General features: G+C 62.5%; 45 protein-coding genes, 2 tRNA genes and 2 pseudogenes (2 of these 49 only partly in view). 31 read left to right on the forward strand and 18 right to left on the reverse strand.

What is annotated here, in order from left to right:
• Positions 1-1544: the 5' portion of a 3-hydroxyacyl-CoA dehydrogenase NAD-binding domain-containing protein gene (locus RP6297_RS07000; RefSeq protein ID WP_009238107.1), read on the reverse strand. It extends 538 nt beyond the left edge of the window; only the first 1544 of its 2082 coding nucleotides appear in the window; it begins with the start codon at positions 1542-1544; the stop codon falls past the left edge of the window.
• 357 nt (positions 1545-1901) lie between these two features.
• Here RP6297_RS07000 and RP6297_RS07005 point away from each other — a divergent pair, with 357 nt between their 5' ends.
• Both RP6297_RS07005 and RP6297_RS07010 read left to right on the forward strand, forming a co-directional pair.
• A complete protein-coding gene (locus RP6297_RS07005) occupies positions 1902-3437 on the forward strand; it encodes an amino acid permease (RefSeq protein ID WP_009238106.1) in 1536 nt (511 codons plus the stop codon).
• 79 nt (positions 3438-3516) lie between these two features.
• Complete coding sequence (locus tag RP6297_RS07010; RefSeq protein WP_009277509.1) at positions 3517-5040, forward strand: amino acid permease; 1524 nt, start codon at positions 3517-3519, stop codon at positions 5038-5040.
• A 69-nt stretch (positions 5041-5109) separates the two neighbouring features.
• Here the strand turns inward: RP6297_RS07010 and RP6297_RS07015 are convergent, their stop codons facing one another.
• The 6 genes from RP6297_RS07015 to RP6297_RS07040 all read right to left on the reverse strand — a co-directional run bounded on the left by RP6297_RS07015 (position 5110) and on the right by RP6297_RS07040 (position 12127).
• Positions 5110-5829: an ABC transporter ATP-binding protein gene (locus tag RP6297_RS07015; RefSeq protein ID WP_009238104.1), complete on the reverse strand. Its 720-nt coding sequence runs from the start codon at positions 5827-5829 to the stop codon at positions 5110-5112.
• Complete coding sequence (locus tag RP6297_RS07020) at positions 5829-6617, reverse strand: ABC transporter ATP-binding protein (RefSeq protein WP_009238103.1); 789 nt, start codon at positions 6615-6617, stop codon at positions 5829-5831. The genes RP6297_RS07015 and RP6297_RS07020 overlap by 1 nt, the downstream gene beginning before the upstream one ends.
• Positions 6614-7948 (reverse strand): branched-chain amino acid ABC transporter permease, encoded by a 1335-nt coding sequence (locus tag RP6297_RS07025; protein WP_009238102.1) that lies wholly within the window; start codon positions 7946-7948, stop codon positions 6614-6616. Before RP6297_RS07025 ends, RP6297_RS07020 begins: the two co-directional genes overlap by 4 nt.
• Positions 7949-8896 carry a branched-chain amino acid ABC transporter permease gene (locus tag RP6297_RS07030; protein WP_009238101.1) on the reverse strand — a complete coding sequence of 316 codons (948 nt, stop codon included), beginning with the start codon at positions 8894-8896 and terminating at the stop codon, positions 7949-7951. It abuts the gene before it with no gap.
• 126 nt (positions 8897-9022) lie between these two features.
• On the reverse strand, positions 9023-10279 hold the full coding sequence (locus RP6297_RS07035; RefSeq protein ID WP_009238100.1) for a branched-chain amino acid ABC transporter substrate-binding protein: 1257 nt from the start codon (positions 10277-10279) through the stop codon (positions 9023-9025).
• Between the two features lie 219 nt (positions 10280-10498).
• The gene (locus RP6297_RS07040; protein WP_009238099.1) at positions 10499-12127 is read right to left on the reverse strand and encodes a 3-(methylthio)propionyl-CoA ligase; all 1629 of its coding nucleotides are present in this window, start codon (positions 12125-12127) and stop codon (positions 10499-10501) included.
• 344 nt (positions 12128-12471) lie between these two features.
• Between RP6297_RS07040 and RP6297_RS07045 the strand changes: the two genes are divergently transcribed.
• The 17 genes from RP6297_RS07045 to RP6297_RS07125 all read left to right on the forward strand — a co-directional run bounded on the left by RP6297_RS07045 (position 12472) and on the right by RP6297_RS07125 (position 29868).
• A complete protein-coding gene (locus RP6297_RS07045; RefSeq protein ID WP_009238098.1) occupies positions 12472-14061 on the forward strand; it encodes a protein adenylyltransferase SelO in 1590 nt (529 codons plus the stop codon).
• 128 nt (positions 14062-14189) lie between these two features.
• On the forward strand, positions 14190-14576 hold the full coding sequence (gene msrB, locus RP6297_RS07050) for a peptide-methionine (R)-S-oxide reductase MsrB (protein WP_009238097.1): 387 nt from the start codon (positions 14190-14192) through the stop codon (positions 14574-14576).
• A 48-nt stretch (positions 14577-14624) separates the two neighbouring features.
• Positions 14625-15206, forward strand: a complete 582-nt coding sequence (locus tag RP6297_RS07055) for a septation protein A (protein ID WP_009238096.1) — start codon at positions 14625-14627, stop codon at positions 15204-15206.
• A complete protein-coding gene (locus tag RP6297_RS07060; protein ID WP_009238095.1) occupies positions 15206-15478 on the forward strand; it encodes a BolA family protein in 273 nt (90 codons plus the stop codon). Before RP6297_RS07055 ends, RP6297_RS07060 begins: the two co-directional genes overlap by 1 nt.
• A gap of 42 nt (positions 15479-15520) precedes the next feature.
• A complete protein-coding gene (locus RP6297_RS07065) occupies positions 15521-16318 on the forward strand; it encodes a peptidylprolyl isomerase (protein WP_009238094.1) in 798 nt (265 codons plus the stop codon).
• Between the two features lie 291 nt (positions 16319-16609).
• Positions 16610-17590 carry an ABC transporter substrate-binding protein gene (locus RP6297_RS07070; RefSeq protein ID WP_009238093.1) on the forward strand — a complete coding sequence of 327 codons (981 nt, stop codon included), beginning with the start codon at positions 16610-16612 and terminating at the stop codon, positions 17588-17590.
• A gap of 175 nt (positions 17591-17765) precedes the next feature.
• On the forward strand, positions 17766-18674 hold the full coding sequence (locus tag RP6297_RS07075) for an ABC transporter permease (RefSeq protein ID WP_009238092.1): 909 nt from the start codon (positions 17766-17768) through the stop codon (positions 18672-18674).
• 1 nt (position 18675) lies between these two features.
• Positions 18676-19470: an ABC transporter ATP-binding protein gene (locus tag RP6297_RS07080; protein WP_009238091.1), complete on the forward strand. Its 795-nt coding sequence runs from the start codon at positions 18676-18678 to the stop codon at positions 19468-19470.
• Positions 19471-19713: 243 nt separating this feature from the next.
• Positions 19714-22194 carry a type VI secretion system Vgr family protein gene (locus RP6297_RS07085; RefSeq protein ID WP_009238090.1) on the forward strand — a complete coding sequence of 827 codons (2481 nt, stop codon included), beginning with the start codon at positions 19714-19716 and terminating at the stop codon, positions 22192-22194.
• 38 nt (positions 22195-22232) lie between these two features.
• Entirely contained in the window at positions 22233-22706 is a 474-nt protein-coding gene (yiaA, locus tag RP6297_RS07090) for an inner membrane protein YiaA (protein WP_037027430.1), read from the forward strand.
• Positions 22707-22788: 82 nt separating this feature from the next.
• On the forward strand, positions 22789-23643 hold the full coding sequence (locus tag RP6297_RS07095) for a DUF4123 domain-containing protein (RefSeq protein WP_009238088.1): 855 nt from the start codon (positions 22789-22791) through the stop codon (positions 23641-23643).
• A gap of 95 nt (positions 23644-23738) precedes the next feature.
• Positions 23739-24392 (forward strand): DUF3304 domain-containing protein, encoded by a 654-nt coding sequence (locus RP6297_RS07100; protein WP_199517406.1) that lies wholly within the window; start codon positions 23739-23741, stop codon positions 24390-24392.
• Positions 24393-24449: 57 nt separating this feature from the next.
• Positions 24450-25103 carry a DUF3304 domain-containing protein gene (locus RP6297_RS07105; RefSeq protein ID WP_009238084.1) on the forward strand — a complete coding sequence of 218 codons (654 nt, stop codon included), beginning with the start codon at positions 24450-24452 and terminating at the stop codon, positions 25101-25103.
• Positions 25100-27409, forward strand: a complete 2310-nt coding sequence (locus tag RP6297_RS07110; protein WP_009238083.1) for a T6SS phospholipase effector Tle1-like catalytic domain-containing protein — start codon at positions 25100-25102, stop codon at positions 27407-27409. The genes RP6297_RS07105 and RP6297_RS07110 overlap by 4 nt, the downstream gene beginning before the upstream one ends.
• A gap of 2 nt (positions 27410-27411) precedes the next feature.
• The gene (locus RP6297_RS07115; RefSeq protein WP_009238082.1) at positions 27412-27696 is read left to right on the forward strand and encodes a PAAR domain-containing protein; all 285 of its coding nucleotides are present in this window, start codon (positions 27412-27414) and stop codon (positions 27694-27696) included.
• Positions 27689-28672: a type IVB secretion system protein IcmH/DotU gene (gene icmH, locus RP6297_RS07120; protein ID WP_009238081.1), complete on the forward strand. Its 984-nt coding sequence runs from the start codon at positions 27689-27691 to the stop codon at positions 28670-28672. Before RP6297_RS07115 ends, icmH begins: the two co-directional genes overlap by 8 nt.
• A 95-nt stretch (positions 28673-28767) precedes the next feature.
• Positions 28768-29868: a J domain-containing protein gene (locus RP6297_RS07125; protein WP_009238080.1), complete on the forward strand. Its 1101-nt coding sequence runs from the start codon at positions 28768-28770 to the stop codon at positions 29866-29868.
• A 76-nt stretch (positions 29869-29944) separates the two neighbouring features.
• Here RP6297_RS07125 and RP6297_RS07130 read toward each other — a convergent pair.
• Positions 29945-30487, reverse strand: a pseudogene (locus tag RP6297_RS07130) (porin); the annotation flags it as partial.
• A 38-nt stretch (positions 30488-30525) separates the two neighbouring features.
• Between RP6297_RS07130 and RP6297_RS07135 the strand changes: the two are divergent.
• From RP6297_RS07135 to RP6297_RS07155, 5 genes and pseudogenes are all read left to right on the forward strand, one after another.
• A pseudogene (locus tag RP6297_RS07135) lies at positions 30526-31840 on the forward strand (sensor histidine kinase).
• Between the two features lie 521 nt (positions 31841-32361).
• Positions 32362-33450, forward strand: a complete 1089-nt coding sequence (locus tag RP6297_RS07140; protein ID WP_009238077.1) for an ABC transporter ATP-binding protein — start codon at positions 32362-32364, stop codon at positions 33448-33450.
• A gap of 71 nt (positions 33451-33521) precedes the next feature.
• Entirely contained in the window at positions 33522-34562 is a 1041-nt protein-coding gene (locus RP6297_RS07145) for an ABC transporter substrate-binding protein (RefSeq protein WP_009238076.1), read from the forward strand.
• A gap of 103 nt (positions 34563-34665) precedes the next feature.
• Positions 34666-35934, forward strand: coding sequence for an ABC transporter permease (locus tag RP6297_RS07150; RefSeq protein WP_009238075.1), 1269 nt, complete (start codon positions 34666-34668; stop codon positions 35932-35934).
• Positions 35935-35950: 16 nt separating this feature from the next.
• Positions 35951-36787, forward strand: a complete 837-nt coding sequence (locus tag RP6297_RS07155) for an ABC transporter permease (protein WP_009238074.1) — start codon at positions 35951-35953, stop codon at positions 36785-36787.
• Between the two features lie 768 nt (positions 36788-37555).
• Here the strand turns inward: RP6297_RS07155 and RP6297_RS07160 are convergent.
• Complete coding sequence (locus RP6297_RS07160) at positions 37556-38320, reverse strand: SDR family NAD(P)-dependent oxidoreductase (RefSeq protein ID WP_009238073.1); 765 nt, start codon at positions 38318-38320, stop codon at positions 37556-37558.
• Between the two features lie 132 nt (positions 38321-38452).
• On the opposite strand from RP6297_RS07160, the gene RP6297_RS07165 reads away from it, so the two are divergent.
• From RP6297_RS07165 to RP6297_RS22680, 3 genes are all read left to right on the forward strand, one after another.
• Positions 38453-39379, forward strand: a complete 927-nt coding sequence (locus RP6297_RS07165) for a LysR family transcriptional regulator (protein ID WP_009238072.1) — start codon at positions 38453-38455, stop codon at positions 39377-39379.
• Positions 39380-39449: 70 nt separating this feature from the next.
• Complete coding sequence (locus RP6297_RS22675; RefSeq protein ID WP_232295832.1) at positions 39450-40211, forward strand: serine hydrolase; 762 nt, start codon at positions 39450-39452, stop codon at positions 40209-40211.
• On the forward strand, positions 40168-40689 hold the full coding sequence (locus tag RP6297_RS22680) for a beta-lactamase family protein (RefSeq protein WP_232295845.1): 522 nt from the start codon (positions 40168-40170) through the stop codon (positions 40687-40689). The genes RP6297_RS22675 and RP6297_RS22680 overlap by 44 nt, the downstream gene beginning before the upstream one ends.
• Positions 40690-40768: 79 nt before the next feature.
• Here the strand turns inward: RP6297_RS22680 and purL are convergent, their stop codons facing one another.
• Both purL and RP6297_RS07180 read right to left on the reverse strand, forming a co-directional pair.
• Positions 40769-44875 carry a phosphoribosylformylglycinamidine synthase gene (gene purL / locus RP6297_RS07175; RefSeq protein WP_009238069.1) on the reverse strand — a complete coding sequence of 1369 codons (4107 nt, stop codon included), beginning with the start codon at positions 44873-44875 and terminating at the stop codon, positions 40769-40771.
• Between the two features lie 148 nt (positions 44876-45023).
• On the reverse strand, positions 45024-45593 hold the full coding sequence (locus tag RP6297_RS07180; protein ID WP_009238068.1) for a winged helix DNA-binding protein: 570 nt from the start codon (positions 45591-45593) through the stop codon (positions 45024-45026).
• A gap of 85 nt (positions 45594-45678) precedes the next feature.
• Here RP6297_RS07180 and RP6297_RS07185 point away from each other — a divergent pair, with 85 nt between their 5' ends.
• Both RP6297_RS07185 and pgi read left to right on the forward strand, forming a co-directional pair.
• Positions 45679-47274 (forward strand): NAD(P)H-hydrate dehydratase, encoded by a 1596-nt coding sequence (locus tag RP6297_RS07185; protein ID WP_009238067.1) that lies wholly within the window; start codon positions 45679-45681, stop codon positions 47272-47274.
• Between the two features lie 71 nt (positions 47275-47345).
• Positions 47346-48965 (forward strand): glucose-6-phosphate isomerase, encoded by a 1620-nt coding sequence (gene pgi, locus RP6297_RS07190; protein ID WP_009238066.1) that lies wholly within the window; start codon positions 47346-47348, stop codon positions 48963-48965.
• 9 nt (positions 48966-48974) lie between these two features.
• On the opposite strand, the gene RP6297_RS07195 is transcribed toward pgi, so the two are convergent.
• Positions 48975-49685, reverse strand: a complete 711-nt coding sequence (locus tag RP6297_RS07195) for an ABC transporter ATP-binding protein (protein WP_009238065.1) — start codon at positions 49683-49685, stop codon at positions 48975-48977.
• A 73-nt stretch (positions 49686-49758) separates the two neighbouring features.
• Between RP6297_RS07195 and RP6297_RS07200 the strand changes: the two genes are divergently transcribed.
• Together RP6297_RS07200 and lepB are read left to right on the forward strand one after the other, a co-directional pair.
• Complete coding sequence (locus tag RP6297_RS07200) at positions 49759-50367, forward strand: arylesterase (protein WP_009238064.1); 609 nt, start codon at positions 49759-49761, stop codon at positions 50365-50367.
• An 84-nt stretch (positions 50368-50451) separates the two neighbouring features.
• The gene (gene lepB, locus RP6297_RS07205) at positions 50452-51144 is read left to right on the forward strand and encodes a signal peptidase I (RefSeq protein ID WP_009238063.1); all 693 of its coding nucleotides are present in this window, start codon (positions 50452-50454) and stop codon (positions 51142-51144) included.
• Between the two features lie 83 nt (positions 51145-51227).
• Here lepB and RP6297_RS07210 read toward each other — a convergent pair whose 3' ends face one another.
• The 6 genes from RP6297_RS07210 to clpX form a co-directional block, all read right to left on the reverse strand.
• Complete coding sequence (locus RP6297_RS07210; RefSeq protein ID WP_009238062.1) at positions 51228-53168, reverse strand: SurA N-terminal domain-containing protein; 1941 nt, start codon at positions 53166-53168, stop codon at positions 51228-51230.
• 157 nt (positions 53169-53325) lie between these two features.
• Positions 53326-53402, reverse strand: a tRNA-Asp gene (locus RP6297_RS07215).
• 44 nt (positions 53403-53446) lie between these two features.
• A tRNA-Val gene (locus tag RP6297_RS07220) sits at positions 53447-53522 on the reverse strand.
• A 67-nt stretch (positions 53523-53589) separates the two neighbouring features.
• The gene (locus RP6297_RS07225; RefSeq protein WP_009238061.1) at positions 53590-53862 is read right to left on the reverse strand and encodes an HU family DNA-binding protein; all 273 of its coding nucleotides are present in this window, start codon (positions 53860-53862) and stop codon (positions 53590-53592) included.
• A gap of 156 nt (positions 53863-54018) precedes the next feature.
• Positions 54019-56433, reverse strand: coding sequence for an endopeptidase La (lon, locus tag RP6297_RS07230; protein WP_009238060.1), 2415 nt, complete (start codon positions 56431-56433; stop codon positions 54019-54021).
• Positions 56434-56602: 169 nt separating this feature from the next.
• Positions 56603-57671, reverse strand: partial view of an ATP-dependent Clp protease ATP-binding subunit ClpX gene (gene clpX, locus RP6297_RS07235; RefSeq protein WP_009238059.1) — the 3' portion only. It continues 206 nt past the right edge of the window; only the last 1069 of its 1275 coding nucleotides appear in the window; the start codon falls outside the window, past its right edge — the gene reads right to left on this strand; its stop codon occupies positions 56603-56605.

Here is a 57671-nt window from a genome sequence, read left to right on the forward strand (position 1 = left end):
GGGCCCATGGCAAAGCCGAACTTCTCGATGGCCTTGTCGACCTGCTCGGGCAGCGCGCCCTCGTCCAGCAGGTAGCCGGCCTGGCGGCTGTACTGCTCGATCATGCGGTTGCCGATGAAGCCATCGCACACGCCGGAAACGACCGCCGTCTTCTTGATGGCCTTGGCCAGCTTCATGACGGTGGCCAGCACGTCCTTGGCGGTGTCCTTGCCGCGCACGACTTCCAGCAGCTTCATCACGTTGGCCGGGCTGAAGAAGTGCATGCCGACTACGTCTTGCGGGCGCTTGGTGAAGCTGGCGATCTTGTCGACGTCCAGCGTGGAGGTGTTCGACGCCAGGATCGCGCCCTGCTTGACGACTTCGTCCAGCTTCTTGAACACGACTTCCTTGACACCCATTTCTTCAAAGACGGCCTCGATGACGAGGTCGGCATCCTTGATGTCGTCGTAGGACAGCGTCGGGGTCAGCAGGGCCATGCGCTGCTCGACCTTCTCTTGCGTGAGCTTGCCCTTCTTGGCGCTGTTCTCGTAGTTCTTGCGGATGGTGGAGACGCCCCGGTCCAGCGCTTCCTGCTTGGTTTCCAGAATCGTGACCGGAATGCCGGCGTTCAGGAAGTTCATCGAGATGCCGCCGCCCATCGTGCCCGCGCCGATCACGGCAACCTTCTCCACCTTGCGCACCGGCGTGTCTTCCGGCACGTCCGGAATCTTGCTCGCAGCGCGTTCACCAAAGAAGGCGTGGCGCAGTGCGCGCGATTCGGACGTATTCACCAACTCGATGAACAGGTCACGCTCAAACTTGATGCCGTCGTCAAAGCGCTTTTCCACGGCGGCCTGCACGGCGTCGACGCACTTGCCCGGCGCCGGGAAATTCTTGGCGACGGCCGCGACGGTGTTGCGCGCAAATTGCAGGAAACCTTGCGGATTGTCGTGCTCGACCTTGCGATCGCGCAGCTTCGGCAGCTTGCCCTCGGCTGCGGCCTTCAGTGCGAAATCGATGGCACCGGCCATCAGGTCGCCTTCGATCATCTGGTCGAACAGGCCGCTCTTGGCCAGCTTTTCCGACGGAATGGCATTGCCGGAAACGATCATGTTCAGCGCCGGCTCCAGGCCGATCGCGCGCGGCAGGCGTTGCGTGCCGCCTGCGCCCGGCAGGATGCCCAGCTTCACTTCCGGCAGCGCGATCTGCGCGCCCGGTGCGGCCACGCGGAAATGGCAGCCCATCGCCAGTTCCAGCCCGCCGCCCATCGCCACCGAATGGATGGCCGCCACGACCGGCTTGCTGCTCGACTCGACTGCCTTGATGACAGCGTGCAGCGTCGGCTCTTGCGTGGCCTTGGGCGTATTGAATTCGCGGATATCCGCGCCGCCCGAGAAGGCCTTGCCTGCACCGGTGATCACGATGGCCTTGACGTTGGCGTCGTCGCCCGCTTTCACCATGCCCTCAACGATGCCCAGGCGCGTGGAGTGGCCAAGGCCGTTGACAGGCGGGTTGCTGAGCGTAATGACGGCAACGCCGTCCTGGACCTTGTACTCCGCAGTCATGCTGGTTCCTTTGATGATGCGAGGGCCGGCAAATGAGCCCACCGTGCCTCGCGGTTGAACTGTCTCTCTACTCTCGTTTTTTTAACGCGCGGTAAGGCCGCGACTCGACACAGAATACACAAAATAGCACGGTCGTTCAATTTTTATTTTTGCGTTGCGCGGCGCCGTCTGGCGGGCGATGTAGCGGCGCCCGGCGGGTTCAAACGCGTGTGCCGCAGCATGGATTTTTTGCCCGCTGCGTGACGGTTTTGATAGAGTCGCGCATTTCGTTCGCCGGCGCCCATCAGGCGCGGGGTCGTCTCGTCACATTTTGTCGATTTGATTCGCGATCCGAGCAAAATCGACCACTCTGTATCCATGTCAGAACACGCTACCCCGTCCTCAGAGACGCCGGGCTTGCGCCGCACCTTGCGCGCGCGCCATCTCACCATGATCGCCATCGGCGGGTCGATCGGCACCGGGCTCTTCGTGGCCTCCGGCGCGTCGGTCTCCCAAGCCGGCCCCGGAGGCGCCCTCGCCGCCTACATTCTGATCGGGGCGATGGTCTACTTTCTGATGACCAGCCTGGGCGAACTTGCCGCCTACATGCCGGTTTCCGGGTCGTTTGCCACCTACGGCGCGCTGTACGTGGACGAAGGCTTTGGCTTCGCGCTCGGCTGGAATTATTGGTACAACTGGGCCGTGACGATTGCCGTTGAACTGGCGGCCGCGCAGCTCGTCATGCATTACTGGTTTCCGGATGTGCCGGGCGTGCTGTGGAGCGCCGTGTTCCTCGCCATCATGTTCCTGCTCAACGCCATCTCGGTGCGCGGCTTTGGCGAGGCGGAATACTGGTTCGCGCTCGTCAAGGTGGTCACGGTCATCTTCTTTATCGGCATTGGCCTGGCGATGATCTTCGGGATCATGAAGGGCGGTCCGCAGTCGGGCCTGCCGAACCTGACGATCGGCGATGCGCCGTTCGTGGGCGGGTTGCCGGCGATGATCGGCGTGGCGATGATCGCGGGGTTCTCGTTCCAGGGGACGGAGCTGATTGGCGTGGCGGCCGGCGAATCGGCCGACCCGGCGCGCACCATTCCGCGAGCCGTCAAGCAGGTGTTCTGGCGCATCCTGCTGTTCTACGTGCTGGCGATCTTCATCATCGGCGTGCTGGTGCCGTACACCGATCCGAATCTGTTGTCGACGGAAGTCACCAACATTGGCGTGAGCCCGTTCACGCTGGTGTTCAAGCATGCTGGCCTGGCCTTTGCCGCCGGGCTGATGAATGCGGTGATCCTGACCGCGGTGCTGTCGGCGGGCAACTCGGGCATGTATGCATCCACGCGCATGCTCTACAACCTGGCCACTGAGGGCCGTGCACCGCGCATCTTTGCTCAACTCACCCGGAACGGTGTGCCGCGCAACGCGCTGCTTGCCACGACCGCCGTCGGCGCGCTGTGTTTCCTGAGTTCGCTGTTTGGCGACAAGACGGTCTACCTGTGGCTGCTGAACACATCTGGCATGACCGGGTTCGTGGCATGGCTTGGGATTGCCGTGAGCCACTATCGCTTCCGCAAGGGGCTCGTGGCGCAGGGGCATGATCCGGCGCAGCTGCCATACCGCTCCAGGTTCTTCCCATATGGCCCGTTGTTCGCGTTCGGGTTGTGCCTGGTCATCACGCTTGGCCAGAACTACCAGGCGTTCACCAGCGGCACAGTCGATTGGCCGGCGGTGATCGCCACGTACATCGGCATCCCGGTCTTCTTCCTGATCTGGATCGGCTACCGGCTGGTGCGTGGCGGCGGCATTGTCCGTTACCCGGACATGCACTTCCCGCGCCCGCCAGTGCTGCGCGATTCGCTGGCCGGCCAAGACCCCGGCCCCGAATTGCCGACCGTGGCAAACAGTACCCAGTAATCATTCCCCGCTCCGCCAGCCGTTTGCACAGCATCCGGCCGGCGCTTTCATTGGGGCGCCCGCTCCGGCGCTACCGGCTATGCATACACCCATCACCCCCACCAGGCTCGAAGCCCAATCCGAACTGCGCCGACGCCTACGTTCGCGCCACCTGATGATGATCGCCCTGGGCGGCGCCATCGGCACGGGGCTGTTCGTCGCGTCCGGCGCGTCCATTGCCCAGGCGGGCCCCGGCGGCGCACTGCTGACCTACACGCTGATCGGCGTGATGGTCTATTGCCTGATGACGAGTCTTGGCGAGCTGGCGGTACATCTGCCGGTCTCGGGCTCGTTCGTGACTTACAGCCGCCTGTATGTCGAAGAAGGCTTCGGCTTTGCGCTCGGATGGAATTACTGGTTTGCGCTGGCCGTGTCCGTGGCCGTGGAACTAGCCGCCGCGCAACTCGTGATGAAGTACTGGTTCCCGGGTGTCTCGGGCATGGTCTGGAGCGCCGCATTCCTGCTGCTGATGTTTGGCCTCAACGCCTTTTCCGTGCGTGGCTTTGGCGAGGCGGAATACTGGTTCTCGATGATCAAGGTAGTGACGATCGTCGTGTTCCTGCTGATCGGCCTCGCGATGATCTTCGGCATCATGCATGGCGGCCCACAGTCGGGTTGGCAGAACTTCACCGTGGGTGATGCGCCGTTCGTGGGCGGGGTGCCTGCCATGGTGGGTGTGGCGATGATTGCGGGATTCTCGTTCCAGGGTGTCGAGACCATCGGCGTGGCCGCCGGCGAGGCGGAGAACCCCTCACGCACGATCCCGCGCGCCATCCGCCAGACGTTCTGGCGCATTCTGCTGTTCTACGTGCTGGCAATCCTGATCATCGGCGTGCTGCTGCCGTACACCGACCCGAACCTGCTGCGCAATGAAGCGACGGACGTCGGCGTCAGCCCGTTCGCGCTGGTGTTCCAGCATGCGGGCCTCGCGTTTGCGGCCGGGATGATGAATGCGGTGGTGCTGACCGCGCTGCTGTCGTCCGGCACGTCGAGCCTCTATGTGTCGACGCGGATTCTGTACGATTTGGCGCTCGAAGGCCAAGCGCCGCGCTGGTTTGCCAAGGTGTCTGCCAATGGCGTGCCGCATCGCGCGCTGCTGGCCACGTCCGCTGTTGGCGCGCTGTGCTTCTTCAGCTCTTTGTTTGGCGATCAGGTGGTCTACCTGTGGCTGCTGAATACGTCTGCGGTAACGTGCTTCATCGCCTGGTTCGGCATAGCGCTGGCGCACTATCGATTCCGCAAGGGATTCACGAGCCAGGGCCACTCAGTGGAGCAACTGGCGTATCGGTCGCCGTTCTTCCCATTCGGGCCGATCATGGTGGCGATCCTGTGCGCGGTGATCATCCTTGGGCAGAACACCAAGGCACTGTTTGCACCGGTGGACAACTTCGGCGCCTTCATCGCAACGTATTGCGGCGTGATCCTGTTCGTGGCGATCTGGCTGGCTTACCGCTGGAAATTCAAGACGCGATTCGTGAAGTACACCGAGATGCAGTTCAGCCCGGCGCATCTGCAACAACCCGAACCTACAAACGTCACTGCGACGGGCGTGGTTGCCAACTAGGCAAAACAAAAAAGGCCCGCACGGTTGTCCATGCGGGCCATCTTTTCAGTGTGGTTGAACGTCCGGCCTTTACACCTCCAGCCACTCCTGCCGGACTTTGGCATCGGCTTTCAACTGCTGGGGCGTTCCCTCAAACACAATCTGCCCGTGCCCCATCACATACACGCGTTGTGAAATATCCAGGGCAATGGCCAGTTTCTGTTCCACCAGCAGCACGGAGATGCCCCGCTCCTTGAGCGTCTTCAGATACTCGCCCACGAGCGTCACGACCAGCGGCGCAAGGCCCTCGGTCGGCTCGTCGATGATGATGAAGTCGGGATCGCCCATCAGCGTGCGGCACAGCGTCAGCATCTGCTGCTCGCCGCCTGACAGCACACCTGCCGCGGTGTTCTCGCGCTCCTTCAAGCGCGGGAACATCTGGTACATGTCTTCCACCTGCCAGCGCGGCTTGGGTTGACCGGGGTTGCGTTTCTCGCCAAGCAGCAGGTTCTGCCGGACGGTCAGCGTAGGAAAAATGTCTCGGTTCTCGGGCACATAGCCGATGCCCTTGTGCGCCACTTCAAAGGTTCGCAGGCCGCTGACGTTCTTGCCGCGCAGCAGGATTTCTCCTTCGTGCCGGACCATGCCCATGATCGACTTGGCCAAGGTCGAACGCCCCACCCCATTGCGCCCGAGCAGCGCAACGATCTCGCCCTCGCCTACGTGCATGTCGACGCCGTGCAGGATGTGGCTCTTGCCGTAGTACGCGTGCAGGTCGCGCACCTCCAACATCGGAGTATTCGTTGCCATCAATGCGCTCCTGCAGGTTCGTCCAGCGTGGTGCCCAGGTAGGCTTCCTTCACGCGCCGGTTGTTGCGAATGGCTTCGGGTGTGTCGGTGGCGATCACTTCGCCGTAGACGAGTACGGAGATGCGGTCGGCGAGGCCAAACACCACGCTCATGTCGTGCTCGACCATCACCAGCGTCTTGCCCACCGTGACCTTGCGGATAAGCTCGACCGCATGGTCGGATTCGGAGCGGCTCATGCCGGCCGTGGGTTCATCCAGCAGAATCACGTCGGCACCACCGGCGATGGTGATGCCGATTTCCAGCGCCCGCTGCTCGGCGTAGGTCAGCAGGCCTGCAGCGGCCTCACGCCGATGCGTCATGCCGATCTGCTCGAGTACTTCCTCAGCGCGCTCGCGTGCGTCGCGCAGCTCTGCCAGCTTGTGCCAGAACGAATACTTGTAGCCAAGCGACCAGAGCACCGCGCAGCGCAGGTTCTCGAACACCGACAAGCGATGAAAGATGTTGGTGATCTGGAAGCTGCGCGACAGGCCCTTGCGGTTGATCTCGAACGGCGCCAGCCCGCTGATCTCTTCGCCGTTCAGGCGTACGCTTCCCGAACTGGCCGGGAAGCGGCCCGAGATCAGGTTGAACGTGGTCGATTTGCCGGCGCCGTTCGGTCCGATGAGCGCATGGCGCTCGCCCTTGCCGATGGTGAGGTTGACCCCCCGAATGATTTCAGTGGCGCCAAAGCGCTTGCGAACATCGCGCAACTCGAGCGCAGCGGTCGGCCCAGATGTCGGTTGGCTCATGGTTGCGGCTCCTGCAATGCGTTGTCCCAAGCGGTGCGCAGCTTGCCCGCTGCGGCACGCAGGCCGAAGGCGCCCACCAGCCACAGCACGGCGGCGGCAATCCACGGCTTCAAGGTAGTCGGTTCGACGGTCAGGCCGAACAGCTTCGCGACACCACCGGAGGCATCGTCCTGCACGGCGTAGATCATTTCCACGGTGGAAATCAACGCGACCAGCAGGATGACCGCCGGCACGATCGCCACGCCATAAGCCGGCAGCAGCGTCTTGAGCTTGCCGCGTCGCAGGATCGGCAGATGTATGACCAAGAGGCTGGCGATTCCGCCCGGCGCGTACATGACCATCAACACAAAGAACAGCCCCAGGTACAGCAGCCACGCCTTGGTGATACCCGAGAGCGCAACGGTGAAGAACACCGTGAGCACAGCGCCGATGATCGGCCCGAAGAAGCTGCCCATGCCGCCAATGAACGCCGCCAGCAGCACCGAGCCTGAGCGCACCGCCGACACGTTCTCGGCCGTCACGATCTCAAAGTTGATGCACGACAGCGCGCCGGCAATGCCAGCGAAGAACGCCGACAGAATCACTACCAGGAAGCGCACGCGCTGCGTGTTGTAGCCGATGAACTCCACGCGCTCGGGGTTGTCGCGCACCGCATTGGCGATGCGGCCCAGCGGCGTCTGCGTCCATGCGTACATCAGCGCCATCGAAATCAGGCACCACGCGGCGATCAGGTAATACACCTGCCGCGCCGGCCCGAACGTTACGCCCAGCAGCGCGTCGCCGATGCTGCGGTTGGTCGACACACCGCCCTCGCCGCCAAAGAAGTCCGGGAACATCAGCGCGCTGGCGAACACCATCTCGCCGATACCCAGCGTGATCATGGCGAACGTCGTGCCGGATTTTTTGGTGGTGACGTAGCCGAAAATTACGCCGAACAGCGCGCCGCCCAGGCCACCCGCAATGGGCAAGAGTGCGACGGCGAGCGGCCCGCCCATGCCCAGTGCCTGCATGGCGCCGATCTTGTTGAGCACGTGCACGGCCATGAAGGCGCCCAGGCCGGCATACACCGCGTGCCCGAACGACAGCATGCCGGACTGCCCCAGCAGCATGTTGTACGACAGCGCGAAGATGATCATGATGCCCATCTGCGAAAGCAGCGTGATGGCAAAACCCTGCGGCCAGATGAGCGGCAGCACGATCATCACCAGCGCAGTGGTGCCCCAGAGCATCCAGCGGGCAAGATTGACCGGCTTGAATTTCATCGTCCGCGCTCGATCGTTGGCCGGCAGCGCGGTTTGTTGTTGCGCTTGTTGGTGCATGGTGCGTTCCATTTAGCTCTCCCGCGTACCCATCAGCCCGCGCGGGCGGAAGATCAGCATCAGCACCAGCAGCAGATATGGCAGCACCGGTGCGACTTGCGCAATCGTCAGGTTCCAGACCGAGATGAGCGGCACGTCGGGGTTGAGCGTGACACCGATCTTCCCGAGCACGCTGGTCACCGAAATATCAAGCGTGACGGCAAAGGTCTGGATGCAACCGATCAGCAGCGACGCAACGAACGCGCCCACAAGAGACCCCATGCCGCCCACGACCGCCACCACGAAGACGATGGAGCCGACCGCTGCCGCCATCGATGGCTCGGTCACGAACGCGTTGCCGCCAATCACGCCCGCCAACCCGGCCAGCGCACAGCCGCCGCCGAATACCAGCATGAACACGCGCGGTACGTTGTGACCCAGCGCTTCGACCATGTCCGGATGCGTAAGCGCAGCTTGAATGACGAGCCCGATACGCGTGCGCGTGAGCAGCAGAAAAATGCCAACCAGCATCAGCAGCGACACCAGCATCATGAAGGCGCGGTACTTGGGGAACGACGACGTGAACAGCGTGAACAGCGGGCCGTCCAGTGCATCCGGCACGCGGTACGGCACGGCGGGCAGGCCCCACACCAGCTTCACGCCTTCTTCAATCAGATAGGCCAGTCCGAAGGTAAACAGCAGTTCGGCCACGTGGCCATAGCGGTGCACCGTGCGCAGGCCGAAGCGCTCGACAACTGCGCCCAGCGCGCCCACCAGCAGCGGCGCCACGATCAACGCGGGCCAGAAGCCCAGATAGCCGCTGACGACATAGGCGAAATACGCGCCCAGCATGTAGAAGCTGGCGTGTGCAAAATTGAGCACGCCCATCATGCTGAAGATTAGCGTCAGGCCCGAAGACAACATGAACAGCAGCAGCCCGTAGCTGATGCCGTTCAAGAGATTGATGACTAGAAATTCCACGCTGCAGCCCTTCCAGCAGATTCGGCGGAGGACGGGCGAGCGCATCAATGCGCTGGCCCGTGGACTCCGTTTAAAACATCGCCGCACGATAGCATCGGACGGCCCTTCGGCACACCACCCGCCGCCTTACTGTGGACGCTTCATCTGGCAGGAAGTCGGCTGCGACGCGACGTACTGGTCGAGCACCGCATCGGTCTTCCAGCCGTAGCCGGTGTTTTCCTGGTCGAACTTGACGTTCTTGCCGTTTGTTTTTTCCCAGGTGGCGATGTAGAGCGGCTGCTGGCCCTGGTGGTCGGACGCGCGCATCTCGAAGGTGCCGTTCAGGCTGTCGACCTTCATGCCTTCGAAGGCCTTGGCCACCTTGGCAGGCTCGGCCGACTTCGTCTGCTTGATGGCCTTGGCCAGCATGGCGATGCCGGTGTACGACGCCATGAGGTAGTAATCGTCGTTGTACTTCTTCTTGTAGCCCTCGACGATATCAGCGCCCTTGTAGCCGTCGTTGTTGACGTTCCAGTAGCCCACGTATTTCACATGATCTGCCCCTGCGGAGCCCATCGCTGTCGGCACGCCCGTGGTCGAGGCGTAGTACGTATAGAAGTTCGCGTTCAGGCCTGCATCCTTACCGGCTTTGATGAGCAGTGCCAGGTCGCTGCCCCAGTTGCCGGTGATGACGGTGTCGGCACCCGACGACTTGATCTTCGAGACGTATGGCGAGAAGTCCTTCACCTGCGCCAGCGGGTGCAGGTCTTCACCCACGATCTCGATGTCTGGACGCTTGCGCTTGAGGTATTCCTTGGCCGCACGCGCGACCTGATGGCCGAACGAATAGTTCTGGTTGATCAGGTAGACCTTCTTGACCTTCGGATCTTTCGCCAGGAAGCTGGTCAGCGCTTCCATCTTCATGTCGGAGTTGGCGTCCAGGCGGAAGTGCCAGTAATTGCACTTGCTGTTCGTCATGTCCGGATCCACCGCAGCGTAGTTCAGGTAGACGATTTCCTTACCCGGGTTACGCTCGTTGTACTTGGCCACGGCGTCTTCCAGCGCCATGCCCACGCTCGAGCCGTTGCCCTGCACGATGTAGTGGATGCCCTGATCGGCCACCTGCTTGAGCGCCGTCAGGCTTTCCTGCGGCGAGAGCTTGTTATCGAAGCCCACCACTTCGAACTTCGTGCCGTCGCCGGCCCAGTTCTTCTGCGTGGCGAGTTCGGCGATGTACTGCCAGCTGCGCAACTGGTTCTGACCCAGCGCGCCCATCAGGCCGGACAACGGATCGATCCAGGCGATCTTCACGGTTTCGGCGGCGGACGCTGCAGTGGGCAGAGCTGCCCCACCGATTGCCGCAACACATGCAACAGCCACAACCAACGGACGGAACTTCGTCATGCGTGTCTCCTTCATGTGGTGGAGCCGCCGGCGAGTCACTCTCCGCATGCCTCTGGTGGGCGTGCGGCTGCTTGCGTCTCCAGGTTGCAACGCGCCCGGGCTTCATCCCGCTGCGTCGACGTGTCCATCGCGCGGCGGCCGGCCCTGATCCGGTTGTCTTACGTCCGCCGTCCTCGTGCCGGGGTGACCCCGTGCACGGGCGGCAGTTTCTATATGTAGCTAAGCCTGTACAGCGGGGAACTGATAATCCTTGAACTGCTCGCGCAGCTTCAGCTTCTGCATCTTGCCGGTGGCCGTGAGCGGAATTTCGGTGACAAACACCACGTCATCCGGAATCCACCATTTGGCAACCTTGCCTTCGAAGAACTTGAGCATCTCCTCACGCGTGAGTTCCACACCGGGCTTCTTCATCACCACCAGCAACGGGCGCTCGTCCCACTTCGGGTGGTAGCACGAGATGCAAGCGGCCATGTGCACGCCGGGGTGCGCAGCGGCCACGTTTTCCACATCGATAGACGAAATCCACTCACCGCCCGACTTGATCACGTCCTTGCTCCGATCTGTGATCTGCATGTAGCCATCGGCATCGATATTGGCCACGTCGCCCGTCGGGAACCAGCCATCGACCAGCGGCGATACCTCGTTGCGGTAATAGCTCTGGATGGTCCAGGGCCCGCGCACGTAGAGGTCGCCGAAAGCCTTGCCGTCCCACGGCAGTTCGTGGCCTTCGGCATCGACGATCTTCATCTCGACGCCGTAGATGGCGCGGCCCTGACGCTCCAGCACATGCTGCTTGGCCTCGTCCGGCAGGTCGGCATGCTTGCCCATCAGCTTGCACGTGGTGCCCAGCGGGGACATTTCGGTCATGCCCCACGCGTGGATGACTTCCACGTCCAGCTCGTTGAGTGTGCGGATCATGGCCGGCGGCGCTGCGGAACCACCAATGACCGTGCGGCGGAACGTCGAGAATTTCAGCTTGTTGGCCTGCACGTGTTGCAGCAGACCGAGCCACACGGTCGGCACGCCAGCCGAGAACGTGACCTTTTCCTGCTCGAACAGTTCGAACAGCGAAGCACCGTCCAGTTTCGGCCCCGGGAAGACCAGCTTGGCGCCCACCAGCGGCACCGAATACGGCAGCCCCCACGCGTTGACGTGGAACATCGGCACCACCGGCAGGATCACGTCCTGCGCCGAGCACCCAAGCGCATCCGGCATGGCTGACGCATACGAGTGCAGCACCGTGGATCGATGCGAATACAGCGCGCCCTTGGGGTTGCCCGTGGTACCAGACGTGTAGCACAGGCTGGAAGCGGTGTTCTCGTCGAATTGCGGCCAGGTGTAGTCGGCGCTCTGCGCATCAAGCAGCTCTTCGTAGCAGAGCATCGGCACGCTGGAGGTGGGCATGTGCGCGCGATCGGTCATTGCCACCCAGCCCTTCACGTTCGGGCAATGCGGCGCGATGCCCTCGACGAGCGGCACGAACGTCAGGTCGAAGAAAACGTATTGATCGTCTGCGTGATTGACGATGTAGGCGATCTGGTCAGGAAACAGCCGCGGGTTGATGGTGTGGCACACCGAGCCCGAACCGGAGACGCCGTAATAGATTTCAAGGTGGCGATAGCCGTTCCAGGCCAGCGTACCCACACGCTCTCCGGGCTGCACACCGAGTGCGGCCAGCGCATTTGCCAGTTGCTTGGAGCGGTCTCGCACTTGCCGGTACGTGGTGCGATGGATATCGCCCTCGACACGGCGCGACACGACTTCAGTCGAACCGGAATTGCGCGCTGCATGTTCGATGATGGTCGAGATGAGCAACGGAGTGCTCATCATTTGTCCCATCAGGGCCATGGTGTCTCCTAGAAAAAACTGAACAACCGTTCTATTTTTTGGCCGATTGTTCCCGTGATCGTCAAGCACGTCAACGGGATATTGTTGTGCGCTGCCACATCGGCCCCCATGTTTACCCGGCCATCTGAAAAATCCTGCGAATCGTTGTGGTGCAAGGGTTCGCAGGCTGCAGCTTTTTTTACTTGCAAGTACAATACGCGATAGCGTTGCTGCGTCTCAACATGGCGTTTTCCCCTACGCAGAGCGCATTTTGCTGCGTTGCAAAGCGCACAACTTTTGAGGATTCGGCACTGTTTTTGCGCCGTTTCCTGTGTTACCCGCCCTCTGCCCGGCCGCCCCATCCCATGACTGCCTCCCCCGCCGCCTTGCCTGACGATTCCCTTGCGAGCCCCTTCGACTGGCCTGGCCGCCCCGCAGCAGCCCCCGGTTTCTCGGCACTGGGCGAACGCTTTCTTACACGCCTGCCCCCGATGCCCATGCCTGCGGGAGCGATTGGCGAACCGTATCTGGTCGGGTTCTCGCCAGACGCCGCAGCGTCGCTCGGCATCTCGCGCGCCGAACTCGACACCGCTGCGGGGCTGGCCGTATTCACCGGTAACGCCGTCGCCACCTGGAGCGACCCGCTCGCCACTGTCTATTCAGGCCACCAGTTCGGCGTGTGGGCAGGCCAGTTGGGCGATGGCCGTGCGCTGCTGCTGGCGGAATTCCAGACCGCCGACGGCCCCTACGAAGTCCAGCTCAAAGGTGCCGGCCGTACGCCGTATTCGCGCATGGGCGACGGGCGCGCCGTGCTGCGATCGTCCATTCGGGAATTCCTCTGCTCGGAAGCCATGGCAGGCCTCGGCATTCCGACCACGCGCGCCCTGTGCGTGACCGGCGCTGACGCCCCCGTGCGCCGCGAAGAGATCGAAACCGCCGCTGTTGTTACGCGCCTCGCAACGTCCTTCGTGCGCTTCGGTCATTTCGAACACTTCGCGGCCAGCGAACAGCTGCCCCAGCTTCGCGCACTCGCCGATTACGTCATCGACCGCTTCTACCCCGCCAGCCGCAGCGAGCCGCAACCGTATCTCGCCCTGCTGCGCGAAATTGCCCGCCGCACCGCTGAACTGATGGCCGACTGGCAGGCCGTTGGCTTCTGCCACGGCGTGATGAACACGGACAACATGTCGATCCTCGGCCTCACGCTTGATTACGGCCCGTTCGGCTTCCTGGACGGCTTTGACGCCAACCACATCTGCAACCACTCTGACAGCGGCGGCCGTTACGCCTACGCCCAGCAGCCGCAGATCGGCTACTGGAACCTGTTCTGCCTCGCGCAGGCGTTGCTGCCGCTGTTTGGCGAAGATCCCCACGTTTTCGTCGATTTGAGCGACGAAGCGCAGGCTCAACCCGCCATCGATGCCGCGCAAAACGTATTGCTGACCTACCGCGACGTCTACGGCGCGGCGTTCTACGCACGTTATCGCGCCAAGCTTGGCCTCTCGACCGCACAGGACGCAGACGAGGCGCTCTTCGGCGACTTGTTCAAGCTGCTGCACAATCAGCGCGCCGACTACACATTGTTCTTCCGCCACCTCGCCGAGGTGCGCCGCGATGACACGCCCGCCGCGGCAGAAGCGCGCACCGTCCGCGATTTCTTCTTCGACCGCGCCGCCGCAGACGTATGGCTTGCCGCTTATCGGCAGCGCTTGCAGGCCGAACCGCAATCCGACGACGAGCGCGCGGCCGCCATGTACCGCGTCAACCCGAAATACGTACTGCGCAACCACTTAGCTGAAATCGCCATCCGCCGCGCCAAGGAAAAGGATTTCTCCGAAGTCGAAAACCTGCGCGCCGTGCTGGCCCGCCCGTTTGACGACCACCCCGGCTTCGAGCACTACGCGCAGCCCGCGCCGGACTGGGCATCGTCATTGGAAGTGAGCTGCTCGTCGTGATGCGCCGGAACTGACACCGTGCTCTAATCCGCGCCTGTCAGGATTGCCGCTGCCGCACGACAAAACAACGTCAGCCGCTCGATCGCTCCATCCCGCGGTTGCCGAATCCAACAAGGAGTCTCATCACCATGACCGTCAAGAAATCCGACGCCGAATGGCGCGACCAACTCTCCGACATCGAATACCGCGTCACCCGCGAAGCGGCCACCGAACGCCCCTTCACCGGCAAGTACTGGGACCACTGGGAGCGCGGCGTCTATAACTGCGTCTGCTGCGGCACGCCGCTGTTTGAATCGTCGACCAAGTTCGATGCGGGCTGCGGCTGGCCGAGCTATTTCCAGCCCATCAACGGCGAGGTGATCGACGAGAAGACCGACCGCTCACACGGCATGCTGCGCATCGAAGTGCAGTGCAAGAATTGTGGCGCGCACCTCGGCCACGTGTTCGAGGATGGCCCCGCGCCCACTGGGCTGCGGTATTGCATCAACTCGGCTGCGCTAAACTTCGGCGATTGATCTTTCCCTAATCATCGTCCGTATAGGCCCGCACAAGCGCGTTCCCGCATGAAATTCCTGTTCGATCTGTTCCCGGTCATCCTGTTCTTTGCTGCCTTCAAGGTGGCCGGTATTTATGTGGCGACCACCGTCGCGATGGTCGCCACCGTGCTGCAGATCGCCTGGGTGTGGTTCAAGCACCGCAAGGTCGACGCCATGCAGTGGCTGTCGCTGCTCATCATCGGGGTGTTTGGCGGCGCAACGCTGATCTTCCACAACGAAACCTTCATCAAGTGGAAGCCGACGGTGCTCTATTGGCTGTTTGGCGTTGTGCTGTTGGGCAGCGTGGTGGTCGTTCGCAAGAACCTCATCCGCGCCATGATGGAGCAGCAGGTATCGCTGCCCGAAACGATGTGGGGCCGCCTGAACCTGGTGTGGGCGCTGTTCTTCCTGGTCATGGGCTGCCTGAACCTTTACGTGGCCTACAACTTCGACACCGACGTGTGGGTCAACTTCAAGCTGTTCGGCTCGATGGGCCTGATGGTGGTATTCATCCTTGCGCAGAGTGTCTGGCTGGCGCGCCACATGCAGGAGCGCCCGGCCAACGCGGCCAACGCGGCCAACGACGCCAACATTGGAGACGACCGGTGATGGCTGCAGATCCGCGAGAAATCGAACGCCTTCTGCGCGAGGCCTTCCAGCCCGTCCAACTGGTCGTTGAAGACGACAGCGCCAAGCACGCCGGACACGCCGGCGCAGCCTCCGGCGGCGGGCATTACAACGTCGAAATCGTCAGCGCGGCCTTTGCCGGCAAGAACCGTTTGGCCCGTCATCGCATGGTGTATGATGCGCTGCACACGCTGTGGCCGGCGGCGATCCATGCGCTGGCGATCCGCGCGGTCACTCCCGAAGAAAACACGTAAGCGCATTCCACGCTCACTCGTCCTTCCCTCGAACGCAATCCCATGAAGATTTCCAGCCTCACTGCCAGCCTGCTGGCTGCTGCCCTTGCTGCGACCGTTGCTCCCGCCATGGCGCAAAATGCTGCGGTGGTCAACGGCAAAGCCATCCCGAGCGCCAAGGTGGACGCGCTGATCAAGAAGTCGGGCCAGCCCGAATCGCCCGAACTGCGCGCCAGGGCCCGCGACATGCTGGTCGACCGTGAACTGATCGAGCAGGACGCGGCCAAACGCGGTCTGCTGGAGCGTGACGACATTCAGGAACAACTCGCTGCTGCGCGCCTGAATGTGCTCGTGGCCGCCGAGTTCGAAGACTACGTCAAGAACAGCCCTGCCACCGAAGACGAACTGCACAAGCAGTACGACAAGATCAAGGCGCAGTTCGGCAACGGCAAGGAATACCACGCCCACCACATCCTGGTGGACAAGGAAGGCGACGCGAAGGCCATCATCGCCAAGCTCAAGGCCGGCGCCAAGTTTGAAGACATCGCCAAGGCGCAATCGAAGGACAAGGGATCGGGCGCCAACGGCGGCGATCTGGACTGGGCGAACCCGGGCACCTACGTGCCGGAATTCTCGGCCGCTCTCACCGGCCTGAAGAAGGGGCAGATCACCCAGACGCCGGTCAAGACGCAATTCGGCTGGCACGTGATCCGTCTGGACGACACGCGCGACGCCAAGATCCCGTCGTACGAAGACGTCAAGCCGCAGTTGCTCGAGATGATGATGGGCGACCAGAACTGGCAACGCAGCAAGTTCCAGGCGATGCTGAAAGACCTGCGCGAAAAAGCGAAGATCCAGTAAGCAGAGCAGCCCGTTGGGGCAGTGAAAAAAGGGGCCGCGTGCCCCTTTTTGATTTGATGGCGGCGTTGCATCGCACGCAACCGGAATCCCCTCCCTGCCCCAGGTTTTCTTTTGAAGTGTTTGCTGAAAAGCATTGCGATTTGGCCGATAATGTGCGCCCACGCGCGCCGGCATTGCACTGCTTCGGTGCGCTCAAGAATCAAGACAGTCTTACAAAACCAACCACGCCGGCACGGGCATATCCCGCCCGCCGCCAGAGCGAAACCACCCAAAAGGAAACAGGAGATCCTTATGTCCACGTTCAAGCACGCCTTCCGCATTGCCGCGCTCGCAGCCATTCCGATGGCGCTGCTGCACACCGCACCGGCACTGGCCCAGGCCACCAAGTCGGTCGAAGTGCTGGCCATCGTTGAGCACCCCGCGCTCGACGCCATCCGCGATGGCGCCAAGGAACAACTCAAGGCCGAAGGCTTCGACGCAGGCAAGAACCTGAAGTGGGAATATCAGAGCGCGCAAGGCAGCACGGCCACCGCCGCGCAGATCGCCCGCAAGTTCATCGGCGACAAGCCGGACGCCATCGTCGCCATCGCTACCCCGTCGGCGCAGGCCGTTGTGGCTGCCACCAAGTCGATCCCCGTCGTGTATTCGGGCGTGACCGATCCGGTTGCCGCACAACTGGTCAAGAGCTGGGCGCCGACCGGCACCAACGTGACCGGCGTGTCCGACAAGCTGCCGCTGGACAAGCAGATCGCGCTGATCAAGCGTGTGGTGCCGAATGCCAAGCGTGTCGGCATGGTCTACAACCCGGGCGAAGCAAACTCGGTCGTGGTCGTCACCGAGCTGAAGAAGCTGCTGTCGGCGCAAGGCATGACGCTCGTCGAGTCGGCAGCTCCGCGTACCGTGGATATCGCGCCGGCCGCCAAGAACCTGATCGGCAAGGTCGACGTGATCTACACGAACACCGACAACAACGTGGTGTCGGCGTACGAATCGCTGGTGAAGGTGGCCAACGAAGCGAAGATCCCTCTGGTGGCCGGCGATACCGACAGCGTCAAGCGTGGCGCCATCGCTGCACTGGGCATCAACTACTACAAGCTGGGCCAGCAGACCGGCAAGGTCGTCGCCCGCATCCTGAAGGGTGAGAAGCCGGGCGCGATTGCGTCGGCCGGCAGCTCCGACCTGGAGCTGTTCGTGAACGAAGGCGCAGCCAAGAAGCAAGGCGCCACCCTGTCGGCGGACCTGCTGAAGGACGCCAAGGAAGTCATCAAGTAACTCGCAAGGCGCCGGGCCGGCCTCCGCCCGACGGAGCCGGCCCGGCGCGGGTCTGCCTGCCCGAGCCCCAACGCGGCTATCCGCCGCATCATGGCCGGGCGCTTACGCTCCTACCCGAAAGCGTCCCCGTTCATTGCACACCGGCCGGTGCCCAATCGCCGCGCCCTATTCCGTCATGTCACTGTTTTCATTGCTCGGCGCCCTGGAGATCGGTTTGATCTTCAGCCTCGTGGCGCTCGGGGTGCTGATCTCCTTCCGCATCCTCAACTTCCCTGACCTCACAGTCGACGGCAGCTTCCCGATGGGCGGCGCCGTGGCGGCCACGCTCATCGCCAGCGGACACGATCCGTTCATGTCGACGCTGGGCGGCACGCTGGCCGGTGCCGTTGCCGGCTTCATCACGGGCTGGCTCAATGTGCGCCTGAAAATCATGGATCTGCTCGCCAGCATCCTGATGATGATCGCGCTGTACTCGGTCAACCTGCGCATCATGGGCAAGCCAAACGTGCCGCTCATCTCCGAGCCGACGATCTTCTCGCTGCTACAGCCGGAGTGGATGCCCGACTACGTGTTCCGCCCGGTGCTGCTGGGTGTGGTCGTGGTGGTCGTCAAGCTGCTGGTGGACTGGTTCTTCTCGACGCAGATCGGCCTGTCGCTGCGTGCCACGGGTGCCAACCCGCGCATGGCGCGCGCACAGGGTGTCGCCACGGGCGCGGCCACGCTGGCTGGCATGGCGCTGTCCAACGCCCTGGTGGCGCTCGCTGGTGCGCTGTACGCGCAAACGCAGGGCGGCGCCGACGTGTCGATGGGCATTGGCACCATCGTCATCGGCTTGGCCGCCGTCATCATCGGCGAGACCGTGCTCCCCGCACGCCGCCTGGTGCTGACCACGCTGGCCGCGGTGGTGGGCGCGATCCTGTATCGTTTCTTCATCGCCCTGGCGCTCAATAGCGATTTCATCGGCCTGCAGGCGCAGGATCTGAACATGGTGACCGCCGCGCTGGTGGTGATCGCGCTCGTGCTTCCTGGTGTGCGCCGCAAGGTGTTCGGCAAGTTAGCCAAGACCACTACCAAGGGGAACTGACATGCTGAGCGCACAAGGACTCACCCTCACCTTCAACCCGGGCACGCCGATTGAGACGCGCGCGCTGCGCGGCCTGTCGCTGGACATTCCGGCGGGCCAGTTCGTGGCCGTGATCGGCTCGAACGGCGCCGGCAAGTCGACGTTCCTGAACTCCATCAGCGGCGACCAGCTGGTCGACTCCGGCAGCATCACCATCGACGGTGTAGACGTCACGCGCAAGACCGCGTGGCAACGCGCTGACAAGGTTGCCCGAGTGTTCCAGGACCCGATGGCCGGCACCTGCGAAAACCTGACCATCGAAGAGAACATGTCGCTGGCCATGTGCCGCGGGCAGCGTCGTGGTTTCTCGTTCGCCACCAACCGCAAGTGGCGCGAGATCTTCCGCGAGCAACTGCGCCGGCTGGACCTCGGCCTGGAAAATCGCCTGACCGATCGCATCGGTCTGCTTTCGGGCGGCCAACGCCAGGCCGTGAGCCTGCTGATGGCCTCGCTGCAGCCGTCGCGTATTCTGCTGCTCGATGAGCACACCGCCGCGCTCGACCCGAAAACGGCCGCCTTCGTGCTTGAGCTGACTGCCAAGATCGTGTCTGAGAGCAAGCTGACGACAATGATGGTGACGCACTCCATGCGCCAGGCGCTCGACTACGGCGATCGCACGGTGATGCTGCACCAGGGCAACGTGATCCTTGACGTGCAAGGCGAGGAGCGCCGTGGCCTGGACGTGCCGCACCTGCTGCAGAAATTCGAGGAAACGCGCGGTGCCAAGGTGGACGACGACGCGCTGTTGCTGGGCTGAACCAACCGCTGCTTTTCAACGCGCCAGAGAAACGGGCACCTTCGGGTGCCCGTTTTCTTTTGGGGCAAGCGCATCAATGTCGCATTCGACGTTCGATTTACTATCACTTGTTCTGAATTCTGATTTTGAAAATTAGAAACGGTTTTCAGAACCGTCTCATGTATTTGCAGCATCGCTTTTGGCAGCCTTTGGCAGGTTTGCACGTATTTCATTTTGTCGATTACCTGCCAAAGGAGCCCCTTCATGGACGGCCTAGATCATTTGCCGCTTTCTGGCCGGACCATTTCCGTTTCAGGCGCGGCATTGCCCATGCTTCTTGGGCAACCCACCTTGGTGTTTTCAAGTCTGTCCGGCACGGACAATCTCAACGAACTGTTCGAATACGATCTGGAACTGCGCACGCCGGATGAACGTAACGCAATCTATGGCCCCGCAGCCGACCTTGACAAAAAGACCCTGGAGGGCACCGAAGTTACGATCCGGATTGAACTGGATGGCTCGGGCATCGGGTTGCAAAGCGGCACGGGTGCAGGCACACGCGAGATCACCGGGATCGTCACGCGGGTGCGCGGCCCCTATCTGGTAGGCCGACATATCGCCTATCGCCTCACACTGCGGCCCTGGTTATGGCTTGCAACGCTGCGCTCAGACTACAAGATCTACCAGGAAATGAACGTTGTTCAGATTCTGGATGCGTTGCTGGGAAATTACATCTACCCGGTAGAAAAACGCCTGGATGTGCGGAGGTACCCGAAAAGGGTCTTTCAGCAACAGTATGGCGAGACGGACTTCGCCTACTTCCAGCGCCTCACTCAAGAGTGGGGAATTTCCTGGTTCATGGCCCATTCCGGCGGGCGGCAACGCCTTGTGCTAACCGATAGCAATAGCGCATTCGGGCCCTGCTCAAGCGCCGCATATCACACGATCCGCTGGCAGGCCACACGCCACCGCATCGACGAAGAACATGCCCATGAATTCGAACTCATTGACCAGCTTGTCTCGGGCGAGTGGCGTACATCGGACTACGACTTTGGCAAGCCTCGTGCCGACCTGAGCATTCGGGACCTCGACCCGCGCGAGACTGCGCACTCAACGCACAGTCTCTACGAATACCCCGGCGACCACAGCCAGCCGGCAACCGGCAGCGACCCATGGGACGAAGGCCGATTCATCGCTCGCATTCGGATGGAGGAAATCCGGCAGCATGGATTGCGCGGCAAAGGCAATGGTAACTTGCGCGCAATGGTGCCGGGCTGCACCTTCCACCTCGTTGGTTTTCTTGAACAGGAAGCCAACCGTGAATACCTCATCTTCGGCACCAAGCTTCGCATTGAAGACATCGGCGAAACCACGGGAACCGGCCAGCAATGGCGTTGCGAAGTGGAATTCGAGGTACAGCCAACCAACGAAATATTCCGGCCCGCACGCACGCAGCACAAGCCACGTATGTCTGGCCCGATCCAAGCGCGTGTCGTCGGCCCGGCAGGACACCCGATACATACCGATCAGTACGGGCGCATCAAGGTGCAGATGCCGTACGACCTGTACGGCAACAACGACGAGCACAGCTCATGCTGGGTACGCGTTGCCAATGCGTGGGCGGGCAATCGCTTTGGCGCCATGCACCTGCCGCGGGTCGGGCAAGAGGTCTTGGTAATTGGCATTCATGGCGACCCGGACTGCCTCGTCGCCACCGAGCGCGTCTACAACAAGATGAACCTGCCGCCGTGGGTCCTGCCTCAAATGCAAGCGCTCTCGGGTTTTGCGAGCCAGGAATTGCCCGATGGAGAAGGCCACGGTGGTGTCCGCCAAAACAGGATTCTGGCGGATGACACACCGGGGCAACCCCAGGCTCAAATCGGCTCGGACTTTCAATCATCGGAATTGGCCCTCGGTCATATCGTTGCGATTCCTGACTGGCAGGGGCGCAGGCATAAGCGCGGTGAGGGCTACGAGCTGCGCACCGATGCGTGGGGAGCCATGCGGGCATCCATGGGCATGCTTCTAACCACCTACAAGCGCAATCACGGCGACGACTACGCGCTAAGCATGGGCGATATGGTGGACGCCTTGCAACAAGCGGAGTGTCAGACCGAACAACTGGCCGACGCCGCTCAGCAGGCCGATGCCCAAAATGGTGAGCAAAAGGAAATCGCCAAGGCCATGGCTCGCCAGCACGCCGCGCTCAAGGGAGATGGACCGCTCAAGGAATTCACGGCCCCTCAGCTGGCGCTGACGAGCCCCGTGGGCATCGCCACCTCAACACCGGGCCTGACCCACCTGCAGAGTGGCACGCATCTCGCAATTACCACCGGAGACCATGTATCCGTCACAGCTGGCGGAGGATTCTTCGCCAGCGTGCGGCAGGCATGGCGTGTCTTTGTCTACGAGGCAGGAATGCGCTTTGTTGCTGCCGCCGGCAACATCAATGTGCAAGCCCTCAAGAATTCCATTCACCTGCTCGCCAAGCTCGAAATTACCGCCACCGCCGAGAAGATCACCATCAAGGCCAAGCAGGAGCTGCAACTCAACGGCGGAGGCAGCTATATCAAGTTGACCACCGGCGGTATCGAAAACGGCACCGAAGGTGCGTGGAAAGTCTACGCCGCCAGTAAGAACCTCACCGGCCCAAGCAGCATGCCCGTCGACCTCAAGCCCAAGCAGGTGTGCCTTGAATGCCTGCTAAAGGCCGCCATGCGCAATACCGCCGTGGTGCCCCGCTAACCCCCTCCAACTTTTCATCAACCATCATCGAACTGATTATGCAAAATTCCTATCAAGCGCACCGACCCTCTTTTGCCTTTGTCGCAGCTTCCTGGGCGGCACTACTGGCCGGCTTTCTTGCGTTTCTTGTTGGACTCTTCAATGCCAACATGCAGTTGAATGAGCGGGGCTACTACTTCACCGTGCTCGTCTACGGCCTCTTCGCCGCTGTGTCGGTACAAAAGAGCGTGCGAGACCGGCTCGAAGGTATCCCCGTCACGGGTATCTACTACGGCCTGAGCTGGGTTTCCGTGCTTCTGGCTGTGCTGCTCCTGTGTGTAGGTCTGTTCAATGCCACGCTTGCCCTGAGCGAAAAGGGTTTCTACGGCATGTCGTTTGCCCTTGCACTGTTCGGCGCCATTGCCGTGCAAAAGAACACGCGCGATATCCAGGCAGCCCAACCACTCGTCATTGATCCGGCCCTGGTACAGCACGTTCCGGATGCCAGCGCATTCGCCCGCCAAGACGACTAGCACGCCCAGCAAGCCCTCCGGCTCGCAAATGTCGCTCCGCCACCGCGAGCCGGCCCCTCTCTCAGCCATCCCAAAGAGTGCAATGTCAGGAAACGAAAACACGGTTCATATCTATGTGCTGGCAGATGGCGCTGCTTACCCCTTGCGCCTGGCCGCCTTGCTGCGCGAGGCGGGCACTGAATTCCGCAACGTCTACGCCGGCTTGCCAGAAGAAGAAGCAGGAGATGCCTCGCTCTTCCTTGCGCGGGTGGCTGACGCCAACGCACCGTGGCTGGCCGAGCTAGATGCGATGGACTTGCAGGCTCCATGCCTCACCTTGATCTGGAGCCGTGCTGATATTGATCCGCTCGCGCGCCACCTGCGTCAATTCCTGATTGCCGACATCGGCGATGGCATGACGGCGTTGATCCGCTATTACGACCCCCGCAACCTGCTGCTCGCAATGGAAGTCTGGGGCGATGAAATCAGCGACAAGCTCATGGAGCCCATCGAGCAGTGGAAATACCGCGGCCACAGCGAAAGCTGGGAACGCATTGATGGGCCGGCGAATAGCGGCGCCACGCAAACCGTTCCGCTTTCGATTCAACTCACCCAAGAGCAACTCGACCGGCTTGTGCAGCACTGCGAGCCCGATCAATTGCTCGCCGCATTGGTAGAGAGCGGCACAGCACCGCAGGATGGCCCTTACCTCCCCCGGTTCTCGGATTTCCTGCATCGCTACCAGAAAGCTGCTGCATGGGGTTTAACCGAACCCGCTGACAGACTGCGCTTTTGCGAGCTGTCCTACCAATACGGCCCAGCTTTCGACGAACACGGCAGCGTTCGCATCGCATTGGAAAAGCGCATGCATAGCGGCAGCTCCATGGCGGCATGTGAAGAAGGCATTCACCCTGCAACGTGGGAGCAATTGCTTACGAAAGCCAAGCGCTCGAGATAGCCGAATGCATTTGAAAGAACCTATCACAAGGGATTGCGGTGCCTCATACGGAAAGCGCGTGCGCATCCGTCTGTCCTTATTCGAAACATCAGCTTATGAAAACCCAATCGATAAGGGCACTTTTGCTGATCAGCCTCGCCCTCCTTGCCGGCTGCGATGACCGCGCAGCCATGGCGGCACGGGACGATGGCGACCCCATGCAATACGGCGGCGTCAGCGGATTGAACTACACGCCCTACTACATCCACACCTTCAACGTGAAAGGTCACGATGACAACGGCATCAGCGGCGGCGGACCAAATATTCAGCCTGCCAGCCCAGACAACATGCCGTCCGGAGGAGGCAAGGAAACGTGTTGCGCTTCCTTCCCCAAGAAATGGCGTCCTGGCCTAAAGGTAACGGTGCGGTGGATTGCCAACAAGAAGCTAGACGGTATTGCGTGGGGGGCTTGGTACAAAGCCGAAGCGGAGGTGCCGGAGTATGGCACCGCCACCTACGGGATGTGGGCCATCTTTCTGCCGGGCGATCGAGTCAAGGTCATGATCAAAGATGGCAACGCAAACGGGCATAACCGTGTATGGGCTCGCCCTGCTGATGATGACCCTTATGTAGGAACCGGGACAGTCGACGAGGAACTCACGCGTCAAGACGAAGAGCGTCGCGAGAAGCAACGTCAAATGAAGATCGCTCGGGAAGCCGAGTTGGCCCGCGAGGCCGAACTCAGTAAGCAACATGAGACCACCCAATGAAGTCTCCTGCGAACAAACCAATCACATCCTCCTGTTCTTGAATTGGAACATCAGCCTATGAAAACCCAATCGATCAGGTCACTTTTGCTGATCAGCCTCGCCCTCCTTGCCGGCTGCGATGACCGCGCGGCCATGGCGGCACGGGATGATGGCGACCCCATGCAATACGGCGGCGTCAGCGGATTGAACTACACGCCCTACTACATCCACACCTTCAACGTGAAAGGCCACGATGACAACGGCATCAGCGGCGGCGGGCCAAATATTCAGCCTGCGCGCCCCGATAACATGCCGTCTGGTGGCGGGGGGGACAAATGCTGCGCTTCCTTCCCCAAGAAATGGCGCCCCGGCTTGAGGGTAACGGTGCGGTGGATTGCCAACAAGAAGCTAGACGGTATTGCGTGGGGGGCTTGGTACAAAGCCGAAGCGGAGGTGCCGGAGTATGGCAATCGAACTTTTGGAATGTGGGCACTATTTTTGCCAGGAGATCGAGTCAAGATCGTCATTCGGGATGGCAAGGACGATGGACCTAGCAGCATCGTCGTCAAGCCCAGCGACGATGACCCGTATGTAGCGGTTGGCACGGTGGACGCAGAACTCACGCGTCAAGACGAAGAGCGGAACGAGAAGCAACGTCGAGTGAAGGCCGCTCGAGAAGCCGAGTTGGCCCACGAAGCCGAACTCAGAAAGCAAGAGGAGACGAACCAATGAAGGTCTTAAGCTGGCCCACTAGGATGCCCGATGGTGGCTTGCTCGCAGAAGGAAAAGCCGCATACGACCACGGCAAGAGCAAGGTGATTGACCCACTCGGTTCCTGCGAACAAACCATTCACATCAGCCTATTCTTTGATGGAACCAACAATAACGATGACGAGGACAACGCTGATTTCCGGGATTCCAGGTGGCAGGCGCATACCAATGTGGCGCGCCTTTACAACGCGGCGCGAGAAGAACCTTTGCATGGAATCTACCGGCACTATATCGCGGGCGTCGGCACCATCTTCAGAAAGCTCGGAGAACTCGAATACTCATCTACAGGCAAGGCGTTTGCACGTGGCTACGGCTGGCGATGTGTTTGGGGTTATACGCGTGTCCTCAATTCAATCCACCGAGCCATTCATGGCCCCGGCGGTGAGAGTCTGATTGATGATGACGAAGCCAAGCGCCTCTGCCATTCCACCGCTGACGGCTACCGAGGCTTCTCCAATCTCTTCGACATGACACACCGCAAACTCGCCGGCATCCAACGCGACAGGCAACGCGACTGCCAGCGCAACAAGATGGTCAAGCAGGTGTGGATCAACGTGTTTGGCTTTTCGCGCGGTGCAGCCTGCGCGCGTTCGTTCATCGGAAAGCTCACGCGCGATTGGGCACCGAACGGCAAGATTGCGGGAACGATCCCCTACCAGATCAACTTCATGGGGTTGTTCGATACCGTGGCATCCGTGGGGCCACCGGATTCGGTGCGGGCGGCATTTGATTTCGATACGTTCGATGGCCACTTTGCGTGGTCCAGCGGCGGCCTCATGAACATTCCCAGAGACGTCAAACGCTGCGCCCATTTTTTCTCCATTCACGAACAGCGCATGAGTTTTCCGCTGGATACCATCATGGAAGGCCAAGCCTATCCGGGCGGCGCTGGCCAAAGGCTGGAAGTGGCCTACCCCGGTGTGCATTCAGACGTCGGCGGCGGTTATCCGCCCGGTGACCAAGGAAAGGCCCGCGCTGGCGATGCCGACAAGCTCAGCCAGATTCCGCTGCATCACATGTATATAGAGGCGTTGCGCTGGGGTGTGCCTCTCATGCTGAAAGACGACATCGTTCGCAGCCAAGGTGAGCAGCATGATTTCGTCCTGAGCTCGTCGGTCGTCAATGCCTTCAATGCATGGCTGGACAAAATGGGCGAAATATCGACCGTGACAGATGCCATGCGCATCGGCATGCGGCAGAACCTTGCATGGCGCACGCTGCGCGCACGCTGGAACACTGGCGACTATCTCACCAATCGACCGTTCTTCAAGGCTGCTTCTGAAGACAGCTTGACGCCGTATCAACTGGAATTGCAGGTCGACAAGGCAACGGAAACCGATGCAGAAACCTTGAAGTTGCGCCAGCGCATCAAGGAATTGGCCGCAGGTAGCGCCACTGCAGGGCTGGAAAATGCTTCACAGGGCTACGCCAGTGCGGCGAAGAGAGCGGCCCAGATGGAACAGGCTGCCGAACGAGACAAGAAGATGCAGGCAGCCTGGGACGCCATGGCACGCAGGCGGGAGCAACTCTGCCAGGAAATCGCCAGAAAGAAAGACAAGACCCGTCCTGGCGAAGGTGCGGATGAAACCGTCACTAATGATCAGCATGACTTGCGGGAGAGCGCGGAAGAATTCCGCCTGCTGCTTGGCTATCTTCATCCAGAACGGCAAGCCGAGCTTGGCGTTGAGAAACTGCCATCACCGTTGATGGCCAAGATGGAGCGATCTGGGCTCGGCCCGGTTGGCATTGGAGCCGCAGCCTACGATGCCTACAAGAATGCAGCCCAATTGCTTTACGTGCGGCGAGATCGGAATCCGGACAGCGGGCGTATCAAGCTGGTAGACAAAGACATGCATGTGCGAACAGGCCCAGTGGTCGCCGGCGCGCTCAAGACCAAGGCATTTCTCCCAGAGCGCTACGACGTGTTGGTGCTGCCAGCACGCGAAATGGTTGAAAAGCTACGGGAATGGACCGCGCCCAAAGCGGTAGAGCAGTTTGAGCGCCAGAACCGAGCCATCATCGCCCTCTTCGATGACTATATCCATGACAGCCGCGCATGGTTTCGCATGCCGTACTTTCATGAGTACTCGCCAGGCGGGTATGGCTGGGCGCGAGTGTTCTTTGTTGGCAACGACAACGCCGTCAGGCATTTGGGCTTGGCGGAAGATGCGCGCGCGGCGGAACAAGCTGAACGAATAAAAGCGCTCGTGCGCCGTATCAACGCCGGCCCAACGCCAACGCTCGATGAAATGCTGATGGGAGATTGAACATGCTATCCAGGTCCATCATCGTGGTTGGAGACGTCAACTCCAGCAACGGCCCCGTCATCAGCGGATCAGCAACGGACACCATTGACGGCAAGCCGATCGCCCGCAAGTGCGATCTCGTGGACTGCCCCGCGCGCTACCCAGATGGACGCTTGCATGGCATCAACCCCATCGTTGAAGGTGACGATTCCATGATCGTGAACGGCCAACCGGTGGCTCTGCACGGGCATCGTTGCCGATGCGGCTGCGCACTCATCGGCACCACGACGGGGTATGTCGATGGCTAAACGTCAGCGTTCAAAAAAAGCGCCAGTCTGGCTGGCCGATCAAGGTGCGAAACCTGGCAAGCCGCAGGCCAAGTCCGAGCGGAAAGCGCCCGCGGCTGAGAAGAAACTCACGGATATCAAAGGCGCCATCCATGGCAATGACGCCAAGCCCGTGACGGTCGAGGCGTACAGTGAAGCCGCGCTTCAGAAAATGCTGGATCGCATCAAGCGAACGGAGCATCCGTGGGGCTTGAGAATCGCAGCAGGTCGACTACTCAGGGCCATCGCCGATCTGTCTTCCATCAAGCACCTCAGACGCGGTCAAATCGAGCACCTGCGCGCCCTGCTGGTACTCGAAATCCAGACCTTTGAAAAGCTTTGTCATCGGGCGGGCTTTGATCGTCGTCACATCGTGGGGGCGAGCTATTGCTTGTGTGCTGCGTTGGATGAGGAGGCGCATCACACCCCATGGGGCGGTGGCGGCAAAGACGGCATTGGCGCATGGTCGCAACACTCCCTCACCGCGCAGTTCCATGGCGACCGCGATGGCGGCATCAAGGTGTATCAGCTGCTCGCGCGCCTGGTCGAAGACCCCGATGCCAATCTACCGCTGATTCACTTGATTTACGTCATCATGAGCGTGGGCTTCATGGGGCGCTACCGCGTCGAGGGGAATGGAGAACGCGAACATCAACTGTTGCGTGAAAAGCTCTACGCGATCGTGAAGGCTAGAGTTCGCCCCCTCCCGCGGGAGCTTTCACCGTCATTACACGTCGCCACCGAACGCAACCTCAAGCCGATCTCCTGCGTTCCTGTGTGGTTGACTGCAGTCGTTGGCCTGGTGATTGCCTCTGGAACCTATGCGTACTTCCAATTCAAGCTGCACAAGGCACAGGAGGCAGTCTTGCAAACGGTTGAAGCCATCAATCAGATGGTCTCCGCCCCTCCGCCTTTGCCGGCGCTCGACGCGCCAAAATCCCGAGCGAGCGGCCTATAGCGATTGGGGCGGCATACAAAACAGCCCTTGGGGTGCGACGTAGCGTGGGTAAAATCCCCCCGACCGTTACGTCTTAAGCTGTTCGAACACCCGTCATGACCAAGGCCCGCCGCCCTGCCATCAGCATCGCGCCCAATCAGCACGCGGACGACTCGCCAACGCTGTCAAAAGGCCAGCGAGCATTCAACGCGCTGATCAAGCAGATCGAGAATCGGCGCAAGCGGCTGGCGGACTGGGAGGCGGCTACCGTTCAGTTCCAGCGCCGATATGCCGGCGAGTTCTTGCCGCTGGAGCGCAGCCGCATCGCATTGCAGATCCGCTTTGTGCGCAGCCTGGACCAGGTCTATGAGCACGATGCCTTCACCAAGGCCGAGCGCCGCAAGATATCCGCGCTCATCATCGATCTTGCGCGTGACCTGATTGATGAAGACGCTAGCCTGAAGGCGCTCTACAACAAGTACAGCGGCACGGACTTCGACCGGGAAGCCGCGATGCAAGCCGCGCAGATGAAGGCAAGGCTGGAGGCCGCCCTCGGCGTCGGCCTGGGCGACGACGCGGATGTGCATTCGGAAGAGGTGCTACTGCAACGCGCCCGCGAGCACCTCGCACAACGGGCTGAGAAAAAGGCCGCCGCCGCAACCAAGCGTGAAGCCCGCCGGGCCGCGCGGAAGAAATCTTCGAAGCAACTTGCGGCAGAAGCACAGGAGGCAGACGAACAGGCACAGATCAGCCTGTCCATCCGCGAGGTCTATCGCAAGCTCGCCAGCGCCCTGCACCCGGACCGCGAAACCGATCCACAGGAGCGAGAGCGCAAGACGCGGCTAATGCAGCGCGTCAACGAGGCCTACGACAAGAACAACCTGCTGCAACTACTGGAATTGCAGCTTGAGCTGGAGCACATCGACCAGCACTCGATCAACCGGATCAGCGAAGCGCGGCTGACGCACTACAACCAGATCCTGAAAGACCAGGTGCGGGAGCTTGACCGGCAAATCCATCGCATCGAGACGACGTTCCGACACACGTACGGGTATCAGCAGTTCGAAGCGCTGCCGCCGGACGCCGTCTTGCAAAAACTCGACCTCGACATCGCAGCGCTGCGCCAACAGGTGCGCAACATCGAGCAGGACCTTGCCGCCTTCGACGATTTCCGCGACGTGCGGCGCATGCTGAAATCCCGCACGACGCTCGACTGACGGCCTGCCGAGCCGCGCGTCGATCCAACAGAACGGGCACCTCCAGGTGCCCGTGTTTTTGACTGCGATCGGCCAATCAGAAGCGGTGTTGCAGGCCCGCCGTCACACCGACCTGGTTGTTGCCATAACCCACCACGTCGCGCGACAGGCTCACGTTCTGGCCGTTCTTGGCCTTGGCATAACCGGCAGACAGATACGCCGTCGTGCGTTTGGACAGCGCGTACTGGCCGCGCACGGAGAACAGGATCGGATCGGCATCCGTACCGCCCTTGATGTTCTGCTTGTACACCGCGCCGCACAGCGTGAAGGCCGGCGTCACGTCGTAGCTGGCGCCCGCCCAATACATATCGCTGCGCTGGCTTGCGGCAGCCGTCGTGAACGCGCGCTTGTAGTTGCGATAGCCTGCGAAGAGCTTCAGTGCACCAAAGTCGTAGCTGGCACCGGCGTGAATGCCCTGGATGTAATCGGTCGTGTCTGCCGGCGTGGTGCTCGTGCCTGCGCCGTTCTGGCGATCCCACGTGAGGGCTGCCGAGAAGCCGCCCACGCTGTAGCCGACGCCCAGGTCGTACTTGGAGCCGCTCTTGAAGTTGCCGGCGGCCTCGCCAAAGCCCACGGTGGCTGCTCGCGCTCGATGCGTGGCTGGCGTATTCGCGCGCCATGACTGCGGCCAGCGCCGCGTTTGACCGCACACTGGAAGCGTTGCTCAAGGCCATGCGTGAAGGCGTGCGCCTGCGCAACAAGCAATTCGCCATCGACCTGCCCTACCTCGCGTTGGAAATACTGGAGTCGGAAACGGGCGGCAGCATCTTTTACCGGATTGTCGATACCGGCGGCGGCACACTCACTGGCTACGACGATCTACCCATGCCGAGCGGTCGGCACCCCGCGGCATATCGCACCGTCTTCTACGAGTCGCTCTTTCGCGGCAGGCAGGTGCGGCGCGCAGCTGCTGCCGGTGCGCGATGCGCTGTCGGCCGAAACGCATGTCATCTGGCTGCTGGTAGGAGAAACGCTGGAGCCGCGCGAGGCGCTGGCCCATGAAATCCTGGCGGGCTCATTGCAGCAGGAAGTGCTGCTCGTGGTACTGGCCGTCTGCATCGTCTGGTGGGGCGTGCGGCGCGGCCTTCGACCGCTGCGGCAGTTGAGCGAAACCGTGGCCGGTCGCGGCACCGATGAGCTTGCCCCGCTGCCGCAGCAGGGCCTGCCTGCAGAAGTGGCCCCACTGGTCGAGGCTATCAATCAGTATGTGGCCCGCCTGCTGCGCTTGGTGCATGCCCGCAAACGCTTCTTTGCCGATGCCGCACATCAATTGAAGACGCCGCTGGCCGTGATTCAGGCGCAGTCCGAACTCGCCCTGCGCGAGCCCGATGGCGAACGCATCCGACGCCACCTTGAACCGCTGCACGGTACCGTACGCCAGGCCGCGCGCGGCGTGCAGCAACTGCTGTCGCTCTCGCGCCTGGAGACCGACAGCGGCTACGCGCCGCAGCTCCAGCCGCTGCGCCTGGACACACTGGCTGGCGATGTGGCGCTGGAACTGGCGCCCGTTGCGCGCAAATCCAGCGTCGACCTCGGCTTTGAAGGCGAGCCGGTGACGGTGGCCGGCGAGCCCCAATGGCTGCAGGAACTGGTCGGCAACCTGCTCGACAACGCCATCCTGTATGCCGGCAAGGGGGCCCGCGTCACGCTACGGGTCAGGCGGCAAGCAATGCCGATGCTGGGCGAGCAGGCCGTGCTGCAAGTGGAAGACGACGGCCCGGGCATTGCCGTGCCCGAGCGCGACGCGGTCTTCGGCCGTTTCTATCGTGGCGCGGCATCGGAAGGCCACGACGGCAGCGGCCTCGGCCTGGCGATCGTCCGAGAGATTGCCCGCCTGCATGGCGGCACGGTGGCGCTGTCGGACACACCGGGCGGAGGGTTGACCGTGAGTGTCTATCTCGCGCTTGCGCTGCCTGAAGAGCATCCGGCCTGAACAGCGGTTGCTGCGCGACAACATGGAGTTCGTGGCGTCCGCACGGTTGGCCCACGGCGTGCACCGTTTGCGTGACGATGCGGCGCACCATTTTCACGCAGCCCGAGCCGGCCTCTGTTCCGGCCGAATTGGTTCCATCCGTGCTCTGTTATGCCCGCCGCACGTGGGCTGGCAGACGACCTAAACTCAGACGCATCGGCACCACCATACGATCGACCGCCGAGCTTGCTCGGGCAAGGCATTCGGGGTTTTCCCTATTGTGGTGCCGAGGGCCCGCACGCCCATGGGATGTGCCCGCGCGGCGGCGGTAAATGGCTCCATCAAATAACCGGGATTGGGTCCACTTGGCAGAACAATGAGCCGCTATAGTCCATCAACAATTCGTCACAACACGGCATGTTGGCCGATCCGAACAGATCGGGGAACGGCACGACAGGCAGCATGAGCGTCAGCCAGCGAATGTGCCGCCTGCAGCCGACAGCGCTCAGCCCGATGACCGGCATGGTATGGAGGAAGCAGCAATGAAGACCGACGACGTGATCGTCAGCTTTCGCGGTGTACGCAAGACGTATGACGGCGAAACCCTCGTGGTTAAGCATCTGGACCTGGACATCTACCAGGGCGAGTTCCTCACCCTGCTCGGCCCCTCGGGCTCGGGCAAGACCACGTGCCTGATGATGCTGGCCGGGTTCGAATTCCCGACCGGCGGCGAGATCCGGCTCGAAGGCGCGCTGCTCAACAACGTGCCGCCGCACAAGCGCAACATCGGCATGGTGTTCCAGAACTACGCGCTGTTTCCGCACATGACGGTGGCGCAGAACGTCGAGTACCCGCTGACCGTACGCAAGCTGCCCGCCGCCGAACGTGCCGAGCGCGTGCACAAGGCCCTGCAGATGGTTCGCATGGAAGGCTTTGCCAAGCGCTACCCCGCCCAGCTCTCCGGCGGTCAGCAGCAGCGCATTGCACTGGCACGCGCGCTGGTGTTCGAGCCCAAGCTCGTGCTGATGGACGAGCCGCTCGGCGCGCTCGACAAGCAACTGCGTGAACACATGCAGTACGAGTTGAAATCGCTGCACGAAAAGCTCGGCGTGACCTTCGTCTACGTGACGCATGACCAGGGCGAGGCGCTCACCATGTCCGACCGCGTGGCCGTGTTCGACAAGGGCATCGTGCAGCAGCTCGACACGGTGGACAGCCTCTACGAACGCCCCTGCAACGAGTTTGTCGCCAACTTCATCGGCGACAGCAACACGCTGCGCGGCACCGTCACCCGCGTCGACGGCGATTACTGCGAACTGCAGCTCAACGACGGCGCCCGCGTGGTTGGCCGCAACGTCGCAGGTGCCAATGTCGGAGCCACGGCTACCGGCTGTATCCGCCCCGAGCGCATGCGCCTGGCCGAAGGCGCCTCCGCCGCCGGCAATGCGCTGGTGGGCCAGACGCGCGGCCTCGTCTACTTTGGCGACCACGTGCGCATGCGCTGCGCCCTGCCCGATCAGCCTGAATGTTTTGTGAAGGTGCCGCTGGGCACGCGCGCGCTCGAAGGCTTCGCGCCCGGCGCACCGATCCAGCTTGAGTTCGCACCCGAACATCTGCGCGTTTTTGCATGACGCACGCGGGCAGCCCTGCCCGCATGCCTCGACCACACGTTGTACCCACACGCCAATAAGAGGAGCCAGGAATGAAACACATCACAAAGACGCGTCTGTCCGTGCTTGCCGGCGCATTCGCCATCGCATTCGGCGCGCACGCTGCGGAAATCACCGTTGTGAACTTCGGCGGCGCCAATGGTGACGCACAGAAGGCCGCCTTCAACAAGCCGTTCGAGGCGCAGACCGGTAACAAGGTCACCGTGGTCGAGTACAACGGCGAGCAGGCCAAGATCAAGGCCATGGTGGAAGCCAAGCACGTCAACTGGGACGTCGTGGAAGTGGAATCGGGCGACATCGGCCGCGGTTGTGACGAAGGCCTGTTCGAGAAGCTGGACTGGAGCAAGATCGCCAAGAAGACCGACCTGATTCCGGAAGCACCGCAGACCTGCGGCGTGGGCTTCTTCGTGTGGTCCACTGCACTGGCCTACAACGCCGACAAGCTCAAGACCGCCCCCAAGGGCTGGGCCGATTTCTGGGACGTGAAGACCTTCCCGGGCAAGCGCGGCATGCGCAAGGGCGCACGCTACAACCTGGAATTCGCGTTGATGGCCGACGGCGTGCCGGTCAAGGACGTCTACAAGGTGCTGGCCACCAAGGACGGCCAGAACCGCGCGTTCAAGAAGCTCGATCAGCTCAAGCCGAACATCCAGTGGTGGGAAGCCGGCGCACAGCCGCCGCAGTTCCTGGTGGCGGGTGACGTGGTGATGTCCACCGCGTTCAACGGCCGCATCGACGCCGCGCAGCGCGAAGGCAAGAACCTGAAGGTGGTCTGGAACGGCAGCATCTACGACCTGGACTACTGGGCCATCCCCAAGGGCTCGCCCAACAAGGCCCTGGCCGAGCAGTACATCGCGTACACGCTGTCGCAGAAACCGCAGCAGGAATACGCCAAGCACATCGCGTACGGCCCGGCCAACGTTGCGGCAATCAAAGCGCTCGACGCCAAGACGCAGGCCAACATGCCGAACTCGCCCGAGAACAGCAAGAACGCGGTGCTGCAGAACCTGCAGTTCTGGACTGACCACGGCGACGAGCTGGAACAGCGCTTCGCTTCGTGGGCGTCGAAGTAGGCGTATAGCGGTGTAACGCAGTGACCGCGCGGACGCCCTGCAGGTTTGGCAAGGCATCCGCCGGACGTATTCCCGTAGCAACGGCGAGGCAGCATTGAACACCATGACGATCGCGGCTGAATCGGTTCCGGAATCGACGGCCAAACTCAAACGCGAACTGAAGAGCGCTGAGGCGCGCAGGCGTGCCATGGCGCTGGCGCTGGTGGCGCCGCTCGCCATCTTCCTGCTGCTGATCTTTGTCGTGCCGATCGGCGCCCTGCTCACGCGCGCCGTGCAAAACCCCGAGGTGGCCGACGCGCTGCCCAAGACAGTCATCGCCCTGAAAGACTGGGACCGCAAGAGCCCGCCGGCCGACGCCGCCTACGCCGCGCTTGCCGCGGACCTCACCACGGTGAGCGAAGGCGAAGCAATGGGTGCGCTGGCCCGCCGCCTCAACACTGAAATCCCGGGCTTCCGCTCGCTGGTCGCCAAGACCGCGCGCGCCATGCCGCTGGCCGACGACCAGGGCAAGGCATTGACGCTGACGCCCGGCCAGGCGCGCGCCAAGCTCCTCGAAGTCGACGAGCGCTGGGGCGATGTCACCTACTGGCGGGCCATCGCCAAGAACAGCAGCCGCACGTCGCCGTTCTACCTGCTGGCCGCGCTGGACCACCGGCAGGATGCCTTCGGCCATATCGAAGCGACCGACCCCGACGAGCAGATCTACGTGACGGTGTTCCTGCGCACCTTCGTCATCAGCGCGATGGTGACGTTGTTCGCATTGCTGCTGGGCTATCCGCTGTCGTACTGGATTGCCTCGCTGCCAGAGCGCCGCGCCAACCTCGTCATGGTGATGGTGCTGATCCCGTTCTGGACGTCCATCCTCGTGCGCGTGGCGGCGTGGATCGTGCTGCTGCAGACCGAAGGCCTGATCAACCACGGGCTGATCGACCTCGGCATCATCAAGGAGCCGCTGGCGCTGCTGTTCAACCGCGTGGGCGTGTACATCTCGATGACGCACATCCTGCTGCCGTTCATGATCCTGCCGCTGTACAGCGTGATGAAGTCGATCCCGGCCACGTACCAGCGCGCGGCCGTGTCGCTGGGCAGCCATCCGTTTGCCGCGTTCTGGCGCGTGTATGTGCCGCAGACGTATCCGGGCATCGGCGCCGGCGCGCTGCTGGTGTTCATTCTCGCGCTGGGCTACTACATCACCCCCGCGCTGCTGGGCGGGCCGAACGACCAGATGGTCAGCTACTACGTGGCCTACTTCACCAACGTCACGATCAACTGGGGCATGGCGTGCGCGCTGGGTGCGCTGCTGTTGCTGGCGACGCTGGTGCTGTATGCCGTGTATGGACGCTTCACGCGGCCCAAGGTCCGCGTTGGTTGAACGGAGCCCATCGACCATGAAACTCACCAAACCGATGTTTGCCCCGCACACCTCGCTCATTGAACGCATCTGGTACTTCGCGCTGCGCGGCCTGGCCGTGCTGACGCTGCTGTACCTCGTGCTGCCGGTGCTGGTGATCGTGCCGCTGTCGTTCTCATCGAGCACGTTCCTCTCGTACCCGATTCCGAGCTATTCGCTGCGCTGGTATCAGAACCTCGTCACGTCGGACGAATGGCGCATGGCCGCTAAGAACAGCTTCATCGTCGCGCCTGCCGCCACGATCGTGGCAACGGTACTGGGCACGCTGGCCGCCATCGGGCTGAACAAGGCCGACTTCCGCGGCAAGGGCCTGCTGATGGCGGTGCTGGTGTCGCCGATGATCGTGCCGGTGGTGGTTGTGGGCGTCGGCATGTACCTGTTCTTTGCGCCGCTGGGGCTGGCGAACACGTATATCGGGCTGATCCTCGCGCATGCGGCGCTGGGCGTGCCGTTTGTGGTGACGACCGTGCTGGCGACGCTGCAGGGCTTCAATCACAACCTCGTGCGGGCCAGCCTTTCGCTGGGTGCCAACCCGGTCGTGACGTTCTTCCGCATCACCCTGCCCGTCATCGCACCGGGCGTGATTTCGGGTGCGCTGTTTGCGTTTGCCACGTCGTTTGATGAGGTGGTGGTGACGCTCTTCCTGGCGGGTGCCGATCAGGTGACGCTGCCACGCCAGATGTTCACAGGCATTCGCGAGAACATCTCGCCGACGATTGCGGCGCTGGCGACGATCTTGATTGTGTTTTCGACGTGCCTGCTGCTGACGTTTGAGTGGCTGCGGGGGCGGGCTGCGGCTAAGGCGGTGGCGTAAGGGTTGTTGGGTTTGGGTTGTTTCTTGTGGTGCATCTCTTGTTTCATCCCGTGCCGGGGCTGACTCACTTTCTTTGTCTTGCCAAAGAAAGTAAGCAAAGAAAGGCGCGCCCGATGCGGCGACCCCCTCCTTGAATTTCTGTCGCAAGGAGGGAGGGGAGGCAAACTCGCTGCGCTCAGACAGGCCTCCCCTCTTTTTCCTCCTTGCAACAGAAATTCAAGGCGCCGCATAGGGCAGAAAAGTCAAAGGCCACACCGTCGGTGTGCTGGCCTGGGTGGCAGTTATTTTTGCCGTTGTTGCTCGCTTTGCTTCGCGTGGTCTTGGTGGTTCCTGCTGCGCTGGTGATCGACGGTTTGGCCTTTGACTTTCCTGCCCTTGATGGCGCCTTGGATTTTTGTTGCGGGGAGGAAAAAGGAAGGAGCCTTGTCTGAGCGCAGCGAGTTTGGCTCCTTCCCCTCCCCGCGACACAAATCCAAGGGGAAGTCGCCATCTCGGGCGCGCCTTTCTTTGCTTACTTTCTTTGGCAAGACAAAGAAAGTGAGTCGCCCCCGGCAGGGGGTGAAACAGGCGATGAACCGCCGCGTCAAGCATCCAGCCCCCAAGCTCCCAATTCCGAACTCAACACGCGGAGCATTTTGCGCGGCGCGCCGAGCTCAGAACTCGACGCATGGAGATCGGGACTCGGCGAATGGAGCTCAGAGCTCGACGAATGGAGTTCAGAACTCCACAGTTGGCGTTCAGAACCCCATGCGCGGGCAGGCGCGCCGCTTACAGGAACATCCCGCCCGACGCCTCAATACGCTGCGCATTAATCCACCGGTTATCCGGCGACAGCAATGAGGCTACCACGCCGCCAATATCGTCCGGCAGCCCAGCGCGCCCCAGCGCCGTATTGGACGCGACCATCGCGTTGAGGCTCGCGTTGTCGCGCACGGCACCACCGCCAAAGTCAGTCTCGATGGCGCCCGGCGCCACCACATTCACGGCAATGCCGCGCGGCCCCAGCTCCTTCGCCAGATAGCGCGTCAGCACCTCCACCGCGCCCTTCATTGCCGCATACGCGCCATAGCCCGGCAGCGCAAAGCGCGCCAGCCCCGACGAGATATTGACGATGCGCCCGCCGTCAGCCATGAGCGGCAGCAGGATCTGCGTGAGGAAGAACACGCCTTTGAAATGCACATTCATCAGTTCGTCGAACTGGGCTTCAGTGGTTTCGGCCACCGTGGCGTGCACGCCCACGCCGGCGTTGTTGACGAGGTAATCGAAGCGCTCGGCCTTCCACCGAGTCAGCACGCCGCGCACGGCCTCGGCAAAGGCGGGGAACGTGGCGATCTTGCCGGTGTCGAGCTGCAAGGCTGCGGCACGGCGGCCCTGGGCAGTCAGTTCGGCGACGAGGGCATCGGCTTCAGCGCGGTTGGAGCGGTAGGTGAAGATCACGTCGGTGCCGCGCTGGGCCAGCTTCTGCACCATGTTCTTGCCAAGGCCGCGGCTGCCGCCGGTGATGATCGCGATGGGGGTGCGGGTCTGCGTCATGTTTGCTCTCCGGTTGGATCTGAGATGGGTGTCGAACACCGTGAGAGCATGGTATTGGGCGACAATCAAAGAATAAATCTCGCCTATCCTATCGCTGTGTTTGCTCACAGATAACAATCAACCCACCCCGCCATGTCTACCAATCGACTCGAAACCATGCAGATTTTTGTGCGCGTGGCCGAACTTGCCAGCTTCACGCGTGCGGCAGAAGCGCTGAGCATTCCCAAGCCGGCTGCCTCGGTGGCGGTGCAGCAGTTGGAGACGATGCTCGGCACGCGGCTGCTCCACCGGACCACCCGCAAGGTGCAGCTCACGCAGGACGGCCAGGCCTTTTATGAGCGCTGCCAGGACCTGCTGGCCGACATGGACGAACTACAGACGATGTTCCGCCAGAGCCCGCAGGCGCTGCGTGGCCGGTTGCGCGTTGACATGCCCGTCGGAGTCGCACGCCGCATCGTCATCCCCGCCCTGCCCGCGCTGCTCGATGCGCATCCCGAGCTGGAAATCGAACTCTCCAGCACCGACCGCCGCGTGGACCCGGTGCGCGAGGGCTTCGACTGCGTACTGCGCATCGGCACGCTCACCGACAGCAGCCTCATCGCCCGCCCGCTCGGCCAGTTGCATCAGGTCAACTGCGCCAGCCCGGCCTACATCGCGCGCTATGGCATGCCGAAAACGCTCGACGACCTCGACCACCATCGCATCGTCCATTACGTGCAGACGTTGGGCACGAAGTCGCCGGGGTGGGAATACACGGTGGACGGCCGCTCCGCGTTCCGGCCGATGAAAGGCGCGGTGACCGTCAGCTCGGCCGAGAGCTACGACGCAGCGTGCCGCGCGGGGCTGGGAATGATCCAGGCACCGGTGTACGCGGGGCTGTCGTCGGCGATTGCGGACGGTACGCTCGTCGACGTCATGCCCGACTTCCGGCCGCCGCCGATGCCGGTTTCGCTGGTCTATCCGAACCGGCGAAACCTGCCGGTTCGGGTGCAGGTCTTCATGAACTGGATGAGCGAGTTGCTGGAGCCGTATCTGGAACCGCTGGGCACGAATGCGTAGGCGCTCCGCCATGCGGCCGGTGTAGTCTCACGGCTTGCCCCTGCCACCAACCTCGCCGCCGACCCAGCCTATGAACGCTCTCCAACACTGCGCGATGTGCGCGCTGCTCGCTTGCAGCGTCGCCATCGCCTCTCCCGATGAAGATCGACTCGGCAAGGCGCAAGGCTATCCGCTTGCGCCAAGCGCGGCCCGCATCCACGAGGCGCCGTACATCGTGGGGGCCTTCAGCGGCATGGACCGCATCTCGCCGTCTTGCGAACTGGCGCCGGCCGACCAACCGGTGCAGCTCAAGATTGCAGAAAAAGAGGCGGATGTCCGGTATCGCTTCCGCAACCATGACTACACGCTGGCCGACTACATGGAGCATCAGCGCGCGACCGCTGTGCTGATTGTTCAGGACGGCGTCATCCTGGCGGAGCATTACGGCTACGACCGCACGCGAGACATGCGGATGCTCTCCAACTCGATGGCCAAGACGCTCGTTGCACTGGCGATCGGCAAGGCGCTGGAGGATGGAAGCCTGCGCTCGCTGGAGGACCGTGTGGACCAATACGTGCCCGAGCTTGCAGGCACGCTTTACGGTGGAACGCGCATCGTCGATCTGCTGCGCATGGCCTCCGGTGCCAAGTATGTCGAGGACTACACCCCGACCGACGACCGGGCACGCTTCCTCAAGACGGCAGCGGAGCAAGGCGTGCTCGCGGCAGCGGCCCAGGTCAACGAGCGCGCCGACGCGCCGGGCACGCGTTTCAACTACGCGGGCGCGCAAACCGAAGTGTTTGGCGCTCGTGCTGCAAGCGGCGACGCACCGCAGCCTGTGCGACTTCGTTGACAACAAGCTATGGAAGCCGATGGGGGCCGAAGCCAAGGCGACCTACCTCGTGCGTCAATCCGACGGATCGGCGTTTGCACAAGGCGGTTTCAATGCGACGGCGCGGGACTACGCGCGCCTCGGGTCCATGCTGGCCAACGATGGCGTGGTGCAAGGCCGGCAAGTCGTGCCGCGAGACTTCCTGCTCGACATGACTGACGCATCGCGCCAGCCCGACGCGTTTCGCCCGGGGCAGATGACGTATCACGGCAGCCGCTACTACGGTTACGGCTTCCAGGTGTGGCTTTTGCCGGGACAAGCGCGGCGGTTCGTGCTGCTCGGCATCCATGGACAGGCGATCTACGTGGACCCGCAATCCAGGCTCACCATGGTCCATCTTGCGGTGGGCCAGGACGCGTCGGGCGATGCAAGCGGCGCGCACCTGGGCGCTGAGCGTGATGCGTTGTGGCGCGGCGTTGTGGAGAAGTTTGGCCGCTAGACGCTCCGCAGGTGCCGGTGAAAAAAAAACGCGCCGAGATCACGTCGGCGCGCCTTCGTTTTGCTGCTGAGCGGACTGCTTACGCCATCCACTTCCGCGCGTTGCGGAACATCCGCATCCACGGGCTGCTGCCGTCGCCGGCGGCTTCCCATTCCTTCGGATGCCAGCTCATCTGCACGGCGCGGAACACGCGTTCCGGGTGCGGCATCAGCGCAGTGAAGCGGCCGTCGTGCGTCGTCACCGAGGCAATGCCCTGCGGCGAGCCGTTCGGGTTCAGCGGATACGTCTGCGTGACTTCGCCGCGGTTGTCGACGTAGCGCAGGCCAACGGCCACCTTGTCGATGTCGCCTTGCTGCGAGAAGTCGGCATAGCCTTCGCCGTGCGCAACGACGATGGGAATGCGGCTGCCTTCCATGCCCGCGTAGAAGATCGACGGCGATGCTTCGACCTGCACGGTCACCAGACGCCCTTCGTACTGCTCCGACTGGTTGCGCGTGAACTTCGGCCATGCACCGGCGCCCGGGATGATCGGGGCGAGGTTCGCCATCATCTGGCAGCCGTTGCACACGCCCAGCGCGATCGAATCGGTGCGGTTGAAGAAAGCCGCGAACTGCTCGGCGAGCATGCTGTTGAAGAGGATCGTCTTCGCCCAGCCTTCGCCCGCGCCCAGCACGTCGCCGTAGCTGAAACCGCCGCAGGCGACGAAGCCCTTGAAGCTGGCGAGGTTCGTGCGGCCCGCCAGCAGGTCGCTCATGTGCACGTCGTAGGTATCGAAGCCGGCCTTGTCCATCGCGTAAGCCATTTCGATCTGCGAGTTCACGCCCTGCTCGCGCAGGATCGCCATGCGCGGGCGGGCGCCCGTGGCAATGAACGGCGCGGCCACGTCTTCCGCAATGTCGAACGTGAGCTTGGGTGAGATGCCCGGGTCTTCAGCGTCGAGGATGCGGTCGTATTCGCTCTGCGTGCACTCGGGGTTGTCGCGCAGGCTGGCGATGCGCCAGGAGACATCCGTCCAGGTGCGTTGCAGTTCGATACGCGACGCGCTGAACACCTTCTTGGCGTCGCGCCAGACTTCAATGTGGTCGTTGGCGTTGGGCGCGCCGATCACGTGGCTGCAACCGGCCAGGCCGTGCTCGCGCAGCACCGCAAAGACGGCGTCGCGCTGGGCCAGCGGCACCTGGATGACGGCGCCGAGTTCTTCGGCAAACAGCGCGCGCAGCGTCAGGTCGGCGCGGCGACCGGAGACTTGCTGCGCCCAGTTCTTGGCGTCGCCGTAGTCGGATTCGTGCGCACCGTCGAGCGTGAGCATGTCGACGTTGATCGACACGCCGCAGTGTCCGGCGAAAGCCATTTCGCAGACGGTCGCCCACAGGCCGCCGTCGGAGCGGTCGTGATACGCCAGCAGCGAACCGCTGGCATTCAGTTGCTGGATGGCTGCGAAGAAGCGTTTGAGGTCTTCGGCGTCGTCCACGTCCGGCACGCTGTTGCCGATCTGCTCTGTGACCTGCGCCAGGATGCTGCCGCCCATACGGTTCTTGCCGCGGCCCAGGTCAATCAGGATCAGCGTGCTGTCTGCCGGCGCGTTCGCCGATTCGACCTGCTTGAGCTGCGGCGTGAGCGTCTTGCGCACATCCGTCACGGGCGCAAACGCCGAGACGATCAGCGAGACCGGCGCGACGACTTCCTTCGCTGCGCCTTCGTCTTCCCACTTGGTGCGCATCGACAGCGAATCCTTGCCCACCGGAATGCTGATACCCAGTGCCGGGCACAGCTCCATGCCGACCGCCTTGACGGTGTCGTACAGCCGGGCGTCTTCACCGTTTACGCCGCACGCGGCCATCCAGTTGGCCGACAGCTTCAGTTGCGTGAGGGAGTCGATCGGGGCGGCGGCGATGTTGGTGATGGACTCGCCGATAGCCATGCGGCCCGAAGCCGGTGCGTTGATGACGGCCAGCGGCGTGCGCTCGCCCATCGTCATCGCTTCACCGGCGTAGCCCTTGTAGTCCAGCGTGGTGACGGCCACGTCGGCCACCGGCACCTGCCAAGGGCCGACCATCTGGTCGCGCGTGTTCAAGCCGCCAACGGTGCGGTCCCCAATGGTGATGAGGAACGACTTGCTGGCCACCGTCGGATGACGCAGCACGTCGCGTGCGACGACTTCCAGGTCCAGACCGGTGACATCGACTTCCGGCAGTTCCTGCGCGACGCGGCGCACGTCACGGTGCATGCGCGGCGGCTTGCCGAGCAGCACGTCCATCGGCATGTTGACCGGGAAATGCTCTGCAACGTCGGCTGCGGTGTCGCTGTCGACCACTTGCAGTTGCTGTTCATCCGTGGCAAAGCCGACCACCGAGAACGGGGCGCGCTCGCGCTCGCACATGGCCTGGAAGCGCGGGAAATCGCCGGGGGCAATCGCGAGCGTGTAACGCTCTTGCGATTCGTTGCACCAGATTTCTGCAGGGCTCAAGCCCGACTCTTCCAGATGCACCTGACGCAGATCGAACCGCGCGCCCTTTCCTGCACCATCGACGAGTTCGGGGAAGGCGTTGGAGATGCCGCCGGCGCCGACGTCGTGGATCGACAGGATCGGGTTGTCTTCGCCCAACGCCCAGCACGCGTTGATGACTTCCTGCGCGCGGCGCTGCATTTCGGGGTTACCGCGCTGGACAGAATCGAAATCCAGGTCCGCAGTGTTGGTGCCGGTCGCCATCGAGCTGGCTGCGCCGCCGCCCATGCCGATGCGCATGCCGGGTCCGCCCAGCTGGATCAGCAGCGTACCGGCCGGCAGGCCGTGCTTGTGCGTATGACCGGCGTCGATATTGCCGATACCGCCCGCGATCATGATCGGTTTGTGATACCCGCGCACGGTCCCGCCCACGTTCTGCTCGTAGACGCGGAAGTAGCCGCCGAGGTTGGGCCGGCCGAATTCGTTGTTGAACGCAGCGCCGCCGATCGGGCCTTCGATCATGATCTGCAGCGGCGAGGCGATGCGGTCCGGCTTGCCGACCGGGCCCGGCGCAGCTTCATTCGGATTGCGGTGCGCGACGGGCTGAGCGGTATCGCGCGCGTTTTCCCACGATTGCAGGGCTTCGGGCAGCAGCAGGTTCGACACGGTAAAGCCCGTCAGGCCCGCCTTGGGCTTGGCGCCGCGGCCGGTTGCGCCTTCGTCTCGGATTTCACCGCCGGCGCCGGTCGACGCACCCGGGAACGGCGAAATGGCCGTGGGGTGGTTGTGCGTCTCCACCTTCATCAGCGTGTGCGTGAGGGCTTCGCGGCGGCCATATTGCGGCACGCCCGTCTCGCCTTCCGTGCCCGCGTGCGGGAACCAGCGCTCGGCCATGCCGCCTTCCATCACGGCGGCGTTGTCCGAATACGCGACGATCGTGCCCTGCGGGGCCAACTGATGCGTGTTGCGGATCATCGCGAAGAGCGACTTGTCCTGCGTCTCGCCGTCGATGGTCCAGTCTGCGTTGAAGATCTTGTGCCGGCAGTGCTCGCTGTTGGCCTGCGCGAACATCATCAGCTCGACGTCGGTCGGGTTGCGTTCGAGCTTGCGGTAGGCGTCGACCAGGTAGTCGATTTCATCGTCGGACAGGGCGAGGCCCATTTCGACGTTGGCGGCTTCCAAAGCACGACGACCAGCCTCCTGGCCACCGGCGATATCGACAAAGCGCAAAGCCTTGGCGGGCAACACGTCGAACAGGCCGTAGCCGGCTTCGCGCGTGTCGATGACCGTTTCTGTCATGCGGTCGTGCAGGTGCTCGGCCACGGCGGCGCGGGTGGCGTCGTCCAGATGCTTTGCAGCACCGGTCAGGCTGCGAATGAGGCCCTTCTTGCACGTGATGGTGAATTCCACGCCGCGCTCGATGCGGTGGATTTGCGGCAGTGCGCAGTGGCGCGCGATTTCCGTCGCTTTGCTGGCCCACGGCGAGATCGTGCCAAAGCGCGGGATGACCACAAAGCGGTCGCCCTCGACATCGGCCGGAGCGGGCGAACCGTACGTCAGCAGCGCTTGCACACGGGCGGATTCATCGGCCGACAGCGGCGTGTCGGCGGCCACGAAATGCAGGTATTGGGCACTGACGCCATCGATGTCCGGATCGATGCGCTTGAGGGTGGAAAGCAGGCGTTGCTGGCGGAAGGCGGACAGCGCGAGAGCGCCGGGAAAGCACGAGAAATGCGCCATGGTGGGCAAGGCAGGCAGTAGCTGGAAGGAGGGACTTCCCGGCGTGCGCGGGAAAACCGCTATTGTACCTTGCCCGGCCCTTGTTACCGGCCCTCAAATCGGCCTGAAATGCGCCTGCCTCGGCCGGAAATCGTCGAAAACGCCCGTTTTACAGCGACGTGGCGGACCGCGCAGCCTGCTCGTAGAGGCCCGTCAGCACGCGCAGCAGGCGCGCCAGCTCGCCAATCTCGGCATTTTCCTCGCCGCTGGGCGAAATATTGCTGGTCAGGCACTGCTCGCGGATCTCGCGGTAGCGAGCGCAGGCCTTTTCGCCAGCTTCGGTGGTGGTGTAGGTGACTTCCTTGCCGTTGCGCGTGCCTTCCACCAGCTCCATCCCCTGCAGTTTCTTGAGGGAATACGTCACGAGATGGGTGTCTTCCACGTTGAGTACGAAGCAGATGTCGGCCAGGCGCTTGGCCCGCCCGCGATGGTTGACGTGGTGCACCACCAGCACATCGAGGAAGGTCAGGTCGCGCACGCCGGCGGCGGCCATGCAGCGCACGCACCAGCGGTTGTAGGCGTTGTAGGCCGTGTTGAGCGCAAACTCGAACTCCGACAGCTCGGGGCTGCGCGCCGACACCAGGTGCGACGAAGATACGATCGGCCCGCCCTTGCCTGCGTCCTCATTGGCTGCGGATTGCGGCAGATCAGCTTTCGGGGTGGTCGGCGATTTGGACATTGCAACAGGCTGGGAAAGGACCGTAAACGCGGGCTATTGTAAGAGAATAGATCGTCATGTCTGCACTGTTGAAAGCGTAGTTGCCATGTCCTCACACCCTAGCTGGCGCGAAATCCTGATCGACGGCGCACTGGCCGCACACCACGGCGCCGACCTGCTCTTCGGCACAGCGGGCATCCGCGCGCTGGAAGCAGCTGCGTACCGAACCCTCGAACCCTTCACCTTGATGGCCAGGGCGGGCGAAGCCGCCGCCGACTGGCTGCGGACGCGCGCGCCACACGGGCATGTCCTGCTCGTTGCCGGCCCAGGCAACAACGGTGGCGATGCGCTCGTTGCGGCGACGGTGCTGCATCTATCCGGGCGCGCCGTCACGGTATGGCTTGCCGCAGACCCAGCCAAGCTGCCTGATGACGCCCGCCGCGCCTGGACGGAGGCTTGTGCCGCGAATGTTCCCATTGAACCTCTGCACACGGCAGCTTCGGTGCCGGCGGCTGCCTCCGTCATCGTCGACGGCCTCTTTGGTATCGGACTCGCCCGGCCGCTGACGGGGTTGCATGCCGCACTGGTCGACACCATCAATGCCAGCGGCTTGCCGGTGTACGCTCTGGACATTCCCTCCGGGCTGAACGGCGATACGGGTCAGCCGCCTGCCGCTGAGTCCCCCGTTATCCAGGCGCGCGCCACCATCACCTTTCTGGCGGTCAAGCCGGGCTTGCTGACGGGGGATGGCCGCGATGCCTCCGGCGACATTGCGCTGGCCGATCTCCAAGCCGCGCAACCGGCTTATGACGGCGTGATTGAAGCGGACGCCTTCGTCAACACGCCGTCACGCTGGCTCCCGCACGTGCCGCGCCGGCGGCATAACGGGCACAAAGGCACCTACGGCAGTGCGGCAATCGTGGGCGGTGCGGCCGGTATGGTCGGAGCGCCGCTGCTGTCGGCGCGCGGCGCGCTCCATCTGGGCGCGGGCAAGGTGCACGTCGTCTCGCTTGCGTCCGATGCTCCGCGTGTCGACCCCGCGCAACCTGAATTGATGCTGCACAGTTGGGGCACCCTTGATCTGGGTGGCATGCAGGCGCTGGCCGTGGGCCCCGGCATGGGCACCGGCAAAGAATCGGAAGCCGCGCTCGAGCATCTGCTGGACCGCATGCTGGCAGCGCACACGCCCGCCGTGTTCGACGCCGATGCACTGAACCTCTTTGCGAAAACGCCGGCGCTGCTCGCACGGCTCACACAGTCGGCCGGAAGCGGTGTGCCGTTGGTGCTGACGCCGCATCCGCTGGAAGCCGCGCGACTGCTGCACACCGATGCGCGCGCCGTCCAGCAGGACCGGCTTGCCGCCGCTCAGGCGCTTGTCAATCGGACGGGCGCGGTGGTCGTTCTCAAAGGCTCGGGCACCATCATCGCGGCGCCGGGCACCACGCCGGCTGTCAATCCAACCGGCAACGGCGGGCTCGCAACCGGGGGGACCGGCGATGTGCTGACCGGCATGATCGGCGCACTGCTTGCGCAAGGCATGGGCGCGCGCGAAGCCGCACTGGCGGCTGTATGGCTGCACGGGCGAGCCGCCGATGACCTCGTCCACGCGGGCGTCGGCCCCATCGGCCTGCACGCAAGCGAGCTATGCGCGCCGGCGCGAGGCGCTCTCAACGCCTTGCTGGCGTCGGACGTTCGCCGATAGAAAGCCGTCATACAGCGCCGTTATACTGCCCACTCGTTTTCCCGCACCAACCTCACGTCACCTCACGCCGTATGCCCACAGCCCTACCCGCCTGGCAGTCCCTGACGCAACACGCAGAATCGATCCGCGCAGCACATATGCGCGACTGGTTTGCCGCGCCCGATGCCGAAGAACGGGTACGCGTGTTCACGCTGGATGCGGCTGGCCTGACGGTCGATTACTCAAAAAACCGCCTCACGCCCGAGACCCTGGCGCTGCTACTGCAACTTGCTGACGAGGCCGGCGTGCTTGCGCTGCGCGATGCCATGCTGCGTGGCGACCGCATCAACAACACCGAGCACCGCTCCGTCTTGCACGTGGCCCTGCGTGGCCGCGCTGAAGACGACTATCGCGCCGATGGCGAGCCCGTCATGCCCGAAGTGCTGGGCGTGCGGGCCCAGATGCACGACTTCGCCAACCGCGTGCATAGCGGCGCGTGGACGGGCCATTCCGGGAAGCGCATCACCGACGTGGTGAACATTGGCATCGGCGGTTCGGACCTCGGCCCGCGCATGGTGTGCCGCGCGCTGGACCACCTTGCCGTGCCACAGGTGCGCGTGCATTTCGTCTCCAACGTCGATGGTACGGACTTGGCCGAAACGCTCGACCATCTCGACCCGGATACCACGCTCGCGATTGTCTGTTCGAAGACGTTCACCACGCTCGAAACCATGGCGAACGCGCACAGCATGCGCCGTTGGTTTGTCGAGCATGGCGTAGCTGAAGCCCAGCTCAGGCACCACTTCGTCGCTGTCTCCACCAACCACGAGGCCGTCGTCCAGTTCGGCATCGACCCGGACAACATGTTCACGTTCTGGGATTGGGTTGGCGGGCGGTTCTCGCTGTGGTCGGCGGTGGGCCTGTCGATCGTGCTGGCAATCGGGCCGCAGCAATTCGAAGCGATGCTCGATGGCGCGCGCGCCATGGATCGCCACTTCGCCACGGCCGCGCCGCGTGAAAACTTGCCGCTCATTCTCGGGATGCTGTCGGTCTGGTATCGCGGCTTCTTCGACGCGGCGAGTGCCTGTACCGTGCCCTACTGCGCGCCGCTGGAGTTGCTAACCGACTTCATGCAACAGTTGGAGATGGAGAGCAACGGCAAATCCGTCCAACGCAACGGCGCGGCCATCGATACCGACACCGGCCCCATCGTCTGGGGCACGGCCGGCACCAACGGGCAGCATGCGTATTTCCAGTTGATCCACCAGGGCTCGCAGATCGTGCCCGTGGATTTCATCACCACACTCGAGCCGGTGCGCACCCTGCCCGGCCACCACGCCAAACTGCTCGCGAACTGCTTTGCGCAGGGCGAGGCGCTGCTGCTGGGGCGCACCGCCGAGGAGGTCCGCGCGGGCGGCGTCACCGACGAAGCGCTGGTGCCGCACATGGTGTTCGAAGGCAATCGCCCGAGCACGACCATCCTGATGGAAAGGCTGGACGCTGCGTCACTGGGCGCACTCATCGCCTGCGCCGAGCACCGCACCTTCGTGCAGGGTGCGGTGTGGAACATCAACTCGTTCGATCAGTGGGGCGTGGAGCTTGGCAAGAAACTCGCCAAGCCGATCCAGGCGGAACTGGAAGGGGCTCCGGCCTCCGTGGCGCATGATGCGTCGACGGCGGCGTTGATTCGCCGCGCCAAGGCCGCCCTCTGACGCAAACGTTCAGAGTTCGGTGACGATCTCGTCGCCGACGAGATGCCCAGCTTCAATGGTGAGAATACGGCTGCATCGCGCAGCCACGGAGCGGTCGTGCGTCACCAGCACCAGCGTGGAGCCGGCACTGCGGTTGAGTTCAAACATCAGCGCGATCACGGCTTCGCCCGTGGCGGTGTCGAGACTGCCGGTCGGCTCGTCGGCAAAGAGAATGTCGGGCTCGGTCACGAACGCGCGCGCCAGGGCCACGCGCTGCTGCTCGCCGCCGGACAGCGTCTTCGGGTAGTGCGACAGCCGTGCTCCAAGGCCGACACGCTCCAGCAGGACCGTGGCGCGCCGGCGCATATCGGCGGTGCTCACGTCGCCCTGCAACTCCAATGGCAGCATCACGTTCTCAAGGGCCGTCAGATGAGGCAGCAACTGGAACGATTGAAAGACAAAGCCGACGTGGCTGCCACGCACGGCTGCGCGGCCATCCTCGTCCAGCTTGAACAGGTCGTTGCCCAGCAGCTTGACGGAGCCCGATGTCGGCAGGTCCAGGCCCGCAAGCAACCCAAGCAGCGTCGATTTTCCCGAGCCCGACGCGCCGACAATCGCCAATGTCTCGCCCCTTTCCACACGGAAGGCAACATCGCTCAGAATAGGCAACTCACCGGTGGCATCGCGCACGGTCTTGTGCAGCAAATCGACTTCAATCACCCAGGTAGCGGAAGACGACATGATTGGACTGGTAGGTAGTAGAAGGCGCAGTGTGAAGTTACTCGCCGCGGCGCTTGGCTGCGCAGTGTTCGGCATGCTGCCACTCGCACAGACGGCTGCAGCACAAGGCGCGCCTGCATCGCATCGCGTGGTGGTGCTCGGTGACAGCCTGTCGGCGGGATACGGCCTGGCGCAAGGCACAGGCTGGGTCGCGTTACTCGACAGGCGACTCAAAGAACGGAAGCCCGATTATAGCGTCGCCAATGCAAGCATCAGCGGCGACACCACGGCCGGCGGCCGCTCGCGCTTGCCCGCCGTGCTGGCCCGCGAAAAGCCCTCTGTCGTGATTCTCGAACTGGGCGGTAACGACGCGCTGCGCGGCCTGTCGCTCGCCTCCAGCGAGGGCAACATGAAGGCGATGATCGAAGCATCGCAAGCGGCTGGCGCGAAGGTGCTGCTGGTGGGCATGCGCATCCCGCCCAACTACGGCCCGGATTACAGCGAGCGCTTCTTCGCCATGTTCGGCAAGCTGGCGCAGCAGTACAAGCTGCCACTGGTGCCATTCCTGCTCGAAGGGGTTGCGCAGCGGCCCGACTGGTTCCAGGAAGATCGCATCCACCCCATTGCCGCAGCGCAGCCGACGATGCTCGATAACGTGTGGCCCAAACTGGAACCTCTCCTTAAAGCCCGGGTCGGAAGATAACCCTTCTGCCGCACCGATGGCGTCATCCGGCGCATCGGATTTCCGGCTCCGGCACGGCGGCCACCTCTCACTCGGGCGAACACCATGAAGCTTCTGGCAAGCGGGCTGCGCGCAGCGCGTGACAACAAGCGGTTCCTGGTCGGCATGTCGCTGCTTTTTGCCTTCCGCGCCTGCATTGCGGACTGGGCAGTCGTGCCGAGCGGCTCAATGAATCCCACGCTCATCGAAGGCGACTACATCTTGATGAACCGGTTGGCTTACGGGGTGCGCGTACCGGCCACCACCGTCTGGCTCAAGCGCGGCAGCGACCCGCGACGTGGTGATGTCGTCGTCTTCTCCTCCCCCGAAGACGGCACGAAGCTGGTCAAGCGACTCATCGGGCTGCCCGGCGACGTGGTTGAAATGCGTGACGAAGCGCTCTACATCAATCACCAGCGCTTGGCCTATGCGCCGCTGCCAGACGTCGCACCCGGCGCGCTGCCGCAAGCAACGGCGATGCTGCCGCACGAACTCTGGTCGGAAGCGCTACCGGGCCGGCAGCACACCGTGATGGTCTTGCCGGAGGTGCGTGCCCTGCGCAGTTTCGGTCCCATCATCGTCCCGCAAGACCACTACCTCATGCTGGGTGACAACCGCGACAACAGCCGCGACTCCCGCTACTTCGGTCTCGTACCGCGCAAGAATCTGATCGCTCGCGCTTCCCACCTGGCCCTATCGTTCGATCCAGACCACTTGTACATGCCGCGCCTCGCACGCATGGGCAAGCCGCTGGACTAGCGCAACGCCAAAAGTACGCAAAGAAAAAGCCCCCTCGTTATTGAGGGGGCTTTTTCGTCAGGCTACGTACTCTGCACGCCGTATTAGTCCTCTGCAGTATTGGCTGGCTTGCTGCTGTCGACCGCGCTGCTGTTGATCTTCACCTTCGAGCGCGCCTTCAGTGCTTCATAGTAGGCATTGAACTCGGTCTGACCCGCGGCCTGAGCCAGTTGCTGTGCATCGGCAGCGCGGCGCGTCTCGTCCACATTGGCCGGCGGCAGCACCTTGTTGATGCGATACAGCGCGTAGCCCTGGGCACCCAGGTCGACGCCAATGGTGGTCGGCAGCTTGGTCGCATCCGCGCGCAGGATGGCTGTCAGTGCAGCCGGCGGCGTGCCCTGCGCCTGCTGGCGCGAGACCGTCTGTACAGCACCGAAACCATCGGCGCTGTTACTCTGCTTCACGGCAGCCAGCTTCTCTTCGCCGGCCTTCTTGGCCAGCGCAGCGGCTTGCTCGGCGATCACCTTAGCCTTGACCTGTTCACGCACGTCGGCCAGCTTCTTCACCGTTGCCGGACGATACTCCGCCGCACGCGCTGCAACCAGCGTGGTCGGACCCACCTGGATGGCAGCTGTATTGCGGTGGTTCTTGATCACGTCGTCGGCAAACAGCGCCTTGAGCACCTTGTCATTGCCGATGGGGCTGCCGGACTGCGCCGGGCTCGGCGTGCGGGTCACGTTGTCGGCCGTCTGGATCTGCAGCTTGAGCTTGTCAGCCACCGGCTTCAGGCTGTCGGACTGATCTTCCACCGTGTTGGAGAACGCATCGGCCAGCTCCGAGTACTTCTTGTTCGCGAGTTGCGTACGCAGTTCGCGTTCAAGCTCCGGCTTGACGGCTTCCAACGGCTGCACACCGCCACCCTTCACTTCTTCCAGCTTGATGATGTGGAAACCAAAATCGCTTTGGACCACGTCACTGATGTCGCCCGGCTGCTTGAGCGCAAACAGCGCGTTCTCGAACGGCGGCACAGTCGCGCCCTTGCCGAGGAAGCCCAGCTCGCCACCCTGCGCGGCTGAACCCGGATCGCCAGAGTACTTCTTGGCGAGATCTGCGAAGCTCGCGGGGTTTTTACGCACCTCGGCCAGGACTTCTTCGGCCTTCTTCTTGGCGGCTTCCTTGTCGGCAGGCTTGGCGTTATCCGGCAGCTTGATCAGAATGTGAGCGGCGCGGCGTTCTTCCTGTGTCTTGAAGCGCGCAGCGTTCTGATCGTAGTACTCCTTGAGCTGCTCGGGCGTGACCGGAATCTGCTTCATCATCTCTTCGCCCGAGAACACGACATACTCGGCCTTGACTTGCTCCGGCACAGAGAATTCCTGCTGGTGCGCGTCGTAGTAAGCCTGGATGGCCTTGTCGTCCGCATTGACCTTTGCAGCGTAGTCCGCCGGCTTGAACAGCAGTGCCTGAACTTCACGTTGCTGATCGCGTACCTGGATGAGGCGATCCACCAGCGACTTCGGCACAAACGCCGACGACACGATCGATTGCGGAATCTGTTGCTGCGAGAGCTCGAAGCGCAGATTGCCTTCCAACTGCTCGGGCGTCATGTTCTGCGCAGACAGCAGCCTTACGTAGGCTTCCTGATCGAAGGAGCCATCCGGCTTGCGCAGCGCCGCCACGGCCGGAATTTGGAGGATGGTGTCGCGAATCTTCTCGTTCGAGATGGTCAGGTTTGCACGCGTGACCTCATTGGCCAGCACGCGTTGCTGGATGATGCCGTCGAGCACGTCGCGGCGCATCTGTGGACCTTCGAACTGGCGCGGATCATATTGCGCGCCAAGCATCTGGCGCAGGCGCTCGGTCTGCTCGCGCACGCGCGCGTCGACTTCGTTGGTCGAGATGACCTTGCCGTCGACCTTGGCAGCGTCATGCGAGCTGTCCATGAAGCTCGAATAGCTCTGCACGCCAAAGAACACGAACGACGGGAACACCAGAATCAGCAGCACCAGAAACATCAAGCGCCGATGCGTACGTACGAAATCAAGCATGCTGGACCGGAGGTGAATGGAAGATGGAAAATCCGGCGATTCTATCAGGTGCCGCCGACATTCCGGACAATCGCGGCATGGCGCACAGGCATGACCTGCAAGCATTCGCCGCTGAAAAGACAAAGGCCCGAACGAATCGGGCCTTTGTACAGGATTCTGGCGGAGCGGACGGGACTCGAACCCGCGACCCCCGGCGTGACAGGCCGGTATTCTAACCGACTGAACTACCGCTCCAGATTGGGTCGGACCTTCCGACGCTGGAGCGGCAATACGAACGATGGTGGGTGCTGAGAGGCTCGAACTCCCGACCCGCGCCTTGTAAGGGCGCTGCTCTACCAACTGAGCTAAGCACCCGTTCGTACCGCCGGCGTAAGCCGGACTGTCCGGCGCCCGTGTTGTCACCCACGAGCACCAAAGCCCGCTAGTTTAGCGCATCTTTCAGCGCTTTGCCAGGTTTGAATTTAGCAACTTTACCACCTTCGATCGTGATGGCCGCACCCGTGCGCGGATTGCGTCCATTACGCGAAGATCGCTTGCCGACCAGAAACGTGCCAAAGCCGACCAGCGTGACCGAGCCACCGTCGCACAATGCATCTTTGATACCGTCGATCAGCGCGTCGATGGCGCGCCCCGCTGCGGCTTTCGACATATCAGTTTGCGCTGCCACATGGTCGATGAGATCTGTTTTATTCATCGTGCCACCTCCCCGAACACCGCTAGTGTGGATTCATTAAAGTGGCCGTCAATCGACGTGTCAAGGCGAAGAACTGTGTGCCACGTGTCGCAGCCAGTGCAAAGAAAAAGGGCCCGAACATGTCGGGCCCTTCTTCAACCTCGGCAAGCCAAGATGTCAGTGATGCACCATTTCCTGCGACTTGCCGTCATCGCCCTGGGCGGGCGCCGGCTTGGCTTCTTCTTCCGGCAGCGGCTCCGGCTTACGCACCAGCGCGAGTTCCAGCACCTTGTCGATCCAGCGGACCGGCTGAATCTCGATGCTGTTCTTCACGTTGTCCGGAATGTCAGCCAAGTCCTTGACGTTCTCCTCCGGAATCAGCGCGAGCTTGATGCCACCGCGGTGAGCGGCCAGCAGCTTTTCCTTCAAGCCGCCGATCGGCAACACTTCGCCGCGCAGGGTGATTTCGCCGGTCATCGCCACGTCTGCGCGCACCGGAATCCCGGTCAGCACCGACACCAGCGCCGTCGTCATCGCAATACCTGCCGACGGACCATCCTTGGGCGTCGCCCCTTCGGGCACGTGAATGTGGATGTCACGCTTCTCGAACATCTCATCCTTGATACCCAGCCGAGCCGACCGCGAACGCACCACCGAGCGCGCAGCCTCGACGGACTCCTTCATCACGTCGCCCAGCGAACCCGTGCGGGTGATGTTGCCCTTGCCCGGCATCAGCGCGGCTTCAATGGTCAGCAGATCGCCGCCCACTTCGGTCCATGCCAAACCGGTCACCTGGCCGACCTGGTCTTCCTTGCCGGCCAGACCAAAGTCGAAACGACGCACGCCAAGGAATTTGTCCAGGTTGTCCGAATCCACCTTCACGGACGTATTGGCTTCTTTCTTCAGCAGCAGTTGCTTGACGACCTTGCGGCAGATCTTCGAGACCTCGCGTTCCAGCGAACGAACACCGGCTTCCCGCGTGTAGTAGCGGATGATGTCGCGCAGCGCGGCTTCGGTCACCTCGATCTCGCCCTCCTTCAGACCATTGTTCTTGATCTGCTTGGGCAGCAAGTAGCGACGGGCGATGTTGACCTTTTCGTCTTCTGTGTAACCCGACAGGCGAATCACTTCCATCCGGTCCAGCAGCGGCGCCGGAATGTTCAGCGAGTTCGACGTCGCCACGAACATCACATCCGACAGGTCGAAGTCCACTTCGATGTAGTGGTCCTGGAACGTGTGGTTCTGTTCCGGGTCCAGCACTTCGAGCAATGCAGACGACGGGTCGCCGCGGAAATCCGCACCCATCTTGTCGATCTCGTCGAGCAGGAACAGTGGGTTGCGCACGCCGACCTTCGTCAGGCTCTGCAGGATCTTGCCCGGCATCGAACCGATGTACGTACGGCGGTGACCGCGAATCTCGGCCTCGTCACGCACGCCACCCAGCGCCATGCGCACGAACTTGCGGTTCGTTGCACGCGCCACCGACTGCCCGAGCGAGGTCTTGCCAACACCCGGCGGCCCCACGAGGCACAGGATCGGCGCTTTGAGCTTGTCGACGCGCTGTTGCACGGCGAGATACTCAAGGATACGTTCCTTGACCTTTTCCAAACCGTAGTGGTCTTGATCCAGCACCTGCTCGGCGTTCGACAGGTCGTTGTTGACCTTGCTCTTCTTGCGCCACGGCAGACCCACCAACGTGTCGATATAGTTGCGCACGACCGTCGCCTCGGCCGACATCGGCGACATCAGCTTGAGCTTCTTGAACTCGGACTCGGCCTTCTTCTTGGCCTCCTTCGGCATGCGGGCGGCCTTGATCTTCTTGTCCAGCTCTTCGAGATCGGCGCCTTCCTCGCCTTCGCCCAGCTCCTTCTGGATGGCCTTGACCTGCTCGTTCAGGTAGTACTCGCGCTGGCTCTTCTCCATCTGGCGCTTGACGCGGCCACGGATGCGCTTTTCCACCTGCAGGATGTCGATCTCGCCTTCCAGCTGCGACAGCAGGCTCTCTAGACGTTCGGTCACGTTGAACATCTCGAGAATCTTCTGCTTCTGCTCGAGCTTGATCGGCAGATGTGCGGCAATGGTGTCAGCCAAGCGACCCGGTTCGTCGATACCCGACAGCGAAGTCAGAATCTCCGGCGGGATCTTTTTGTTCAGCTTCACGTACTGGTCGAACTGCGACACGATGGCGCGACGCAGCGCCTCGGTCTCAGCCGATTCAGTCGGTTCCGGGCCGACGGGTACCGCTTCGCAGAAGAAGTGAGATTCGTCGTCGGTGACGGACAGGATGTTGGCGCGCTGAGTGCCCTCGACCAGCACCTTCACGGTGCCGTCCGGTAGCTTCAGCATCTGCAGAATGTTCGCGATACAGCCGACCTCGTACAGATCCTTGTCGGTCGGCTCGTCCTTGGCGGCCGTCTTTTGCGCAACGAGCATGATGCTCTTGCCCGCTTCCATCGCAGCTTCCAGCGCCTTGATGGATTTGGGGCGCCCCACGAACAGCGGAATCACCATGTGCGGAAACACCACCACGTCACGCAGCGGCAACAGCGGCAGGCGAATCTGCTCAGCGGGTAAAAGTTGGGTTCCGGACATTATTTTCCCCAGAAAGTCATGTAAGGGCTAAATTGGGCACAGCGACGGTTTTACAAGACCGCTGCTGCAAGTCGCATGCCGACCCGGTTTCCCGAAGCAAAAAAGCCGCTCGCAAGCGAACGGCTTCCTGCATGGGACGCATACGGCGCATCCCGGCCGGGCATTCGCGTCAGTTGGAACCTGCAACCTTGGGTTGCTCTTCGTAAATCAGCAAGGGCTTGCCTTCGTCGGAGATCGTGCTTTCATCGATCACCACCTTTTGCACCCCCTTGTGGTTGGGGAGGTCATACATCACATCCATCAAAGCGTGCTCGACGATGGAACGCAGACCGCGCGCACCCGTCTTGCGCTTGATCGCCTTGCGGGCGATTGCCGTCAGCGCGCTCGGACGAATTTCCAGCTCCACCCCTTCCATTGCCAGCAGCTTCTGATACTGCTTGACGATTGCGTTCTTGGGCTCGACCAGGATTTCCATCAAGGCAGCCTCGTCGAGCTTGGCCAGCGTCGCCACCACGGGCAGACGGCCGATCAACTCGGGAATCAGGCCGAACTTGATGAGATCTTCCGGCTCCACTTGCGGCAGCACTTCGCTGACGTCGCGCTCTTCCTTGCTCTGCACCTCTGCGCCAAAACCGATTCCGGTCTTGTCAGAGCGCTGCATGATGATCTTTTCCAGACCATCGAACGCGCCGCCGCAGATGAACAAGATGTTGGTCGTATCAACTTGCAGGAAGTCTTGGTTCGGATGCTTGCGGCCACCTTGCGGCGGCACCGATGCCATCGTGCCTTCGACCAGTTTAAGCAGCGCTTGCTGGACGCCTTCACCGGAAACGTCCCGGGTGATGGAGGGGTTGTCTGACTTGCGTGAAATCTTGTCAATTTCGTCGATGTAGACAATGCCACGCTGGGCCTTATCCACCTCGTAATTGCAGTTCTGCAGCAGCTTCTGGATGATGTTCTCGACGTCCTCGCCCACGTAGCCTGCTTCGGTCAGCGTGGTGGCGTCGGCAATGACGAACGGCACGTTCAAGAGACGCGCCAGCGTTTGAGCCAGCAGGGTCTTGCCCGAGCCAGTCGGCCCGATGAGCAGAATGTTGCTCTTGGACAGCTCGACATCGTCCTTCTTGCCGAGGTGCTTCAAGCGCTTGTAATGGTTGTAAACCGCGACCGCCAGGATCTTCTTCGCCTGCTCCTGCCCGATGACGTACTGGTCGAGGCTTTGGCGAATTTCGTGCGGC

The sequence above is a fragment of the Ralstonia pickettii genome, from assembly GCF_016466415.2.
Classification (GTDB): domain Bacteria; phylum Pseudomonadota; class Gammaproteobacteria; order Burkholderiales; family Burkholderiaceae; genus Ralstonia; species Ralstonia pickettii.

What these genes read in the sequence shown, in the direction of transcription:
- RP6297_RS07005 (WP_009238106.1), top strand. Translation starts at nt 1,902, where the DNA reads ATGTCAGAACACGCTACCCCGTCCTCAGAGACGCCGGGCTTGCGCCGC.
- RP6297_RS07010 (WP_009277509.1), top strand. Translation starts at nt 3,517, where the DNA reads ATGCATACACCCATCACCCCCACCAGGCTCGAAGCCCAATCCGAACTG.
- RP6297_RS07015 (WP_009238104.1), bottom strand. Translation starts at nt 5,829, where the DNA reads ATGGCAACGAATACTCCGATGTTGGAGGTGCGCGACCTGCACGCGTAC.
- RP6297_RS07020 (WP_009238103.1), bottom strand. Translation starts at nt 6,617, where the DNA reads ATGAGCCAACCGACATCTGGGCCGACCGCTGCGCTCGAGTTGCGCGAT.
- RP6297_RS07025 (WP_009238102.1), bottom strand. Translation starts at nt 7,948, where the DNA reads ATGGAACGCACCATGCACCAACAAGCGCAACAACAAACCGCGCTGCCG.
- RP6297_RS07035 (WP_009238100.1), bottom strand. Translation starts at nt 10,279, where the DNA reads ATGACGAAGTTCCGTCCGTTGGTTGTGGCTGTTGCATGTGTTGCGGCA.
- RP6297_RS07040 (WP_009238099.1), bottom strand. Translation starts at nt 12,127, where the DNA reads ATGGCCCTGATGGGACAAATGATGAGCACTCCGTTGCTCATCTCGACC.
- RP6297_RS07045 (WP_009238098.1), top strand. Translation starts at nt 12,472, where the DNA reads ATGACTGCCTCCCCCGCCGCCTTGCCTGACGATTCCCTTGCGAGCCCC.
- msrB (WP_009238097.1), top strand. Translation starts at nt 14,190, where the DNA reads ATGACCGTCAAGAAATCCGACGCCGAATGGCGCGACCAACTCTCCGAC.
- RP6297_RS07055 (WP_009238096.1), top strand. Translation starts at nt 14,625, where the DNA reads ATGAAATTCCTGTTCGATCTGTTCCCGGTCATCCTGTTCTTTGCTGCC.
- RP6297_RS07060 (WP_009238095.1), top strand. Translation starts at nt 15,206, where the DNA reads ATGGCTGCAGATCCGCGAGAAATCGAACGCCTTCTGCGCGAGGCCTTC.
- RP6297_RS07065 (WP_009238094.1), top strand. Translation starts at nt 15,521, where the DNA reads ATGAAGATTTCCAGCCTCACTGCCAGCCTGCTGGCTGCTGCCCTTGCT.
- RP6297_RS07070 (WP_009238093.1), top strand. Translation starts at nt 16,610, where the DNA reads ATGTCCACGTTCAAGCACGCCTTCCGCATTGCCGCGCTCGCAGCCATT.
- RP6297_RS07075 (WP_009238092.1), top strand. Translation starts at nt 17,766, where the DNA reads ATGTCACTGTTTTCATTGCTCGGCGCCCTGGAGATCGGTTTGATCTTC.
- RP6297_RS07080 (WP_009238091.1), top strand. Translation starts at nt 18,676, where the DNA reads ATGCTGAGCGCACAAGGACTCACCCTCACCTTCAACCCGGGCACGCCG.
- RP6297_RS07085 (WP_009238090.1), top strand. Translation starts at nt 19,714, where the DNA reads ATGGACGGCCTAGATCATTTGCCGCTTTCTGGCCGGACCATTTCCGTT.
- yiaA (WP_037027430.1), top strand. Translation starts at nt 22,233, where the DNA reads ATGCAAAATTCCTATCAAGCGCACCGACCCTCTTTTGCCTTTGTCGCA.
- RP6297_RS07095 (WP_009238088.1), top strand. Translation starts at nt 22,789, where the DNA reads ATGTCAGGAAACGAAAACACGGTTCATATCTATGTGCTGGCAGATGGC.
- RP6297_RS07100 (WP_199517406.1), top strand. Translation starts at nt 23,739, where the DNA reads ATGAAAACCCAATCGATAAGGGCACTTTTGCTGATCAGCCTCGCCCTC.
- RP6297_RS07105 (WP_009238084.1), top strand. Translation starts at nt 24,450, where the DNA reads ATGAAAACCCAATCGATCAGGTCACTTTTGCTGATCAGCCTCGCCCTC.
- RP6297_RS07110 (WP_009238083.1), top strand. Translation starts at nt 25,100, where the DNA reads ATGAAGGTCTTAAGCTGGCCCACTAGGATGCCCGATGGTGGCTTGCTC.
- RP6297_RS07115 (WP_009238082.1), top strand. Translation starts at nt 27,412, where the DNA reads ATGCTATCCAGGTCCATCATCGTGGTTGGAGACGTCAACTCCAGCAAC.
- icmH (WP_009238081.1), top strand. Translation starts at nt 27,689, where the DNA reads ATGGCTAAACGTCAGCGTTCAAAAAAAGCGCCAGTCTGGCTGGCCGAT.
- RP6297_RS07125 (WP_009238080.1), top strand. Translation starts at nt 28,768, where the DNA reads ATGACCAAGGCCCGCCGCCCTGCCATCAGCATCGCGCCCAATCAGCAC.
- RP6297_RS07140 (WP_009238077.1), top strand. Translation starts at nt 32,362, where the DNA reads ATGAAGACCGACGACGTGATCGTCAGCTTTCGCGGTGTACGCAAGACG.
- RP6297_RS07145 (WP_009238076.1), top strand. Translation starts at nt 33,522, where the DNA reads ATGAAACACATCACAAAGACGCGTCTGTCCGTGCTTGCCGGCGCATTC.
- RP6297_RS07150 (WP_009238075.1), top strand. Translation starts at nt 34,666, where the DNA reads ATGACGATCGCGGCTGAATCGGTTCCGGAATCGACGGCCAAACTCAAA.
- RP6297_RS07155 (WP_009238074.1), top strand. Translation starts at nt 35,951, where the DNA reads ATGAAACTCACCAAACCGATGTTTGCCCCGCACACCTCGCTCATTGAA.
- RP6297_RS07160 (WP_009238073.1), bottom strand. Translation starts at nt 38,320, where the DNA reads ATGACGCAGACCCGCACCCCCATCGCGATCATCACCGGCGGCAGCCGC.
- RP6297_RS07165 (WP_009238072.1), top strand. Translation starts at nt 38,453, where the DNA reads ATGTCTACCAATCGACTCGAAACCATGCAGATTTTTGTGCGCGTGGCC.
- RP6297_RS22675 (WP_232295832.1), top strand. Translation starts at nt 39,450, where the DNA reads ATGAACGCTCTCCAACACTGCGCGATGTGCGCGCTGCTCGCTTGCAGC.
- purL (WP_009238069.1), bottom strand. Translation starts at nt 44,875, where the DNA reads ATGGCGCATTTCTCGTGCTTTCCCGGCGCTCTCGCGCTGTCCGCCTTC.
- RP6297_RS07180 (WP_009238068.1), bottom strand. Translation starts at nt 45,593, where the DNA reads ATGTCCAAATCGCCGACCACCCCGAAAGCTGATCTGCCGCAATCCGCA.
- RP6297_RS07185 (WP_009238067.1), top strand. Translation starts at nt 45,679, where the DNA reads ATGTCCTCACACCCTAGCTGGCGCGAAATCCTGATCGACGGCGCACTG.
- pgi (WP_009238066.1), top strand. Translation starts at nt 47,346, where the DNA reads ATGCCCACAGCCCTACCCGCCTGGCAGTCCCTGACGCAACACGCAGAA.
- RP6297_RS07195 (WP_009238065.1), bottom strand. Translation starts at nt 49,685, where the DNA reads ATGTCGTCTTCCGCTACCTGGGTGATTGAAGTCGATTTGCTGCACAAG.
- RP6297_RS07200 (WP_009238064.1), top strand. Translation starts at nt 49,759, where the DNA reads ATGCTGCCACTCGCACAGACGGCTGCAGCACAAGGCGCGCCTGCATCG.
- lepB (WP_009238063.1), top strand. Translation starts at nt 50,452, where the DNA reads ATGAAGCTTCTGGCAAGCGGGCTGCGCGCAGCGCGTGACAACAAGCGG.
- RP6297_RS07210 (WP_009238062.1), bottom strand. Translation starts at nt 53,168, where the DNA reads ATGCTTGATTTCGTACGTACGCATCGGCGCTTGATGTTTCTGGTGCTG.
- RP6297_RS07225 (WP_009238061.1), bottom strand. Translation starts at nt 53,862, where the DNA reads ATGAATAAAACAGATCTCATCGACCATGTGGCAGCGCAAACTGATATG.
- lon (WP_009238060.1), bottom strand. Translation starts at nt 56,433, where the DNA reads ATGTCCGGAACCCAACTTTTACCCGCTGAGCAGATTCGCCTGCCGCTG.